This is a genomic window from Halofilum ochraceum, from assembly GCF_001614315.2.
Taxonomy (GTDB): Bacteria; Pseudomonadota; Gammaproteobacteria; order XJ16; family Halofilaceae; genus Halofilum; species Halofilum ochraceum.
The window spans coordinates 171,586-229,256 of record NZ_LVEG02000008.1 but is presented as its reverse complement, the minus strand read 5'-3'; the positions used below and the strand labels follow the sequence as shown (position 1 = coordinate 229,256).

50 protein-coding genes and 2 tRNA genes (2 of these 52 only partly in view) are annotated in these 57,671 nt (G+C 65.4%); 23 read left to right on the top strand and 29 right to left on the bottom strand.

What is annotated here, in order from left to right; all coding sequences use genetic code 11:
- From A0W70_RS10570 to A0W70_RS10555, 4 genes are all read right to left on the bottom strand, one after another.
- On the bottom strand, positions 1 to 5 hold the start of the coding sequence (locus A0W70_RS10570) for an MHYT domain-containing protein (RefSeq protein ID WP_067562504.1). 751 nt of this gene lie to the left of the window's left edge; only the first 5 of its 756 coding nucleotides appear in the window; the start codon lies at positions 3 to 5; the stop codon falls past the left edge of the window.
- On the bottom strand, positions 2 to 490 hold the full coding sequence (locus A0W70_RS10565; protein ID WP_067562500.1) for a hypothetical protein: 489 nt from the start codon (positions 488 to 490) through the stop codon (positions 2 to 4). Before A0W70_RS10565 ends, A0W70_RS10570 begins: the two co-directional genes overlap by 4 nt.
- Positions 491 to 547: 57 nt before the next feature.
- Positions 548 to 925 (bottom strand): cupredoxin domain-containing protein, encoded by a 378-nt coding sequence (locus A0W70_RS10560; RefSeq protein WP_067562497.1) that lies wholly within the window; start codon positions 923 to 925, stop codon positions 548 to 550.
- A gap of 89 nt (positions 926 to 1,014) precedes the next feature.
- A complete protein-coding gene (locus tag A0W70_RS10555) occupies positions 1,015 to 1,893 on the bottom strand; it encodes a hypothetical protein (protein ID WP_070989139.1) in 879 nt (292 codons plus the stop codon).
- Positions 1,894 to 3,150: 1,257 nt separating this feature from the next.
- Between A0W70_RS10555 and rpoE the strand changes: the two genes are divergently transcribed.
- The 5 genes from rpoE (at position 3,151) to A0W70_RS10525 (ending at position 7,970) form a co-directional block, all read left to right on the top strand.
- A complete protein-coding gene (gene rpoE / locus A0W70_RS10545) occupies positions 3,151 to 3,768 on the top strand; it encodes an RNA polymerase sigma factor RpoE (protein ID WP_067562619.1) in 618 nt (205 codons plus the stop codon).
- A 4-nt stretch (positions 3,769 to 3,772) separates the two neighbouring features.
- Entirely contained in the window at positions 3,773 to 5,521 is a 1,749-nt protein-coding gene (locus A0W70_RS10540) for a putative bifunctional diguanylate cyclase/phosphodiesterase (RefSeq protein WP_067562486.1), read from the top strand.
- Positions 5,518 to 6,330 carry a DUF547 domain-containing protein gene (locus A0W70_RS10535; RefSeq protein WP_067562482.1) on the top strand — a complete coding sequence of 271 codons (813 nt, stop codon included), beginning with the start codon at positions 5,518 to 5,520 and terminating at the stop codon, positions 6,328 to 6,330. The genes A0W70_RS10540 and A0W70_RS10535 overlap by 4 nt, the downstream gene beginning before the upstream one ends.
- 94 nt (positions 6,331 to 6,424) lie before the next feature.
- The gene (locus A0W70_RS10530; protein ID WP_083330937.1) at positions 6,425 to 7,444 is read left to right on the top strand and encodes a DUF3179 domain-containing protein; all 1,020 of its coding nucleotides are present in this window, start codon (positions 6,425 to 6,427) and stop codon (positions 7,442 to 7,444) included.
- Positions 7,425 to 7,970 carry a hypothetical protein gene (locus A0W70_RS10525; RefSeq protein ID WP_139150825.1) on the top strand — a complete coding sequence of 182 codons (546 nt, stop codon included), beginning with the start codon at positions 7,425 to 7,427 and terminating at the stop codon, positions 7,968 to 7,970. Before A0W70_RS10530 ends, A0W70_RS10525 begins: the two co-directional genes overlap by 20 nt.
- A 111-nt stretch (positions 7,971 to 8,081) precedes the next feature.
- Here A0W70_RS10525 and sseA read toward each other — a convergent pair whose 3' ends face one another.
- Both sseA and A0W70_RS10515 read right to left on the bottom strand, forming a co-directional pair.
- Positions 8,082 to 8,954, bottom strand: coding sequence for a 3-mercaptopyruvate sulfurtransferase (gene sseA / locus A0W70_RS10520; RefSeq protein ID WP_217495428.1), 873 nt, complete (start codon positions 8,952 to 8,954; stop codon positions 8,082 to 8,084).
- A gap of 126 nt (positions 8,955 to 9,080) precedes the next feature.
- Entirely contained in the window at positions 9,081 to 10,652 is a 1,572-nt protein-coding gene (locus tag A0W70_RS10515; protein WP_175443103.1) for a cation:proton antiporter domain-containing protein, read from the bottom strand.
- A gap of 297 nt (positions 10,653 to 10,949) precedes the next feature.
- Here A0W70_RS10515 and A0W70_RS10510 point away from each other — a divergent pair, with 297 nt between their 5' ends.
- The 3 genes from A0W70_RS10510 to A0W70_RS10500 are packed head-to-tail and all read left to right on the top strand — an operon-like array spanning position 10,950 to position 14,847.
- Complete coding sequence (locus A0W70_RS10510) at positions 10,950 to 11,891, top strand: AAA family ATPase (protein ID WP_067562466.1); 942 nt, start codon at positions 10,950 to 10,952, stop codon at positions 11,889 to 11,891.
- Complete coding sequence (locus A0W70_RS10505) at positions 11,891 to 12,904, top strand: DUF58 domain-containing protein (RefSeq protein WP_067562463.1); 1,014 nt, start codon at positions 11,891 to 11,893, stop codon at positions 12,902 to 12,904. The genes A0W70_RS10510 and A0W70_RS10505 overlap by 1 nt, the downstream gene beginning before the upstream one ends.
- The gene (locus tag A0W70_RS10500; protein WP_067562460.1) at positions 12,901 to 14,847 is read left to right on the top strand and encodes a transglutaminase TgpA family protein; all 1,947 of its coding nucleotides are present in this window, start codon (positions 12,901 to 12,903) and stop codon (positions 14,845 to 14,847) included. The genes A0W70_RS10505 and A0W70_RS10500 overlap by 4 nt, the downstream gene beginning before the upstream one ends.
- On the opposite strand, the gene A0W70_RS10495 is transcribed toward A0W70_RS10500, so the two are convergent.
- Positions 14,844 to 15,314 carry a DUF1249 domain-containing protein gene (locus A0W70_RS10495; protein ID WP_067562456.1) on the bottom strand — a complete coding sequence of 157 codons (471 nt, stop codon included), beginning with the start codon at positions 15,312 to 15,314 and terminating at the stop codon, positions 14,844 to 14,846. The two genes, A0W70_RS10500 and A0W70_RS10495, sit on opposite strands and share 4 nt — an antisense overlap.
- 279 nt (positions 15,315 to 15,593) lie before the next feature.
- Between A0W70_RS10495 and ppsA the strand changes: the two genes are divergently transcribed.
- Together ppsA and infA are read left to right on the top strand one after the other, a co-directional pair.
- The gene (gene ppsA / locus A0W70_RS10490) at positions 15,594 to 18,026 is read left to right on the top strand and encodes a phosphoenolpyruvate synthase (protein WP_067562451.1); all 2,433 of its coding nucleotides are present in this window, start codon (positions 15,594 to 15,596) and stop codon (positions 18,024 to 18,026) included.
- Positions 18,027 to 18,132: 106 nt separating this feature from the next.
- The gene (gene infA / locus A0W70_RS10485) at positions 18,133 to 18,351 is read left to right on the top strand and encodes a translation initiation factor IF-1 (protein WP_067562447.1); all 219 of its coding nucleotides are present in this window, start codon (positions 18,133 to 18,135) and stop codon (positions 18,349 to 18,351) included.
- A gap of 1,113 nt (positions 18,352 to 19,464) precedes the next feature.
- Here the strand turns inward: infA and clpA are convergent.
- Both clpA and clpS read right to left on the bottom strand, forming a co-directional pair.
- Positions 19,465 to 21,735, bottom strand: a complete 2,271-nt coding sequence (gene clpA / locus A0W70_RS10480; protein WP_067562443.1) for an ATP-dependent Clp protease ATP-binding subunit ClpA — start codon at positions 21,733 to 21,735, stop codon at positions 19,465 to 19,467.
- 106 nt (positions 21,736 to 21,841) lie between these two features.
- Positions 21,842 to 22,159, bottom strand: a complete 318-nt coding sequence (gene clpS, locus A0W70_RS10475; RefSeq protein WP_067562440.1) for an ATP-dependent Clp protease adapter ClpS — start codon at positions 22,157 to 22,159, stop codon at positions 21,842 to 21,844.
- 521 nt (positions 22,160 to 22,680) lie between these two features.
- On the opposite strand from clpS, the gene A0W70_RS10470 reads away from it, so the two are divergent.
- The 7 genes from A0W70_RS10470 to aceK all read left to right on the top strand — a co-directional run bounded on the left by A0W70_RS10470 (position 22,681) and on the right by aceK (position 29,250).
- A complete protein-coding gene (locus A0W70_RS10470) occupies positions 22,681 to 23,109 on the top strand; it encodes an NUDIX hydrolase (protein WP_217495427.1) in 429 nt (142 codons plus the stop codon).
- Positions 23,106 to 23,672: a hypothetical protein gene (locus A0W70_RS10465; protein WP_067562433.1), complete on the top strand. Its 567-nt coding sequence runs from the start codon at positions 23,106 to 23,108 to the stop codon at positions 23,670 to 23,672. The genes A0W70_RS10470 and A0W70_RS10465 overlap by 4 nt, the downstream gene beginning before the upstream one ends.
- A 53-nt stretch (positions 23,673 to 23,725) precedes the next feature.
- Complete coding sequence (mnmA, locus tag A0W70_RS10460; RefSeq protein ID WP_075109867.1) at positions 23,726 to 24,862, top strand: tRNA 2-thiouridine(34) synthase MnmA; 1,137 nt, start codon at positions 23,726 to 23,728, stop codon at positions 24,860 to 24,862.
- Positions 24,863 to 24,895: 33 nt separating this feature from the next.
- Entirely contained in the window at positions 24,896 to 25,255 is a 360-nt protein-coding gene (locus A0W70_RS10455) for a hypothetical protein (protein ID WP_067562430.1), read from the top strand.
- Positions 25,256 to 25,331: 76 nt separating this feature from the next.
- A complete protein-coding gene (gene hflD / locus A0W70_RS10450; protein WP_067562426.1) occupies positions 25,332 to 25,952 on the top strand; it encodes a high frequency lysogenization protein HflD in 621 nt (206 codons plus the stop codon).
- A 192-nt stretch (positions 25,953 to 26,144) separates the two neighbouring features.
- Positions 26,145 to 27,443 carry an NADP-dependent isocitrate dehydrogenase gene (icd, locus tag A0W70_RS10445; protein ID WP_067562423.1) on the top strand — a complete coding sequence of 433 codons (1,299 nt, stop codon included), beginning with the start codon at positions 26,145 to 26,147 and terminating at the stop codon, positions 27,441 to 27,443.
- Between the two features lie 73 nt (positions 27,444 to 27,516).
- Complete coding sequence (aceK, locus tag A0W70_RS10440) at positions 27,517 to 29,250, top strand: bifunctional isocitrate dehydrogenase kinase/phosphatase (protein WP_067562420.1); 1,734 nt, start codon at positions 27,517 to 27,519, stop codon at positions 29,248 to 29,250.
- Positions 29,251 to 29,489: 239 nt separating this feature from the next.
- Here the strand turns inward: aceK and A0W70_RS10435 are convergent, their stop codons facing one another.
- From A0W70_RS10435 to uvrB, 4 genes are all read right to left on the bottom strand, one after another.
- Positions 29,490 to 30,197, bottom strand: a complete 708-nt coding sequence (locus A0W70_RS10435; protein ID WP_425402598.1) for a slipin family protein — start codon at positions 30,195 to 30,197, stop codon at positions 29,490 to 29,492.
- Positions 30,198 to 30,255: 58 nt separating this feature from the next.
- On the bottom strand, positions 30,256 to 31,776 hold the full coding sequence (locus A0W70_RS10430) for an NfeD family protein (RefSeq protein WP_067562411.1): 1,521 nt from the start codon (positions 31,774 to 31,776) through the stop codon (positions 30,256 to 30,258).
- Positions 31,742 to 32,095, bottom strand: coding sequence for an SET domain-containing protein (locus tag A0W70_RS10425; protein WP_245675859.1), 354 nt, complete (start codon positions 32,093 to 32,095; stop codon positions 31,742 to 31,744). The genes A0W70_RS10430 and A0W70_RS10425 overlap by 35 nt, the downstream gene beginning before the upstream one ends.
- 152 nt (positions 32,096 to 32,247) lie before the next feature.
- On the bottom strand, positions 32,248 to 34,269 hold the full coding sequence (gene uvrB, locus A0W70_RS10420) for an excinuclease ABC subunit UvrB (RefSeq protein WP_067562407.1): 2,022 nt from the start codon (positions 34,267 to 34,269) through the stop codon (positions 32,248 to 32,250).
- Positions 34,270 to 34,476: 207 nt separating this feature from the next.
- On the opposite strand from uvrB, the gene A0W70_RS10415 reads away from it, so the two are divergent.
- Together A0W70_RS10415 and A0W70_RS10410 are read left to right on the top strand one after the other, a co-directional pair.
- A complete protein-coding gene (locus A0W70_RS10415; protein WP_067562404.1) occupies positions 34,477 to 35,658 on the top strand; it encodes a pyridoxal phosphate-dependent aminotransferase in 1,182 nt (393 codons plus the stop codon).
- A 288-nt stretch (positions 35,659 to 35,946) separates the two neighbouring features.
- Positions 35,947 to 36,021 (top strand) — tRNA-Asn (locus tag A0W70_RS10410).
- A 290-nt stretch (positions 36,022 to 36,311) separates the two neighbouring features.
- Here A0W70_RS10410 and A0W70_RS17070 read toward each other — a convergent pair.
- From A0W70_RS17070 to A0W70_RS10375, 7 genes are all read right to left on the bottom strand, one after another.
- Entirely contained in the window at positions 36,312 to 36,563 is a 252-nt protein-coding gene (locus A0W70_RS17070; RefSeq protein ID WP_083330936.1) for a winged helix-turn-helix domain-containing protein, read from the bottom strand.
- 255 nt (positions 36,564 to 36,818) lie between these two features.
- Complete coding sequence (locus tag A0W70_RS10400) at positions 36,819 to 37,166, bottom strand: SHOCT domain-containing protein (protein ID WP_067562398.1); 348 nt, start codon at positions 37,164 to 37,166, stop codon at positions 36,819 to 36,821.
- 196 nt (positions 37,167 to 37,362) lie between these two features.
- Positions 37,363 to 38,307 carry a cation diffusion facilitator family transporter gene (locus A0W70_RS10395; protein WP_067562394.1) on the bottom strand — a complete coding sequence of 315 codons (945 nt, stop codon included), beginning with the start codon at positions 38,305 to 38,307 and terminating at the stop codon, positions 37,363 to 37,365.
- A 30-nt stretch (positions 38,308 to 38,337) separates the two neighbouring features.
- Entirely contained in the window at positions 38,338 to 38,775 is a 438-nt protein-coding gene (locus A0W70_RS10390; protein ID WP_067562390.1) for a DUF411 domain-containing protein, read from the bottom strand.
- Between the two features lie 81 nt (positions 38,776 to 38,856).
- A complete protein-coding gene (locus tag A0W70_RS10385) occupies positions 38,857 to 39,528 on the bottom strand; it encodes a Spy/CpxP family protein refolding chaperone (RefSeq protein WP_075109866.1) in 672 nt (223 codons plus the stop codon).
- Between the two features lie 101 nt (positions 39,529 to 39,629).
- Positions 39,630 to 40,421, bottom strand: coding sequence for a copper resistance protein B (locus tag A0W70_RS10380; protein ID WP_067562386.1), 792 nt, complete (start codon positions 40,419 to 40,421; stop codon positions 39,630 to 39,632).
- Between the two features lie 23 nt (positions 40,422 to 40,444).
- Entirely contained in the window at positions 40,445 to 42,307 is a 1,863-nt protein-coding gene (locus A0W70_RS10375) for a copper resistance system multicopper oxidase (protein ID WP_067562383.1), read from the bottom strand.
- Positions 42,308 to 43,542: 1,235 nt separating this feature from the next.
- Here A0W70_RS10375 and A0W70_RS10370 point away from each other — a divergent pair.
- On the top strand, positions 43,543 to 44,073 hold the full coding sequence (locus A0W70_RS10370; RefSeq protein ID WP_067562378.1) for a cupredoxin domain-containing protein: 531 nt from the start codon (positions 43,543 to 43,545) through the stop codon (positions 44,071 to 44,073).
- Positions 44,074 to 44,427: 354 nt separating this feature from the next.
- A tRNA-Asn gene (locus A0W70_RS17010) sits at positions 44,428 to 44,555 on the top strand.
- A gap of 356 nt (positions 44,556 to 44,911) precedes the next feature.
- Here the strand turns inward: A0W70_RS17010 and dsbG are convergent.
- From dsbG to dsbD, 3 genes are read right to left on the bottom strand one after another with little or no spacing between them, the layout of a single operon-like run.
- On the bottom strand, positions 44,912 to 45,706 hold the full coding sequence (dsbG, locus tag A0W70_RS10365; RefSeq protein ID WP_067562374.1) for a thiol:disulfide interchange protein DsbG: 795 nt from the start codon (positions 45,704 to 45,706) through the stop codon (positions 44,912 to 44,914).
- A gap of 40 nt (positions 45,707 to 45,746) precedes the next feature.
- Positions 45,747 to 46,559: a TlpA disulfide reductase family protein gene (locus A0W70_RS10360; RefSeq protein ID WP_067562370.1), complete on the bottom strand. Its 813-nt coding sequence runs from the start codon at positions 46,557 to 46,559 to the stop codon at positions 45,747 to 45,749.
- Entirely contained in the window at positions 46,559 to 48,364 is a 1,806-nt protein-coding gene (gene dsbD / locus A0W70_RS10355) for a protein-disulfide reductase DsbD (protein WP_067562367.1), read from the bottom strand. The genes A0W70_RS10360 and dsbD overlap by 1 nt, the downstream gene beginning before the upstream one ends.
- Before the next feature lie 222 nt (positions 48,365 to 48,586).
- Here dsbD and A0W70_RS10350 point away from each other — a divergent pair, with 222 nt between their 5' ends.
- The gene (locus A0W70_RS10350) at positions 48,587 to 49,282 is read left to right on the top strand and encodes a response regulator (RefSeq protein WP_067562364.1); all 696 of its coding nucleotides are present in this window, start codon (positions 48,587 to 48,589) and stop codon (positions 49,280 to 49,282) included.
- Positions 49,279 to 50,592: a HAMP domain-containing histidine kinase gene (locus tag A0W70_RS10345; protein ID WP_067562361.1), complete on the top strand. Its 1,314-nt coding sequence runs from the start codon at positions 49,279 to 49,281 to the stop codon at positions 50,590 to 50,592. The genes A0W70_RS10350 and A0W70_RS10345 overlap by 4 nt, the downstream gene beginning before the upstream one ends.
- Before the next feature lie 120 nt (positions 50,593 to 50,712).
- On the opposite strand, the gene A0W70_RS10340 is transcribed toward A0W70_RS10345, so the two are convergent.
- The 6 genes in view from A0W70_RS10340 to A0W70_RS10315 are tightly spaced (at most 53 nt apart) and all read right to left on the bottom strand, a layout consistent with a single transcriptional unit that may run on beyond the window.
- Positions 50,713 to 51,555 (bottom strand): XdhC family protein, encoded by an 843-nt coding sequence (locus A0W70_RS10340; RefSeq protein WP_067562357.1) that lies wholly within the window; start codon positions 51,553 to 51,555, stop codon positions 50,713 to 50,715.
- Positions 51,556 to 51,608: 53 nt separating this feature from the next.
- Positions 51,609 to 52,742, bottom strand: coding sequence for a vWA domain-containing protein (locus A0W70_RS10335; protein ID WP_067562353.1), 1,134 nt, complete (start codon positions 52,740 to 52,742; stop codon positions 51,609 to 51,611).
- Complete coding sequence (locus A0W70_RS10330) at positions 52,739 to 53,617, bottom strand: AAA family ATPase (protein ID WP_067562349.1); 879 nt, start codon at positions 53,615 to 53,617, stop codon at positions 52,739 to 52,741. Before A0W70_RS10330 ends, A0W70_RS10335 begins: the two co-directional genes overlap by 4 nt.
- A complete protein-coding gene (locus A0W70_RS10325) occupies positions 53,617 to 56,724 on the bottom strand; it encodes an aerobic carbon-monoxide dehydrogenase large subunit (protein WP_067562346.1) in 3,108 nt (1,035 codons plus the stop codon). Before A0W70_RS10325 ends, A0W70_RS10330 begins: the two co-directional genes overlap by 1 nt.
- 39 nt (positions 56,725 to 56,763) lie before the next feature.
- A complete protein-coding gene (locus tag A0W70_RS10320; RefSeq protein ID WP_067562343.1) occupies positions 56,764 to 57,258 on the bottom strand; it encodes a (2Fe-2S)-binding protein in 495 nt (164 codons plus the stop codon).
- 1 nt (position 57,259) lies between these two features.
- On the bottom strand, positions 57,260 to 57,671 hold the 3' end of the coding sequence (locus A0W70_RS10315; protein ID WP_067562338.1) for an FAD binding domain-containing protein. 458 nt of this gene lie beyond the right edge of the window; 412 of the gene's 870 nt are visible here — the last part of the coding sequence; its start codon lies beyond the right edge, outside the window; it ends in the stop codon at positions 57,260 to 57,262.

Below are 57,671 nucleotides of genomic sequence, written 5' to 3'. Positions count from 1 at the left end.
GTCATGCCGCCGCCCTTGCCAGTCGCCGATCACCGCCGGTCCATAATGGGATCAACCAGCCATTCAGCCCACCGTAAACGACGTGGAGGACGAACGTCAGGGCGATGTATTTCACCTGCGATGACAGCGCGAGCGGCGCATCCGGTGGTAGTGAACCGGCAGCGGCGCCGAAAACGCCCCAACCGATGATCGGTGAGTACACCAACTGCATCAGGAGCAGCCACTGGACGAGCACCGCGAGGCCAAGACCACGCAGGATGTTCGTTCTCGATTCGAACAGGGCATAGAGAATCACCGCCCAGGCGATTCCATAAATAAAGTGTGCAATCACCGCCAGCGGCTGGACCGGTATACCCAGTGCTTTGAGGAATGCCGCCGATGGCGGAAGATTGAATGGGGCGAACCCGGTGATCTCGATGCCCACAAACATTACGACCAGAATAATCAGACTGCCAAGGGCACCCACGGCCCCCGCTTTATACCACTCCATCTTTGATCTCCGGATTGTTCTCGCGTACTTGAAGGATCCCGAGTGACCGTAATGTCGTCACTCCGCTACGATTTTGCCGGTCATGCCCGCCTGCTCATGGCCCGGAACGTCGCAATAGAATTCCAGCGTCCCATTCTCGGATGCCGTCACGCGCACCGTGTCGCTGTTGCCCGCCTGAATCGTTTCCGTATTCGTGGAAATCCCCCGCAAGTGGAGGTTGTGGCTGAGCTGTCCGTTGTTGACCAGCTTCAGGCGCACCGTTTCTCCGGCCTCCATTTCGATCGTCGCCGGCTGAAATTCAAACTCTTTCGCAACGACCTTTACGGTTTCGATATCCTCGGCCTGGGCATTGGCGGTCAGCCCCATCATGCCGAGACCGAGAACCAGTCCGACGATCCTGTCGATTTTTCCCCTGTACGCATTGAAGCGTCGCATGAGTCTTACCTCCCGGTTTTTCGGATAGCGGGATCGCGTTCACACGGCAAAGGGGCGTCCACGACCCGTGGCCGTGGACGCCGGGCCGATCACGAACGCGTCGGCTCGCGCGAGGACAGCTCGTCCTGCTCGAACATGATGTGCAGGAACGGCTGCTTTTTCCCGTTCGGCAGTTCAAATGCCGTCGGTACGGGATCGAACACCGGCCCCTTGCCCGGGACACCGCGCACCGGGGGCATCATCAGGTGGGTATGGTGCTCCTGATTCCGGATATGGCGTTCGTCCGCCCCCAGAGGCAGGTCGTCCGAAAATACGAGGTTATAGTCGCGGTTGCGGACGACTTCGGTGGTCATCAGATGCATCACGCGGTGGTCGTCCACTTTCTCCCCGTTGATGTAGAGCTCACCGAGCCCCCACCACGCGGCATAGGTGTACTGTTTGGGCATCAACGGCGTGCCCGTGCCGGTGTTGCCGTGCAGGAAGTCCTCGGTGAACACGCCGCCCTGGGTCTCGTAACCGGGGAACGGCGGTTTGACGACATGATCCAGGACAACGCGATATTCGTTGCCGGCAGGATCGTTGAACTGGGCTTCGAACGAGGCGGTATCCGGCGTGTTGCCAGGTTTGCCGGGCGTATCCTCGCGCACGACATCCCGCATCGTCGTTTCGAACTGCCCATTGATGATCCGGGCGTTATTCGAGAACGCCGTCGGCTTATCAAACACCCAGGTACCGTCGTCGCTTACCGTCCGGGCCTTTTCCGGTATGCCCACAAGAAAGGGCAGGCTCTTCAGCGTATCCGGCACCGCCGGTGGTCCGCCGGCCTGTTGAGCCGCCTTGAGTTTCGGCCGGAAAAGCATTTCCGGATCGTCCGGCGTGCCGAAGGTCTCTTCCTCGAGTACACGCGGTCCCGGCAGCACCCAGTAGGTGATGTTGCCCGGTGACTGACTGACTTCGGTTATACGCAAGGGATTTTTCCCCTTCTCCACATCCGCGTCGGCCGCCGGCAGGCTCCCGGCCGCGACAGCCAGAAAACCACCGATCGCAATGGCCATTCCCGCTCGGGCCCACCAGCGATGTTGACTCCATCCGACAGCCGTAGATTTCAGCAAATGGCTCATATCGAACCTCCTACCAGGTAAAGCGTCGCAGCACCTGGAGATGCGCGACTTGTGTATCGGGTTCAGCAACGGGCGGATTTCCGCCGTCCGTCAACAACAGTCTGGAACCGGAATCCGACGTCCAGCGATTCGATTTTGTACGTACGTGCTTCCCCGTATCGGCGAGGTGCTTTGGTAGCGACACGTGGATCGTTGAGACTTTTCACCTGGTTCCGGCGATCGGGCGTATTGACCTGGATGCGCCCCGCAACCGCGACGGGTCGCGGCCACTCGTGGTGGAGGCAGGTATAGACCGGGGAGACATCAAGGCGCCTCCCCGGCCGGTGTAAATGAAAGATGGGCGTTCGGGCCGTTGGACCGTGATCACTGCTCCCGGTCAACCGGCATGCGGCCGACACGCCCAGCGACCGGGTCGTAGTCCAACGGACCGGAACGGGGCTCGGGTTCCAGAATCACTGGACCCGGCCTGCCGAGATCGACGAGGCCTACTTTGCCCTGACTGAGCTCAGCTTCACGATTCATGTGCTCAACGTCAGTGGACGTAAGCATCGCGAATGCGCCCTCGGATGCCGTTGCCGCCGCGAGTGCCCCCGCGAGAGCAAGCGCAGACAACCTGCGCCCCGTCACATACCGTTTCATCGGATTCATGGCGATAACCTCCATTCCAGGGTTTGGATTCTGCCGTTTGGCGATTCAAAGCCTGGACGCAGTGACGATCCCGTTGAATTGGCGGTTGTACGTACGCGGTAGTCCGTAATCCAACGCCCTGGGCGAGTCGCTTGGGCAACCGCTACCGCTGGACCGGCGATCGCGGTGCATCGCGCCGGATCTTCGGTCGGATGTACGGTCGGTTGCGTACGTATAACCACGAATTTCCGGTTCGCGGCCCTCCCCGCAGACTCCCACCTGTCATCAATTGATCCATAAACGGGGAGACAGGAAATGGCGACCGCTACCGTTGAATCGTTCAACCGGCTCGCATGGCCGGGTACCACTGAACGCGATTCGCCCGCCGCGCGGCCCGCCCGACCCGAGACGAACGCCTGCGGCGATCATCCCGCCAATGATCCGGACATTTCGGAGAAACCCGGGGAGCGGACCGCCATCGCGGGCGAGCCGGACGAAAACGCGGTCGATCGGGCCCTGATTGAACGCGTGCAGCGCGGCGAGAACGCGGCCTTCGATCTGCTCGTAAAGAAATACCAGCACCGCGTGGCCGCGCTGTTGCGACGGCATATCGCCGACCCGTCGGAGCTGGAGGATGTCGCCCAGGAGGCGTTCCTGCGGGCCTACCGCGGTCTCGCCCGATTCCGCGGCGACAGCGCGTTCTATACCTGGCTGTACCGGATCACCGTCAACACGGCCCGCAACCACCGGATCGCAATGGACCGGCGCGGTGCGGTGCGCGGCGGCATGGATCCGGCGGAGGCCGAACGCTTCGATGACGCCGCGCTACTGCGCGACACGGACACCCCCGAACGGCACGCGGCGACCGGAGAGGTCCGACAGGCGATCGACCATGCGGTCGAAGCGATGCCTGCATGCCTGCGGGAGGCACTGACACTGCGGGAGATGAACGGGCTGTCCTACGAAGAGATCGCGTCCGTCATGGATTGTCCGATCGGGACCGTGCGTTCCCGGATTGCACGGGCGCGCGGTGCGATCGATGAGCGCATCCGTCCCGTCCTCGAAGGATCTGAAGCGCCGCCCCGGGGATCATAGGTCAATGACCGGGGCCGGCCACTACCGCAAAGCACCTTCCGGCGATGAGGCCGTGTGCCTGGCTTCACGCGGACTCCGTGGGATCCCCGGCATCCGACGATCACTGACGACGAAACTGACATTCGCGGCCCTGCTGGCGGTGACCCCATTCGTCTTCGTCGCCTCTCTGGTCGAACTCGATCCATCCGCCTACATCGGACCCGTGACGTTGCTTGTGCTGGCGGCGGGCGCGAGTCTGGCCGGCTTCGCTCTCATGGCCCGGTGTCTGGTGCGGCCGATCGCGCAGGTGACGGAGATGGTTCGTGGATATCGAATGGGGAAACCGCTGCAGCCACCGTCCGGACTCCATTTCGATGAAATCGGCAGTCTGACGGGCGAAATCGTTCAGACCCTGCGCGAGGCCAATGCCCACCTCGTGCGGCGGGCTCACCGTGACGCCATCACCGGGGCGTTCAACCGCGAGGGCCTGTCCCGGGAACTGGCTCACCTGCTGGAACGCGTTCGCAGCGAGGACCGCGTTGCCGTTGCCGTGATCGAGATCCGCGAGCTGTCGCGCTGGGAGGTCGCGCTCGGCTCCGCTGTAGGTGAGACCGTACGCCGTGCCATCAGCGATCGCATCCGGCCCGGCGCCGATACGCGCGCCGCCGCGGGCGTCATCAGCCCCTACCGATTCGCTTTCGTGACCGCTGCACCAGCCGAAGTGATCGACAAGCGACTGGATGACATCTGGCAGCAGTTACAGTCTCCAATCCCCTGCGGTGCCCATTCACTGATACCGACGGTGACCATGGGCATTGCCTGGGGCTGCGGTAACGATTCCCCGACCGGCCTGCTGCACGCGGCCGAGACCGCTTCACGATCGAGCCGAGCCCAGACGGGCAGTGCCCGCGTGAACGCGACCGAATCCAGTGAAGAGCTCCGGGACATCGCAAAACTCTCGCTCGCTCTGGAGGATGCGATCAATCAGCGGGCACTGGACGCCCATTTCCAGCCGCGGATCGGCGCGAATTCGCTCCAGTGGGTGAGCGCCGAGGCACTGGCGCGCTGGGAGCATCCGGAGCACGGCGCGATCAGTCCGGGAACATTCATACCGATGGCGGCCGATAGTGGCCGGATTGCGGATATCGGTCGCATTATGCTCGATCGCGCCGTCGCGGCCGTAGCGAGCTGGAACCGATCCGGCATGGACCTCACGGTGTCCGTCAATGTGGACGCGGAACAACTCGTCAGCGGCACACTCGAAGACGACGTCGCACGCGCTCTTGAACGCCACGGCGTCGCGCCGGAATCACTCGAACTCGAGATCACCGAGACGTCCCTGCTGGCCAACCTGGAGGGAGCGCTGGCGCAGATTACCGCCTTGCGTGCACGCGGTGTCCATTTCGCGCTCGACGATTTCGGCACCGGGTATTCCTCACTCGGCTATCTCGGCCGCCTGCCGGTCGATCGCATCAAGATTGATCGCTCGTTCGTGAGGGGGCTGGATACGGCGGAAGGCTGCCGCATCGTGCGGGCGATCACCGACCTTGCGCGGAGTCTGTCACTGAAAATCACCGCCGAAGGCATCGAAACCGAGCAGCAGGCGCGGCGTATGCGGGAATTCGGCTGTGACGAACTCCAGGGCTTTCTGTATGCCCGCGCCCTACCGGCGCACGCGATTGTAGAGACGAACCGCCGTGACGCGCGTGCCGCACGCCGTGACGCGCTGTTACGGCCCATAGAGGCCGGCATCGCAGGCGGTATAAAGCGATGATGGGCGAGCAGCTCAATCAGGAGACGCCAGGAACGCCGGGCACGGATACCCCGGTCACCGCGGTGGAAAGCGCGCTGGAACGGATCGCCGCACGCTACTGTGCCCCATCCTCGCATCGGGTCGATTACGGCGCGGCCGCGGTCTCCGATGAATACGAAGCACTCCGCCACACGGCCAGCGCACTCGCGGACCTGGACCCGGACCGGCTCGCCGATCCGCACAGCGCCGTCGCCTTCTGGATCAACCTGTATAACCTGCTCACGCTGCACATCGTGCTCTCGGGACCGATCGCCACCTCGGTGCGCGAACGGGAAGACTTCTTCACCGGGCCGTATTACCGGGTAGCGGGACAGGCTTTGACGCTCGATGCAATCGAACACGGCATTCTGCGCGGAAACGCGCGCCGGTATATGGGTCTCAAACCCCTGTTCTCTTCGGGTGACCCGCGTCTGCGCTGGAGTCTCCGCACGATCGATCCACGCATTCACTTCGCGCTGTACACGGCGAACATGTCCTCTCCGCCACTCCGGGCAATCCCGGTAGCCCAGGCCGAAACCGCACTGGATAACGCCACCCGCGAACAGCTCGCGGCAACCGTACGGGTCGATCCATCCGGTCGCACTGCCCGCCTGCCGCGGGTGTTCCGATGGTACACCGGCGATTTCGGCGGTTCGATCGACGATGCGCTCGCGTTCGTACGCCGCCACCTCGATGACAATCGCGCAGACGCCCTCGCGGACGAGGACATCAACGTCGAATTCGATCCCTTCGATTGGCGCCTCAACGATCGTTATCCCGCTGGCGGGTGATCCCATCTGCCGATTCGCCCTCGGGCCCGTTGGCACTTTTGCGCCACGCTCCGGTCAGAGCGTTCAGGCGCAGGCAATCTCTCAGGAGGTCAACATGCGATACACGCGACTGCTGGCGGCATTGCTCATGGTCGGAACATCAGGAGCCATCGCCGAGCCACCAACCGATCAAGCGAAACTCATGAACGCACCATTGTCCGAGTACCGGGACAATATCCGCACCGGCGCCTCCAAGGACGGGATTCCCTCGATCGATGACCCGGTGTTCCAGGATGCCGAGGCCGCCGACGCGTTCCTCGATGACAATGACCGGGTCATCGGTATCTATATCAACGGCGAGGCGCGCGCCTACCCGCAGCGGATCCTGGTCTGGCACGAGATCGTGAACGATACCGTGGCCGGCGATCCGGTGAGCGTCACGTATTGCCCGTTGACCGGTACCGGACTCGGCTTCCATCGCAACGGCGTGGAGTTCGGGGTGTCGGGCAAGCTGCTGAACAGCAACCTCGTGATGTACGACCGCGAGACCGAAAGCCGTTGGCCGCAGATCCTGGCCGCGGGCATCTCCGGGCCACTGGCCGGCGAGGGGCTCCGGGAATTCCGGACCGTGTTCACCGAATGGGGGCGCTGGAAGGAGCGCTACCCGGATACGCGGGTGCTGTCGACGGATACGGGCATCATGCGGAACTACCAGCAGGACCCCTATGGGAACTACAACCCCGTCAACGGCTATTACGCGCCGGATTCAAGCCGCATGTTCCCCGTAATGAACGACAGTGACCGCTATCCGCCCAAGCAGGAAGTCCTCGGTTTCCGGGGCCGCGATCATGCGGTCGCCGTGGATCTCGGAACGCTCCGGGACGCGGGCGTCATCGAACGTCGGATCGACGGTACGCGCTACGTCATCATCCACGATCCCGGCCTCGATACGGGCTGGGTCTATCGCGGCGATGCCGCGATCGATCCCGGTGCCATCGACTTCGGTCCGGAAGGGCCGCGTTTCGACGGCCGCAATGAAATGGAGCCGGTGAACGCCTTCCGGGCGATGTGGTTCGCCTGGGCGGCGTTCTACCCCGATACCGCGGTGATCGACGATGCCACGGGTGAGACCTGACGTCAGAATCACGGCCGCCGCGGTGGGGCTCGTCTACGCGCTCGGCTATCTCTATGCGCTCGGCGATCTCTCCACGGCGACGCGGCCGGTCTGGTCGGTGACGCTGGGGGATCCCGGGCTCTGGCTCGATCAGCGGGTCGTGTTCCAGTTCGAGGCCATCGCCATGCTGCAGGCGGACCACATCGTGTGGCTGATCAGCCCGCTGAACATACTGATCGCCGCCACCCTCGGCGTATTGCTCGCGCTGAATATCGACGGCGGGTGGATGCTGTGGAAACGGCCCGCGGTATGCGGACTCGCCGGCCGCGGTGGCGGCGTGCTGGCGGCCGTGCCGGCGCTCGCCGCGGGCGGTGCATGCTGCGCGCCGAGCCTGCTGTTGTTACTCGGCATACCGGGGCTGGGTGCCTTCGCGGCCCTGTTCGCATGGCTGGTTCCGCTGTCGCTGGTGCTGCTGGGGGCGAGTCGCTGGTGGCAGCGGCGCCAGGGGGCGCCGCCGTGGTTCCGGGCCAATTCGGGCACGGGTTGAGTATCGGGAATTCTGCGGCGGGCGCACCGGGTGGATAGTCCCGAGGCGTTGATCTGTCGGGCTGGAAGCCCGACCTACAGGCGGACGATTCGCCGCGAGCGGATCGGGGGATCAGCCCGAGGGACTGTGTTTACCGGGGCCGGTCTCGATGGGTGCTCCTTCCCGCGCGGCCCATTCGGTCCAGGAACCGTCGTACACGGCAACGTCATCGCGGCCAAGCCGATGCAATGCGAATGCAAGCACGCATGCCGTTACGCCCGTCCCGCAGGAACACACTACCGGGCGATCGTCCAGATCGGCGAACCGTTCGCGCAGCTCGGCGGGCGCCAGGACGCATCCGGTGTCGGAATCAGTCACGGTATTGAATGGAATATTACGGGAACCGGGAATATGGCCGGACGGCAGACCCGGGCGTGGCTCGGGATCGGTGCCGGCGAAACGCCCCGGCGGCCGCGCATCGATCACGGCCGCCGAACCGGTATCCAGGTTGCGCTGGACATCAGCCCGCGTCCAGACCGCCGCCGGTTCGGGCCGCGCAGTGAATTCGGCCGGCGGCCGTTCGACCGGGCCCGCTTCCAGAGGCAGCCCCTGCCGCTGCCAGGCCGGCAGGCCGCCATCGAGAATCGCCACGCGCGCGTGCCCGAACGCGCGGAACATCCACCACACGCGGGCGGCGGAAAACAGCCCGGCGCTGTCGTATACGATCACCCGCGTGTCGTTGTCGATCCCGAGGCGGCCGACTTCACGGGCGAAATGGCCGGCATCGGGAAGCATGTGCGGCAGTTGCGAATCGGTATCGGCGACGCGATCGATATCGAAGAACACGGCCCCGGGGATATGGGCGGCGAGATACTCGCGGCCGGCATCGCGGCCGGTATTCGGCAGATGCCAGCTCGCATCGACGACGCATAGGTCATCGTCTCGGAGATGACGCTCTAGCCACTCGGCATCGACCAAAGATTCGTGGTCGTCTCGTTCCATCATGCCGCCGCTCCGGGACTCGCTGATGCTCGCGGAAATCCGTAGGTCGGGTTGTAACCCGACACGCGCGAGCCACTGATATGTCGGGTTACAACCCGACCTACGCAATCCAACAGGCTATCAAGGCGTTCATTCCTGCACTGCCGGCGATACGTCGGGCGCGTCGAGCGCCTTCCAGGTGTGCTCGGCCAGGCCGACGCCCGCTTCATACATGGTCAGATACGTCTCCGAAGCGCCCGCCGCGATCACGGCATTGACCTCATCCTCATGCAGCGCGTGGGCCACCACGGTACCGGCGAAGCCGTGGGCACGCAGCTGGCGTGCCGCGATCAATTTCGATTCCAGCGCATCCATCGAGAGCACGACCGCCTGGATCCCCGAGAGATCGATGCCGTGCCAGAAGTTCGCATCCTCGGCATCCGTGTAGGCCACGTTGCGGCCTGCGGCGATATGGGTCTCCACCTTGTACGGATCCGAGTCCAGACCGATCACGCTGGCCCCGCGGCGGCTGAGCGCGTCATAAGCCGAGGCGCCGGTGCGCCCCATGCCCATGATCACGATCCTCGCGTCGCCGAAAGCGGTCGGTTCCTCATCGGGGTGCAGATGCGGCGACTCGAATCGCTGCAGGAAATCCTCGAAGCGCTCGAACAGCGGATGTGCCAGCCGGTTCAGCGGCGCCGCGACGATGAACGAAAGCGCCACCGTGATCGCCAGCGGTACCAGCCATTCCGGCAGCACGGATGCGGACACGATCAGGCCGAACTCGCTGTAGGCGGTGAGGCTCAGTCCGGCAAGGAAGGCGTTGCGCGCGCGGAGGCGGAACAGGATCAGCAGGAAGAAGAACAGGACCCCCTTGACCGGCAGGATCAGGGCGAACACCAGCGCGAACACGAGGTCGTTGACGGACGGCAGTCCCTGCATGCCGATCTGCAGGAAAAACCCGACGAGGAACACTTCCTTGAGACTCCAGAGCGATTCCGACATCTCCGCCGCGCGCGGATGATTCGACAGCATCACGCCCATCAGCAGCGCACCGATCTCCGGGCTGATACCCACCACCTCGAAGCCCATGCCGCCGATCACGACCGCCAGCAGCATGCCCATGAGGACCATGAGCTCGTCATGACCGCTCAGGTCCAGCAGCCAGTGCATCAGCGGCCGCAGGAGCGGCAGCGCGAGGATCCACAGTGCCCAGATCGACGGCGTCGAGCCGCCCTGAATGGCGATCACGATGAGTGCGATCACGTCCTGAAGAATCAGGATGCCGATCGCGACGCGACCGTGAAACGCGCCGATCTCGCGCTTGGTCTCAAGCGTCTTGGCCGCCAGCACCGTGCTGGAAAACGCCAGCGCGACCGCCACCAGCAACGCCGTGTTCCAGGTTGCATCCATGAGGAAATGGATACCCGGCGCGAAGATGGCGACGGTAATCGCGAAGTGCAGCACCGATCCGCCGATCACCTGCGGCTGTACCAGCTGGCGGAGTTTCAGTTTCAGACCGACGGTGAACAGCAGCAGCAGGACGCCCAGATGCGCGACGTGATCGAGGATTTCACCGCTGTCGTGCGGCAGGCCGATTTGTCCGCCGAGCGCATTCAGGCCAAAACCGGCGACCAGAAAACCGACCAGCGGCGGCAATCCAATCTGTTTGACGGCCAGACCGAAGAAGAACGCGAAGGTCAGTACGAAGACTTCGAACATGATGGGCGCCTTTTACCGTCCCTGTGCCATCAGGCGGCAGGTGGAGGATTCAATGGTGCGCGCGAAGCGATAGAGCTTACCGGACCCGGCCCGATCGATACACGGGGATTCGAAGCCCCCCAATGGGTACCGGCATCCCGCTGGCCACGTCGGTCGAAACGGTCCGCAGTGCGCGGACGCGCCCCTGCTTCGCGAGCCCGGGCGGTTTCCCGAGCCCCCGGAGCGTGGTGTAATCCGCCCGGACCGACAGCGTCGATCCCGGCCACGATGCCGGTCCGCAACCCTGGAGTGCGACAGATGCATGCTACCCCGGAGACCGGCGTTACGGCGAACGCGGACCGTCTGCATGAGGTGCTGGACCGGACCGCGACCGTGGTACTCGGCAAGCGTCATGTGATCCGGCTGGCGCTCAGCTGCCTGCTGGCACGCGGGCATCTCCTGCTCGAGGACGTGCCCGGGGTCGGCAAGACGACGCTGGCCCATGCGCTGGCGCACGTACTCCACCTCCAGTACCGACGCATCCAGTTCACCAGCGATCTGCTGCCCGCGGACGTGCTCGGCGCCTCGGTCTTCGAGCGCGACAGCGCGACGTTCCGGTTTCATCCCGGCCCGGTGTTCGCGGAACTCGTGCTCGCCGATGAGATCAACCGCGCGCCCCCGAAGACCCAGAGCGCGCTGCTGGAAGCCATGGAAGAGGAGCAGGTGACCATCGAGGGGCAGACGCGCGCCCTGCCCGACCCGTTTTTCGTGATCGCCACACAGAATCCGCGCGAGCAGGCGGGAACCTATCCGCTGCCGGAATCGCAGCTCGACCGCTTCCTGATGTGCCTGTCGCTCGGTTTCCCCGACACGGACGCTGAGCGTGAACTTTTGAGCGGCACTGACCGCCGTCACCTGATCCGGGATATGGAGGCGGTCCTGGACCCCGCACGCCTGCGCGAACTCCAGGCCAGGGCAGAGCGCATCCACGTCGCGCCCGCCATCCTCGACTATGTGCAGGCGCTGCTGGCGGCGTCCCGCGATGGCGATCGATTCGTGGCCGGACTCTCCCCGCGTGCCGGCCTGTCCCTGATCGCCGCCGCCCGCGGCTGGGCCCTTCTCGCCGAGCGGGACTATGTGCTGCCGGAAGACGTCCAGGCCGTGCTTGGCCCGGTGGTGAATCACCGCCTGCAGTCGATCGACAGCGGTGACCAGGGGGCGCCGGGGGAACGGCTCCAGGCCGAAGTACCGCTACCCTGATGCGGCTCGGCCTCCCCGGGATCGGCGCCGTACCGGGGATGACCCCGTTGCGGCGCCTGCGTTCGGCCATCGCTGAGCGCTGGCTCGATCGGCGCGTTCCGCGCGAGTCCGCGCGCATCCGCCTGCACCGTCGACGGCTTTTCATCCTGCCGACCCCACTCGGCTATACCTTCGCGGCGACCCTGGCCCTGCTGCTGCTCGGTGCGCTCAACTATGGCGCCAGTCTCGGTTTCGCCGTGACGTTCCTGCTGGCGGGTAGCGGTGCGCTGGCGATGATCCATACGTACCGCAACCTCGAGGGGCTCGAACTGACTTTCTCGCCGCCGCCGGCCGCGTTCGCGGGCGAGCGACCCCGCCTGCCGGTGCGCCTGCGTGCCGACGCACCGCAGCGCTGGGGGATCGCCCTGGAGGGTGGTGACGGCCGGGCGCCGGTCACGGCGCCCGCACCGGAAGCCCCCGCGGATGCCGAGTTCCGTTTCCCGCCCCGTCCGCGGGGGCGTTTCCGTCCACCGCGACTTCGTGTGTGCACGGAGTGGCCGTTCGGCCTGCTGCGCGTATGGTCGTGGGTATGGCCGGATGTGGGCGGGATCGTCTACCCGGCCTGCCTCGATCACGGCCTGCCGCCGCCGGAGCGACCCGCGTCCACCGGGATCGATCGCCCGAGCGCGGGCGCCGAAGAGGATTTCGCTGGCCTGCGGGCCTATCAGCCCGGCGACTCGCCCCGGCGGATCTCCTGGACCGCTTTCGCGCGCACCGACGACCTGCTGGTCAAGGCGTTCGAATCCGCGCCCGCCGGCGACTACCGGTTTGACTGGGACGACACCGCCCCTCTGCAACCCGAGGAACGCCTCGAGCAGCTGTGCTTCTGGGTGGTCCGGGCGGAGCGGGCGGGTCTGCGCTATGGTCTCGCGCTCCCGGACCAACGGATCGACCCGGGCACCGGCCCGGCCCACCGTGCGCGCTGCCTGGAGGCCCTCGCCCTGCTGGGGATCGGTGAGGACGCGACCGCATGAGCCGCACCACCGGGATCGACACGGCACAGCTCCATGCCGCCGCCGTGGCCCTGGTGGCGGCGACACTGCCGCACGTGGGGCAGCTCCCGTTCTGGGTGCTCACGCTGGTACCGGGCGCGATCGCGCTGCGCCTGGCGCTTGCGCGCCCACCGGGCCGCTGGCTCCTGATCGGACTGGTCGTCGTGGTCTTCGCAGCCGTGCTGTTCCGCTTCCGTACGATCGCCGGGCCGACCGCGGGTGGCGCCTTCTTCTGCGCCATGGTCGCGCTGAAATTCCTGGAGAGCCGCAACCGGCGCGATCTCGGCATCCTCCTGTGCCTCGCGTATTTCCTCGCGATCTCGGTATTCCTCAACAGCGAGGCCATCGGTATCGCCGTGCTGGTACTCGCGGCCGTGCTGGCGACCACGGTGGCGCTCACCTTCGTGGCAGAACCGGATGGCCCGCCGGTGCGGGCGCGCCTGCGCCTGTCCGGGACCCTGTTGCTGCAGGCGGTCCCCGTGATGCTTGTCCTCTTCCTGCTGTTTCCGCGCCTGCCGGGACCGATCTGGGGACTGGGGGACGAGCAAACCGCCCGCACGGGACTCGATGACCGGATGTCGCCCGGCGACATCACGCGCCTGACCGAGTCCTCCGAAGTGGCCTTCCGGGTCAATTTCGAGGACGAACCGCCCGCCCCGGCGGAGCGCTACTGGCGCGGGCCGGTCTTCTGGTCGTACGACGGGCGCGCATGGACCGAGGGCGAATCGCGCCACCGCGGCCTCGAGGCGCCGACCGCGACCGCGCGGGAACGGACCTACACGCTGATCCTCGAACCGCACGGGCGCAAGTGGCTGTTCGGTCTGGATATCCCGGTGGCCGCCGACGGCGACGTGAAACGCCGCACCGGGTACAACCTGGTGACGGATGATCGGGTCGATTCGGTCCAGCGTTATGAAATGCGCTCCGCCCTGGAGTACCGCATCGAGCGGGAACTGCCCCGGGCCCGCCGCGAGCGCGCGCTCGATCTGCCGTCGGGGAGCGCGCCCCGGGCGCGCGAACTGGCCGCGCGCTGGCGCGCCGAGGCGGACGGCCCGCAGGGGGTTGTCGACCGGGCCCTCGCGTTCCTGCGCGATGAGGATTTCGTCTACACGCTGTCGCCGGACCCCCTGGGCGACACACCGGTCGACACCCTGCTGTTCGAGACACGGACCGGATTCTGCGAACACTTCGCCAGCGCCTTCACGGTACTGATGCGGGCGGCGGAGATCCCCGCACGGGTCGTGACCGGCTATCAGGGCGGCGAGATCAACGACGACTACATGATCGTGCGCCAATCCGATGCGCACGCCTGGACGGAGGTCTGGCTGCCCGAGCGGGGCTGGACGCGGGTGGACCCGACCGGCGCCGTGTCGACCACGCGACTCGATGCGGGCATCGGCAGCCTCGAAGGCGCCGGTTCGCTCGATCTGCTCTCGCGCCGGGACAGCGGGGTACTGCGCGAGATCGCCCTGCTGTGGGATTCCGTGAATCATGGCTGGAACCGATTCGTGCTCGGCTACGGCCCCACGCTGCAGAAACAGCTCCTCGAACGGCTCGGCATGGACGCCCTCGGCCGCTGGGCGCTGGGGCTCGTGATGCTGGCAGCGGTGGGTCTGTTGATCGCAGCCGTGTGGCTGCTGGCGCTGCGACCGGTGGGCCCGCGCGATCCGGTGGAACGGCTTTGGCGACGGGCCCGGCGCCGGCTCCCGCGCGTGGGCGTGCGGCCCCATCCGGCGGAAGGGCCGATCGACCTGGCAACACGCGTGCGCCGGACACGCCCCGATGTCGCGCCGGCCTTCTCCCGCATCGTCTCGGCCTACGTCCGGCTGCGTTACCGGCCGGCTCCGCACGATTCGGCGTTCCGGGAGCTGCGTGAGGCGGTGAAGGCATTCCGGCCACGCCGGCGGCCGCCACGCAAGCGTTAGTCGACGGAGGCCGCCAGCGCGCTCGAGCGCCCCGGGAAGCGGTGGCCACGGTGGAGACAGTAGCCAAGCCATTTGTGCAGAAAACGGTTGCGTTCCCAGCAGCGCTCGAGCGTGCGCCGGGCATCGAAGTGGTAGCGGCCACGCCCCATGTGCACTTCCATCGCCTCCGCCGTGCGCGCGTCGTGCTGGACCCGAATGCGGAGATCCGGCTCATAGCGGACCTCGTCCCCGTCGGTAAACGCGTAGGTCAGACGCAGTGTCGTGGTATAGCGCGCGCGTTCGATGATGGTCACATGCAGATCGACACACCCGCTTACGCGCGATACGGCGCTCCCGTCGATGGCGTCGACCCGCGGGACGAGGCGCCGCAGGCGCATATAGTTCTCTTCATACAGTGCCATCAGGCCGGGGAAGTTGCGCCGGCTGGCGGTGGAGAGGGCGCGCTGCTGTGCACGGGACTGCTGCATCGGCTACAGGGTATCTCGTTGGGGTAACCAGCAGCAGGATACACGCTGCGGATCACGGGCTGGAAGCGCCCGGCTCGACTACGCTTGAGTACGGGTCACGAAACGCCATCGGGCCCGTGCGGGCCGCGCCCGACCCTGCGACAGCGTCGCCTGCAGGCAAGAATCCGGAGACCGGCGTCGCGCAGAGGACATCCGCCGCGCGGACGTGTTAATCTCCGCCACCGCTTTTACACGCGCGCCCGCGCGGGCGCGCCCCGACACGGAACCCGTCTGATCGCGATGCAATACATTAAGCGCTTCTCCGAGATTTCCTACGACGACGTCGCCATTGTCGGCGGCAAAAACGCCTCGCTCGGCGAGATGTATCGCGAACTCCGCGACCTCGACGTGCTGGTCCCCAACGGCTTCGCGATCACCGCCGACGCCTTCCGTTATTACATCGAACACAACGGACTGTTCGATGAGATCAAGCGCCTGCTGAGCGATCTCGATCTCAACGACACGCATCGCCTGTCGGATGTCGGCGGCATCATCCGCGCGGGCATCGTCCATGGCGACATGCCGACGGATCTGCGCGATGAGATCTTCGCCGCCTACCGGGAACTCGGCGAGGAATACGGCCACAATCCCGACGTCGCGGTGCGCAGTTCGGCCACGGCGGAGGACCTGCCCGACGCCTCGTTCGCCGGCCAGCAGGAGAGCTACCTCAATATCCGCGGCACGCGTAACCTCTCGACGACCTGCAAGTGGGTGTTCTCGTCGCTGTTTACCGATCGCGCGATCGCCTACCGGGCCCACCATGGCTTCGATCACATGGACGTCGCGCTGTCGATCACCGTGCAGAAGATGGTGCGCTCCGACATCTCCTCGTCGGGCGTGATCTTCACCCTCGACACCGAGAGCGGCTTCCGCGATGTCGTGTTCGTGACTTCGGCCTACGGGCTGGGCGAGAACGTGGTCCAGGGGACCGTGAATCCGGACGAGTTCTACGTGCACAAGTCGAAGCTCGAGCAGGGCTTCGCACCGATCCTGCAGCGCCATATCGGCACGAAAGAACTCAAGATGATCTACACGGCCGAGAACGTGCGCGGCAATTCCACGCGCAACGTCGAGGTCAAGCCGTCCGAGCGCCGCGAGTTCTCGATCGAGGAAGAGGACGTCCTCACCCTCGCCCGCTACGCCACCACCATCGAAAAACATTACTCCAGGCGTAATGGCCACTCCACGCCCATGGACATCGAGTGGGCCAAGGACGGCGAGAACGGTCAGTTGTTCATCGTCCAGGCCCGCCCGGAGACGGTCCAGTCGCGCGTTGACAACGTCCAGTTCCAGGAGACCTTCCGGCTCGACGAGACCGGCGAGGTGCTCACGCAGGGCAAGAGTGTTGGCCGGCGCATCGCGGCCGGGCGTTCGCGCGTGATCCTGGAAGCCACGCACATGCACGACCTCAAGGAAGGCGAGGTACTGATCACCGATATCACGGACCCGGACTGGGAACCCGTGATGAAACGGGCGGCGGCCATTGTCACGAACCGTGGCGGGCGCACCTGTCACGCGGCTATCATCGCGCGCGAACTCGGCATACCGGCCATCGTCGGCTGCGGCAACGCGACCGAGGTGCTGGATGACGATCTGGACCTGACCGTCTCCTGCGCCGAGGGCGACCTCGGCTACGTCTACGACGGGATCCTCCCGTTCCACAGCGAACGCCTCGATGCCTCGGACCTCGCGCCGACCGAAACGAAGCTCATGCTCAACCTCGGCAACCCGGAGCGTGCCTTCGAGGCCTCCTTCATGCCGTCCGATGGCGTCGGTCTGGCCCGTCTCGAGTTCATCATCAACAACTCGATCGGGATCCACCCGCGCGCCCTGCTTGAATACGACTCGCTCGACGGCGGCACGCAGCGGGAGATCGATCAGTCCATTTCCGGCTATGAGAATCCGCGCCAGTTCTACATCGACCGCATCGCCGAGGGCGTGGGCACGATCGCCGGCGCCTTCTATCCCCGCCCGGTCGTCGTGCGGTTGTCCGATTTCAAGTCCAATGAATACGCCTCCCTGATCGGCGGTGCCCCGTACGAGCCGCACGAGGAGAACCCGATGCTCGGGTTCCGTGGCGCCTCGCGCTACTTCTCGCCGGAGTTCGCGGAGGCCTTCGCGCTCGAATGCCAGGCCCTGCGCAAGGTTCGCGAGACCATGGGCTTCGAGAACATGAAGCTGATGGTGCCCTTCGTCCGGACGCCCGCCGAGGGCGAGCGCGTCATCCAGCTGCTGGCGGAGAACGGCCTGGAACGCGGCGTGAACGGGCTGGAGGTCTATCTGATGTGCGAGATCCCGACCAACGCCCTGCGTGCCGATGACTTCCTCGAGCACTTCGACGGATTCTCGATCGGTTCCAACGATCTGACCCAGCTCACCCTCGGCGTCGACCGCGACTCGGCCGCCGTGACCGAGGGCGACGAACGCGACCCGGCGGTCCTGGACCTGATGGAAATGGCGATCAAGGCCTGCAACCGCCAGGGCAAATATGTCGGGATCTGCGGTCAGGCGCCCTCGGATTTCCCGGAGATCACGCGCTTCCTGGTCGAACACGGGATCGGCTCGATCTCGCTCAACCCGGACAGCCTGCTGCGGATGAAGAAAATTACCGCCGAGGTGGAAAGTGCAGCCGGTCGCACTGCGCCCCCCGAGCAGGCAGCGCCGCAGAAGTAATCGCGCGCGACGTATCCCTTGCGATTACACAGGATTTATCGATAATGGCCCGCCCTGCCCGCCGGTTCCGCCGGCGGGCCCGTACTGCGCCAGCCGTGGAGCACTGATGGCGAAAGAAGATCATATCGAGATGGACGGCACGGTGATCGACACCCTGCCGAACACGATGTTCCGGGTCGAACTGGACAACGGCCACGTCGTGACCGCCCATATCTCGGGCAAGATGCGTAAGCACTATATCCGGATCCTGACCGGCGACCGCGTCACGGTCCAGCTCACGCCCTACGACCTCTCCAAGGGGCGGATCACCTACCGCTCGCGCTGAGGGCGCCGTCCGGCCGGACGGTTCCCGGGCCCCGCCCGGGCCTGTATCCATCTGAACGGTTTGCCGCGGTCGCCTGGCCGGGCATAGGGCCACTCTGTTCCTGGCCGTGCCTGGCCGTAGGTCGGACTTCCGGTCCGATGCCGCCGGGGTGTCTGTATGGACACCACTTTCCTGTTGGCTCTTGCGGTCTCGTTGGGTCGTTTTCTGATTGGATCCGTGGGTTGGGTTTCGCCGGCTTTCGCCGGCGAGTTCCTTTCTTTTGCACGAAAAGAAAGGAACCAAAGAAAGCGTGCCCCGGGCGACGCCGCCCCACCACCGTTTTCGGGGAGCGATCACGCGCTGTGCGCCTGATCGCCGCATCGACGATGGCCCGGTCTGAAGGCTCCCGACGGAAAACGCCGGCGGGGTCCCCTGCGCGCGGGCGTGGGCGACGGGTACGGGCGACAGGCCATCCATGGCCTGACGCCCGCATGGCCGCATCCATGCGGCCACCCGGCGCTGGGGCGCCGGGCTGATCCGCCGCCCACGCCCGTGCTCGGCGGCGTCGATGGGGACGAGACGTCAAAACCCTCGTGGGCCGGACCTTCCTGCACGGAATTCGGCGCTGCGGGTTTCCATCCCGTCTGGCGCGCCGAGCATCGCAGGGGCCGCCGGGGCGCGCAGTCGGCACACGGACGTGCCGTCTGCGCGCCCCGGCGGCCCCGAGAAGCACAGGGCACCCCGCTGCGGTCTGCGCCCGAATACGCGAACGCATTACCAGGACGCACGGCACTACCGGCTTCGATCCACCGATCATGATTCCCCGCAGACCGCAGCGGGGCGCGCCAGCCAGGGCGTGCTTTCTTTGGCTTCTTTCTTTTCACGCAAAAGAAAGATGCTCGCCGGCGACAGCCGGCGAAACCCAACCCACATATCCAATCAGAAAAAAACACACCCCGGGAACGAGGAGAGCAGAAGGAACCGCGTCCAGCACCGACACCCCATCATGTCGGACTGGAAGTCCGACCTACACCACCGGGCACTCAGCGGTATCACAGCTACATCGGACAAAAAAACGCCCCGCCGACCTGATGGCCGACAGGGCGTGATCGTGCACAACAGGTGGTGCCCCGGTTACGGAACCGCTTCCGGCGTCTCCACCTCGATCGCGAGGCCATCGTCCTCGCCCACGGTGACGTTCACCCGACCACCCTTGGTCAGGCGACCGAACAGGAGCTCGTCCGCCAACGGCTTCTTGACGTGCTCCTGGATCACCCGGGCCATGGGCCGTGCGCCCATCACCCGATCGTATCCGTTGCGGGCAAGCCAGGCCCGTGCCGCATCGTCGACCTGCAGCGACACCCGTTTCTCTTCGAGCTGGGTCTCGAGTTCGATGATGAACTTGTCGACGACGTTGGCGATCGTCCGCTCGTCCAGCGACTGGAACTGGATGATCGCGTCGAGGCGATTGCGGAACTCCGGCGTGAAGGTGTGGTTGAGCACCCCCATCACGTCCTTGGTGTTGTCGGCCGTGTTGAAACCGATACTCCGCCGCGACAGCGCCTCGGCGCCCGCGTTCGTGGTCATCACGATCACGACGTTGCGGAAGTCCGCCTTGCGGCCGTTGTTGTCGGTCAGCGTGCCGTGGTCCATGACCTGCAGCAGCAGGTTATAGACGTCCGGATGCGCCTTCTCGACCTCGTCCAGCAACAGCACCGCGTGCGGGTTCTGGATGACGGCATCCGTGAGCAACCCGCCCTGATCGAAGCCGACATAGCCCGGCGGCGCGCCGATCAGGCGTGACACGGTGTGACGCTCCATGTACTCCGACATGTCGAAGCGCAGGAGCTCGATCCCGAGCAGCTGGGCCAGTTGGCGCGTCACTTCGGTCTTGCCGACGCCGGTCGGGCCGGCGAACAGGAAGCTGCCGATCGGCCGATCCTGGTGGCCGAGACCGGAGCGCGTCATCTTGATCGCCGACGCCAGCGTCGAGATGGCCTCGTCCTGCCCGAACACCATCATCTTGAGATCGCGCTCGAGCGTCTTCAGGACACCGAGGTCCGTGCGCGAGACGTTGCGCGCGGGGATCCGCGCCATGCGCGAGATCACGTTCTCGACGTCGTTGACGTTGATGGTCTTCTTGCGCTTGCTCTCCGGCTGCAGGCGGCGGTTCGCGCCGGCCTCGTCGATCACGTCGATGGCCTTGTCCGGCAGGAAGCGGTCATTGATATACCGTCCCGACAGTTCCGCGGCCGAGCGCAGGGCACCATTGGTGAAACGCACCTGGTGGAATTCCTCGAAGCGGCTCTTGAGCCCCTTGAGGATCGTGATCGTCTCTTCGACGGTCGGCTCGTTGACGTCGATCTTCTGGAAACGGCGGGCCAGTGCCCGATCCTTCTCGAAGATGCCGCGGTATTCCTGATACGTGGTCGAACCGATGCACTTGAGTTCGCCCGAGGCGAGCATCGGCTTGATCAGGTTCGACGCGTCCATCACGCCGCCCGAGGCCGCACCGGCACCGATGATCGTGTGGATCTCGTCGATGAACAGGACCGCGTGCTGCTCCTTCTTGAGCTGCGCGAGGATCCCCTTGAGGCGCTTCTCGAAATCGCCGCGGTATTTCGTGCCGGCGACCAGTGCACCCATATCGAGCGAGTAGATGACGGCATCAGACAGCACGTCCGGCACCTGGCCGTCGACGACCTTCTTCGCCAGACCCTCGGCGATCGCGGTCTTGCCGACACCGGCCTCACCGACCAGCAGCGGGTTGTTCTTGCGCCGCCGGCAGAGGATCTGGATGGTCCGCTCGACTTCGTTGTCGCGGCCGATCAGCGGATCGATATTACCCGCCAGCGCCTTCTGATTGAGGTTGGTCGCGAAATTCTCGAGCGGCTGGCGTTCGCTGTCGCCCGAATCGGTGACGCTGTCGCTCTGCTCCTGTTCCTGCTCGCTGTCCTCGTTTTCCTCGCCCGACACCTTCGAGATGCCGTGCGAGATGTAGTTGACCACGTCCAGACGCGAAACGTTCTGCTCGGACAGCAGGTACACGGCGTGCGATTCCTGCTCGCCGAAGATGGCGACCAGGACGTTCGCGCCGGTGACTTCCTTGCTGCCAGCCGACTGGACATGGAACACGGCCCGCTGCAGCACCCGCTGGAATCCGAGGGTCGGCTGGGTCTCGCGCGCGTCGTCACCGTCGAGGAGCGGTGTATTCTCCTCGACGAACTGTTCGAGATCCCGCCGCAGCTTCTCGATATCCGCACCGCAGGCGCGCAATACCGATGTGGCCGTCGGGTTATCGAGCAGGGCGAGCAGCAGGTGCTCGACCGTCATGAATTCGTAACGCCGCTCACGCGCTTCCTTGAAAGCGGTGTTGAGCGTGAATTCGAGCTCTTTGCTCAGCATGATCTACTCCGGCCATTCGGCGTGGAGACGGTTCCGGAAATCCCGGATCACGGGACCCGGCGTGATTCGCGCGCTACGCGCTCATGGCTCCCGGACCGCCTCCGTGTCAGGCCTCTTCCATCGAGCACAGCAACGGATGCTGATGCTCGCGCGCGTACCGATTAACCTGATTGACTTTCGTTTCCGCGACGTCGGGGCTGAACACGCCACATACGCCTTTTCCACGAGTATGGACGTGCAGCATGACCTGTGTCGCCTGTTCGCGGTCCATGCGGAAAAAATATTCCAGCACATGAACGACGAACTCCATCGGCGTGTAGTCGTCGTTCAGCAGCACCACTTTGTACAGCGGCGGCCGCTTGAGTTTCGGTTTCGCCGACTCGACGGCGACATCGTCATCGTGACGCGGATCGTTCTCGCTCATGACTTCGATTCTACCGCTGTCGCGCCGGCCTCACCATTACCACTCGCCGGCCGCTTACCACCACTCCGCATCACGGCCCCCGGTCATGTTGAATTTAGGCCGGATGCGGCGTTTTTCAAGATGCCCGCCGAACGATGGTCCGCACGCCGAACCGGCGCCCGGCCACGATCATCGATCCGGGCCCTCTCTCTGTCTTGACCGTCGGCTTCCGGCGCGGTTCCGCGGGTCGCCTCGAATGCGGCGCCCGTCCCCCTGATATTCGCACCGGATGCAAGACCGGTTCCAGCCATCCGCGAGTTCCGCCTGGCTGTACGCCCGAAGCTTATGGGAAGACCGCCCCCCGCATGGACTTGACCCGATTGTACTGCCCAGGCCGGTGTCGAAGCCATGCGCCAGCCGGTTCCGCGCCTCGGGGACCGGCCCGTCGGCGGGCGAATACCCGACCCGGCCGGGCCCGTGCTAGAGTCCCGGCAGGCCTACCGGCAGCCGCCCCGATGTACCCGAGCGTCTGGACACCCCACATGACCGTCGCGGCCGTAATCGAGACCGACGGCCGCTTTCTGGTTGTCGAGGAGATGGCCGAAGGCAAACGGGTGTTCAACCAGCCCGCCGGCCATCTCGAACCGGGCGAGCGCCTGGCGGATGCGGTCGTGCGCGAGGTGCTGGAGGAGGCCGGCGCCCACTTCGTCCCCGAACACGTGATCGGCCTCTACCGCTGGGTCAACCCGCGCAACGAGGAGACCCACCTGCGCGTGGCGTTTGGCGGCCATCTCAACGGCAGCGAACCGGGCCGCACACTCGACGAGCCCATCATCGCGCCGCACTGGCTCAGTTACGATGAACTGGTCGATCGCCGGGAAAGCCTTCGCAGTCCGCTGGTCATGGGTTGCATCGACGACCACCTGCGCGGCTGCAGTTATTCGCTGGAGCTCCTCCGGGATTTCGAGTGACGCCGTCGGCGCTACTGCTCGCCGCGTGGCTGTCCGGGCCGGCGAGCGCCCCACCGCCCCCGCTGGTCAATGTCTGCTGGGATTACGGCTGCGATCGCAGCGAGCGCCTACTGGTACCCGCCGACGCGTGGGCGGACGTCCGTGAGCTGCTGCAGGCGCCGCCACCGAACCCGAGGACCGAGCGCGCCCGGGTGGCCACCGCGATCGCACGCTTCGAGGCCGCGCTCGGCGCGCGTACCGGCACCGACGCCGACCTCCACGGCAACCTCGCCGGCTCGGGTCAGCCCGGGCAAATGGACTGCATCGACGAGTCCCGCAACACGACCGGCTACCTGCACGTGTTGGCCGAGCATGGACTCCTCCACTGGCATGACGTGGGTGAGCGCCGCAAACGCGCCCCCTGGCTGTTCGATCAGCACTGGACCGCGGTGCTCGTCGACCGGACCGATGGCAGCCGCTGGGCGATCGACAGCTGGCACCTCGACAACGGCCTGCGGCCGTACGTACAGCGGCTTGAGGCTTGGCTCGACGGCGACGAACCGCCGCCCAATCCCGACGCCTGACGGCCGCATCCACGGCGCGCGCCTTCGATCCCCGCGGCGGTCCGCGCTATCATATGCGGCTGATTGTGCACCTGGTCCACAGCATGCCCGCATCCCGAATCATCGTCGGCATCTCCGGTGGCGTCGACTCCGCCGTGGCGGCGCTCGATCTGCTCGAGCGCGGCTACGCCGTCGAGGGTCTGTTCATGAAGAACTGGGACGATCCGGACGATCCGGGCTATTGCCCGCAGGACCACGACCTCGCGGCCGCCGAGGACGTCTGCGCGCATCTGGGCATCAAGCTGCACAAGGTGGAATTCACCGCCGAGTACTGGCACCGGGTGTTCGAACATTTCCTCGCCGAGTACGAGGCCGGGCGCACGCCCAATCCCGATATCCTGTGCAACAGCGAGATCAAGTTCCGCGCGTTCCTGGAACACGCCCTCGGCCTCGGCGGCGACGCCATCGCGACCGGGCACTACGCCCGCGTGGCCACTGACGGCGCCGGTGGCTGGCGGCTGCTGCGCGGCCTCGATCCGAACAAGGACCAGAGCTACTTCCTGCACGGGATCGACCCCGAGGCGCTCGCGCGCACCCTGTTCCCGCTGGGCGAGTACGCCAAGGACCGGGTCCGCGAGCGCGCCCGAGCGGCCGGGCTCCCGAACCACGACCGGCCGGACAGCACCGGCATCTGCTTTATCGGCGAGCGCCGTTTCAGCGAGTTCCTGGCGAACTATCTGCCTGCACAGCCCGGTCCGATGGAGACGCCGGAAGGACGGATCGTCGGCGAGCACAACGGACTGATGTACTACACCATCGGCCAGCGCCAGGGCCTCGGCATCGGCGGCGGGCACGGGACCGACGGGCGGCCCTGGTACGTGCTGGCGAAAGACATCCCGCGCAACACCTTGATGGTCGGCCAGGGCCATGACCATCCGTGGCTGCACGCCGACGCGCTCGAGACGGAGGTCCCGCACTGGCTCGCGACGCCGCCCGGCGACACCCTGCGCTGCAGCGCCCAGGTTCGGTACCGGCAGCGGCCCGTTCCCTGCGAACTGGAGACCGCCGGCGACGGGCTGCGCGTCACGTTCGACCGCCCGGTACGGGCGATCACGCCCGGGCAGTCGGTGGTGTTCTACGATGGCGATCACTGCCTCGGCGGTGCGATCATCCGCCGCGCCCTGACGGCGGATGCCGGCGTCCCGGCCTGACGCCCCGCTACACTGCCCTTTTCGGAGACCCCCATGCTGCCGTTGCCGATCCGCGTACTGCGCGATGCCGTGATCGTGATGCTGTTCATCGTCCTCGGCGGATGGGTGGGCCAGGCACCGTACGCGAGCGATGCCGCCGACCCCTTGTTCGTTGACGCCTTCCGCGCCGTTTTCGGCACGATCGGATTCGCGGTGGGCGGATACCTCGCCCCCTCGAAACGGCCACTGCAGATGACACTCACCCTTCTGGTGATCTGGCTCATGGCGGGGCTCACCATCGCACTCGGCGGCGGGCACGCGGCCGGCTGGTTCATGGTCCTCGTATTTCTGCCGATCATGGCCATTCTGGGCGGCGGCCTGGCTTTGCTGGTCGAACGCCTGGCCCGCGAATGATCGTCTCCGGCATGCCCGAGACAAGCGGCGCCTGGACGCATACACTCGCGCCTCCGATTTTCGTGGCAGTGCCCTGATGAAGCAGAAACGCCTCGACCAGACCCTGGCCCTCGCGGGGATCATGCACGCGACCTGGCTCGTACGGCAGGTCGCCCGCCAGGAGCGCGTCGATCAGGAGCAGCTGGCCATCGCCATGCGCCCCGTGTTCGAACTCGAACCGGACAGTGTCGCGGCGGTCTACGGCGACGCCGCGAGCCGGCATGCGATGCTTACGGTGCTCCGCAGCCAGCTCGGCGGCGGCACAGCGGACCGCGATATGGAAGTGACCCGTTATGCCGCGACGCTGATGCATCTGGAGCGCAAGCTCGTCAAACGCGACGACCTGATGGGCAGGCTCCGCGAGGGTATCGAGCAGGCGCGCACGCAGCTCGACCACTTCGGCGTCACGCACGAGAACCTGATCGGCCGCCTGGCCGATCTCTACGCCGAGACCATCAGCACCCTGCGCCCGCAGATCATGGTCCAGGGCGATCCCGCCACCCTGACCAACCCGACCAACGCCAATCGCGTCCGCGCCCTCCTGCTGGCCGGTATGCGCTCCACCGTGTTGTGGCGCCAGTCCGGCGGGTCGCGCCTGCGGCTGATACTGGGCCGCCAGAGCCTGATCCGCGCCGCCGAAGCGCTCGATCGTGACTGAACGCCGCCCACGCGGGCGCACCCTTCGCCCGGCACTGCGACATAAAGGGGCCTGTGCTAGTCTACGGCCCTCGCCCCGCCGTGCGCGCTGTTCCCGCCCGCGCGGCGCGCGGCCAAATCCACGCGCCGGATGCCGGCGCGCATGCACACATACCGTATTACCGGTCACTCTATCCCCGGAGGCACGCTCGACATGACCGACATCCAGGTACCCGCGGACGGCGCGAAGATCACTCTCGATAACGGCGTCCTGAACGTCCCGGACAATCCGATCGTCACCTATATCGAGGGCGACGGGATCGGCGTGGACATCACGCCGGTAATGCAGCGTATCGTCGACGCTGCCGTGGAAAAGGCCTACGGCGGCAAGCGGAAGATCCACTGGATGGAAGTGCTGGCCGGCGAGAAGGCGAACAACGAGGTCGGCGCGTGGCTGCCCGATGAGACCGTCGATGCCATCCGCGAGTACCTGATCTCGATCAAGGGCCCCATGACCACGCCGGTCGGCGGCGGCATCCGCTCGCTCAATGTGGCCCTGCGCCAGGTCCTCGACCTGTACGTCTGCCTGCGCCCGGTGCGCTGGTTCACGGGCGTCCCCTCCCCGGTCAAGCACCCGGAAAACGTCGACATGGTGATCTTCCGCGAGAACACGGAGGACATCTACGCGGGCATCGAGTTCGAGGCCGGTTCGAAGGAGAACGAGCAGTTCAAGCAGCTCCTGCACGAGCACTTCCCGTCCGCCTACGCCAACATCCGCTTCCCGGATGAGTGCGGTCTCGGCATCAAGCCCATCTCGCGCGAAGGCACGGAGCGGCTGGTCCGCGCGGCCATCCGCTACGCGATCGCAAACGGCCGCAAATCGGTCACGATCGTGCACAAGGGCAACATCATGAAGTACACCGAGGGCGCATTCCGCAGCTGGGCGTACGAACTGGCCGAGCGGGAGTTCGCCAACGAGACCTACACCTGGAGTGAGTGGGAGCGCACGGTCGCCGACAAGGGCCAGGAGGCCGCCAACAAAGAACAGGACGAGGCGGTCGCCAACGGCCGCATCCTGGTCAAGGACGCCATCGCCGACATCGCGCTGCAGCAGGTGCTCACGCGCCCGGATGATTTCGACGTCATCGCCACCATGAACCTGAACGGCGACTACCTCTCCGATGCCCTCGCCGCCCAGGTCGGCGGCATCGGCATCGCACCCGGCGGCAACATCAACCACGACACCGGCCACGCCGTGTTCGAGGCGACCCACGGCACCGCGCCGAAGTACGCCGGCAAGGACATGGTGAATCCGGGCTCGCTGGTCCTGTCCGCCGAGATGATGCTGCGCCACCTCAAATGGGACGAGGCCGCCGATCTCGTGCTGACCGGCATGGACGCGGCCATCGCCAGCAAGAACGTCACCTACGACTTCGCGCGGCTGATGGATGGCGCGACCAAGGTGAGCTGCTCGCAGTTCGGCGAGGCGATCGTCAAACGCATGCAGCAGTAGCCCCGCGTCGCCGGCGCCCCGAACGGGAGTCCCCGCGGGGCGCCGGCCCGCCTCTCCGCCGGAGCCGGATGCCGTGAACGAAGGGAACCGCGACGCACTCGTCGCCGAGGCCGCGCGGCGCATCCACGACGGCTTCGAGCGCTACAACCTGCAGTTCCGCCGCATCACCGACCGCGCGCGGCGGCGTTTCGAGGAACGCGACTGGAAGGGCCAGTTCGAGGACATCGCCGCCCGCGTCGAGCTCTACGAACGCTGGGCCAACCGTACCGAACGCACCCTGCGCGCCTCTCTCGGGGACCACGTCACCGACCACGACCTGTGGCCGGATATCCGTGCCTGTTTCGGGCTGCGCGTCGAGGCGATGCCCGACGCCGGCTTCATGAAGACCTTCTTCAACTCGATCACCCGGCGCATCTTCGGCACGCTCGGCGTTGATCCCCAGGTGGAGTTCGTCCGCCCGCCGCCCGAGGAAGGCATCACCTCCCTGACCATGCGGCGCTATCCCTGCTGGAACGAACTGGAGGCGACCTGCGCGGCGGTGCTAAGGGACTTCCAGGTGCGGGTGCCCTTCGCCGATCGCGCGGGCGGCGCGGGCGTGATGGCCCGGGCCATCCGCGACCACTTCGACGATCCGGGCATCGACACGCGCTGCCTGCGGCTGGAGTTCATCGACACCCACTTCTTCCAGGGTACGCGCGCTTACCTCGTTGGCCGCATCCGCATGGCCGACCGCAGCCAGCCGATCGTGGTGGCGCTGCGCAACGCGGACGACGGCATCCGCGTGGATGCCACCCTGCTGCACGAGGAGCAGATCGGGGTCGTATTCTCGTACACGCGCTCGTACTACTTCGCCGACCCGACCTCCGTGGTCGCAGCGGTGCAGTTCCTGCACTCGCTGTTGCCGACCAAACCCATCGACGAGCTGTATACCGTTCTGGGCCGCCTGCGCCAGGGCAAGACCGAGCGCTACCGGGCACTGGTCGAACACCTCGACCACACCCAGGACAGTTTCATCCATGCGGCCGGCGATGCGGGGCTCGTGATGATCGTGTTCACGCTGCCCTCGTTCAATCTCGTCTTCAAGGTCATGCGCGACGTCTTCCGGCCGCCGAAGAAGACCACCCACGCCCACGTCGACGGCCGTTATCAGCTCGTCGCCCGCCACGACCACGCCGGGCGGCTCATCGACACCCAGCACTTCCGCAACCTTGAACTGCCGCGCGAGCGGTTTTCGCCGGAACTGTACGATGAATTGATGCGCGAATGCGGGCGCACCGTCGGTCATGACGGCGACCAGCTCATGTTCCACCGCGTCTACGTCGAGCGCCGCGTACGACCGCTGAACCTCCACATCCGCGAAGTCGATGGCGAAGAAGCCGAACGCGCGATTCTCGATTACGGCCGCTGCATCAAGGATCTGGCGGAGACCAACATCTTCGCCGGCGACCTGCTGCTGAAGAACTTCGGCGTCACCAGCAGCGGGCGGGTCGTGTTCTACGACTATGACGAGGTCTCGCTGGTAACCGACTGCTCGTTCCGCGAACTGCCGGAGCCGGACGAGGACGACTTCTCCCTGCAGGATCCGGGCACGATGCAGTACGTTGGCCCGAACGACATCTTCCCGGAGGAATTCATCCGCTTCCTGTCGCTGCCCCGCACGCTGCGCGAGGCCTTCATGGAAGCGCACGGTGACCTGTTCACCGCGGACTATTGGCGCGACGTGAAGCGCCGCCGGCAGGACGGCGAGATCGCCGAGATCGTGCCCTATGTGCGCCAGAGCGTCTCGAGGACGCCGATCCCGCTGTAAGTCAGTGGCACTTCAGGGCCCCTGAGCCTGTAATTTTCTCACGCAGAGCCGCGGAGCGCGCAAAGGGCCCACAGAAGACCGTGTCCCCAATTACGGTGAATAAGAGATCGTGGGCGCCGCCTTCTCCTCAAAGCGTCACGCTTTCCTTCTGTCCTCTGCGTGCTCCGCGGCTCTGCGTGACCACATGCCAGCGTCCGGGAAAGACCATACGCCCCTGATCCCCGCGAGGCGGACCCTGATCAGGCGTCGTCTTTGCCGTTCATGACATTGGTCACCATGTTCATGAGATCCATCGGCATCGGGAAGACGATGGTCTTGGCGTTGTCCTGGGCGATGCCCTGCAGGGTCTGCAGGTAGCGCAACTGGATCGCTCTCGGGTCCTGACCCAGCTGTTTGGCGGCCTGGACGAGGTTCTCCGCTGCCTGCAACTCGCCCTCGGCATGGATGACCTTCGCCCGCCGGGCGCGTTCCGCTTCCGCCTGCTGCGCGATCGCACGGATCATGCTTTCGTCGATATCGACGTGCTTGATCTCCACGTTCGCAACCTTGACGCCCCACTGATCGGTCGCCTTGTCCAGGATCTCCTGGATGTCGGCGTTCAGCTTATCGCGCTCCGAGAGCATCTCATCGAGGTCGTGCTTGCCGAGCACGGACCGCAGGGTCGTCTGGGCGAGCTGGCTGGTCGCGTTGTAGAAATGCTCGACGTTGATCACGGACTTCTGCGGATCCACCACGCGGAAATACACGACCGCGTTGACCTTCACCGAGACGTTGTCCTGCGAGATCACGTCCTGCGACGGGACATCCATGGTGATCACGCGCAGGTCGACTTTCTCGATCTGCTGGATGAACGGGATCACGATGATCAGCCCGGGGCCCTTGACCCGCTGGAAACGGCCGAGCAGGAAAATCACGCCCCGCTCGTACTCCCGCAGGATATGGAACATGCTCAGGATCAGGGCCGCGATCAGAGCGATGCCTACACCAAGATAGATCAGCATGGTATTACTCCCTGTCCGATTCGATCGGTTCGACGCGAACCACAAGGCCTTCGCGTTCAATGACCCGAACCGGCGTGCCGGGTGGAATCGGGTGATCGCTGCGTGCCTGCCAGCGCTCCCCGAGCATGTAGACCCACCCACTGGTGGCGTCTACCGTTGAAATGACCTCCCCCGTCGCCTGCGCGATCTCTTCCGCGCCGCTGACCACCGGGCGTCTCCAGGCTTTGACCGCCATGTAGGCGATCGCGAACATGATCGCGCCCGAGACGGTCGCGACGGAACCGATGACCTCCACGGCGATCTCGAATCCCGGCACGTCGGTATCCATCAGGATGATCGATCCCACGATCATGGAAACGATGCCACCGAAGCCGAGCACGCCAAAGCTCGGGACCAGCGCCTCGCTGACGATCAGGATGATCCCCAGCAGGATCAGCAGCAGCCCGGCATAATTCACCGGCAGTACCTGGAAGGCATAGAGGGCCAGCAGCAGGCAGATGGCGCCCACGGTTCCCGGTACCAGCGCCCCCGGGTTATAGCCCTCCAGCAGCAGGCCATAGATGCCGATCATCATCAGCAGGTAGGCGACCGTGGGATTGGTGATGATCGCCAGCAGTTCCGAGCGCCAATCCGGGTCGATGCGCTCGACGGTCGCGCCGGCGGTCTTCAGCGTGACCCGTTCTCCAGCGACCTTCACTTCCCGGCCGTCGGCGCCGTCGAGCAGCGCCTCGATATCCCCCGCGATGAAATCCGCCACGTTGTTCTCGACGGCCTCCTCCGCGGTCGCACTGACCGCTTCACGTACCGCCCGCTCGGCCCAGTCCGCGTTGCGGCCGGTCTCCTGCGCCAGCCCCCGGATCCACGCCGCGGCATCATTCAGCGCCTTGCGCTTGCTGGCGCTGTCCGGCGCTTCCGGTTCCGATGACTCCTCGGCCGCCGGTGCCTCGCCGTCTTCCTTCCCGGCGTCCGTGCCGTCATCGGTCTCGGGCGCCTTGTCGCCACCTTCTTCGTCCGGGGTCTGCTCAGGTTCCGCGGGAGGTTGTGGCGCACCGCCGCCGATCGCGACCGGCGTGGCCGCGCCCACATTCGTGGTCGGGGCCATGGCGGCGACGTGACTGGCGTAGAGGATATAGGTGCCGGCACTCGCGGCGCGGGCCCCGCCGGGCGCCACCCATGTCGCGACCGCCACCTTGGACCCGCGGATCGCCTTGACGATATCGCGCGTGGCCTCTGTCAAGCCGCCCGGCGTGTCCATCTGGATGATCAGGAGATCGACGCCGCGTTCCTCCGCGGTTTCGATCCCGCGGGTCAGGTAGTCCGTCGTGGCCGGGCCGATGGCCCCGTCCACGGTCAACAGGATCGCGCGGGGTGCGGCACCCTCGGTGTCATCGGCGCCATTACCGGACGCGCCTTCCTGCGCCATTCCGGGCGCGAAGAACAGCAGGGCCCCGCACAGCGCCAGCAGGAATGCCAGCCCGCGCCGGATCCGGTCAGTCCCAGTGGTAGTCGATCGTGATCTCTTCATTCGCTCGAATCCGCCGCAGCGCGTACAGATCGAAGCCGTCGAATTCGGCGTTCGGCGACGCGCTGTGGTTCAGGTAGCGCAGCCGGTTCAGCCCGCGCCTGCCTATCCATTCGTCGCCCGCGTCCACCCAGAGGACATGGGAACCGTTTTTTTTTGCTTCCGGCCCCAGATAGGTCCCGATGTACTCGCCGCGCGGGATCTCCAGGGTCGCGAACAGTCCCTTCCCATGGATCGGCGAACGCCGCACATGGGCCATGCGATTCGTGCGCCGGTTGGCGTGATACAGCGCGCCGGTCGGTGGCCAGACACTCAATTGCAAACCCTTTCTCGGTCGCCATGCCGTACCGCGGGATCACGCGCGTCGCGCGGGGGCCGACGACGGCCATCCCGCTGCGGCAACCCGCTTTCATCACCTGCCGAGTGTACCGGATCACGATCTTCCGTGGCCCGCGCCCGCGATGCCGCACGCACTCAGCCGGCCACGTCCGCCACACCGAGGGCGTGGTCGCGCAGTTGCTGGACCTCGTCGCGCAACTGCGCCGCCCGCTCGAATTCCAGATTCTGCGCGGCGTCGAACATCTCCTTCTCCAGCCGGTCGATCTCCTTCGCCAGTTCTTTCGGCGATTTCGACTGATATTTCTCCGCGCTCTCGGCGACCTTCGCGTAGCGCTCGGGGGTGCCCGGCGCACCGGCATGCGCACCCTCCATGATGTCGGCGACCGCCTTGCGGATGCCCTGCGGCGTGATGCCGTGCTCCGCGTTGTACTCGATCTGCTTCGCGCGCCGGCGCTCGGTCTCGTCGAGCGCCCGGCGCATGGAACCGGTGACCTGATCGGCATAGAGGATCGCGCGGCCATTGACGTTGCGGGCGGCCCGACCGATCGTCTGGATCAGCGAGCGCTCGGCCCGCAGGAAGCCCTCCTTGTCGGCATCGAAAATGGCCACCAGCGCCACCTCGGGCATGTCCAGGCCCTCGCGCAGCAGGTTGATCCCGACCAGGCAGTCGAACTTGCCAAGCCGCAGATCGCGGATGATCTCCACCCGCTCGACGGTGTCGATATCCGAGTGCAGATACCGCACGCGGATGCCGTGCTCGGACAGATAGTCGGTCAGGTCCTCCGCCATCTTCTTGGTGAGCGTCGTGATCAGCACGCGCTCGTCCTTCTCGGCGCAGCGATTGATCTCGGACAGGACGTCATCGACCTGCGACGCCACCGGCCGGATCTCGACCTGCGGATCGACCAGACCGGTCGGGCGGACCACCTGCTCGACGGTGCGGTCCGAATGCTCTTTCTCGTAGGGTCCCGGCGTCGCCGAGACGAAGATCGTCTGCGGTTGCTGACGCTCGAACTCCTGGAACATCAACGGCCGGTTGTCGAGCGCCGACGGCAGGCGGAAGCCGTAATTCACCAGCGTTTCCTTGCGCGCGCGGTCGCCCTTGAACATGCCCCCGATCTGCGGGATCGAGACGTGGCTCTCGTCGACGATCAGCAGCGCATCGGCCGGCAGGTAATCGAACAGGCAGGGCGGCGGCTCGCCCTCCCCGCGCCCGCTGAGATAGCGCGAGTAGTTCTCGATCCCCGAGCAGTAGCCGAGCTCGTTGATCATCTCGATATCGAACTGCGTGCGCTGCTCGAGCCGCTGCGCCTCCAGCAGCTTGCCGTTCTCCCGCAGCTCCTCGAGCCGCCGCGCGAGTTCCTCCTTGATCTGTTCGACCGCGGACAGAAGCCGCTCGCGCGGCGTCACGTAATGCGTTTTCGGGTAGACGGTCAGCCGCGGCACATGGCGCTTCACCTCGCCGGTCAGCGGGTCGAAGAACGACAGGTTTTCGACCTCGTCATCGAACAGCTCGACCCGGATGGCCTCGTCGTCCGACTCCGCCGGGTGGATATCGATGACCTCGCCGCGCACGCGGAAGGTGCCGCGCTTGAGCTCCATGTCGTTGCGCTGGTACTGCATATCCGACAGGCGCCGCAGGATCTGGCGCTGGCCGATGGTGTCGCCCCGATCGAGATGCAGCACCATCTTCAGATAGGCCTGCGGGTCGCCGAGCCCGTAGATGGCCGACACGGTCGCCACGATGATCGTGTCCCGGCGCTCGAGCAGCGCCTTGGTCGCGGACAGGCGCATCTGCTCGATGTGCTCGTTCACCGACGCATCCTTCTCGATGAAGGTGTCGGAGGACGGCACATAGGCCTCGGGCTGGTAGTAGTCGTAATACGAGACGAAGTACTCGACCGCGTTATCCGGGAAGAATTCCTTCATCTCGCCGTACAGCTGCGCCGCCAGCGTCTTGTTGGGCGCCATGATCAGCGTCGGGCGCTGCTCGCGCTCGATCACGTTGGCCATCGTGAAGGTCTTGCCCGAGCCGGTGACGCCGAGCAGGGTCTGGTACATCAGCCCGCTTTCCAGGCCGTCGCAGAGGCCCTCGATCGCCTGCGGCTGGTCGCCGGTCGGTTCAAACTGTTTTTCGATGCGCAGCGCTTTGGACATATCACCCTTCGGGCGGTAGAGTTTTTGACCTTTCCGTGATCAGGCTCGCCCCGGACGCGGGCCTTCGTGGGCCGACATCCGGGCCGGGACATCAAGTGTTTCCATGGCGTCGGCGGTCGCGCCGGCCCGCGCCGCAGACACCGCGGGCGGCCAAGACCACGCCAGACGTAGTACCATAAAGCAACTCAACCAGCCGGGAATACCGCCGTGACCGTACGACTCTCCGACCGTGTACAACAGATCCAGCCGTCCCCGACGCTCGCCGTGACCGCCCTCGCCGCCTCGCTGCGGGCGCAGGGCCGCGACATCATCGGCCTCGGCGCCGGCGAGCCCGATTTCGACACCCCCGACCACATCAAGGAAGCGGCGTACGAGGCCATCCGGGCCGGCAAGACCAAGTACACGGCCGTCGACGGCACCCCCGAACTGAAACAGGCGGTGATCGACAAATTCCACCGCGATAACGGCATCCAGTACACCGCCGACCAGATTCTCGTCTCCTGCGGCGGCAAACAGAGCTTCTTCAACCTCGCCCAGGCCCTGCTCAATCCCGGCGACGAGGTCGTGATCCCGGCGCCGTACTGGGTCTCCTACCCCGATATGGCGAAACTGGCCGGCGGCGTCCCGGTGATCGTTCGCGCCGGGGCCGAACAGCGATTCAAGCTGACCCCGGAGCAGCTGCGTGAGGCGATCACCGCCAACACCCGGTTGGTGGTCATCAACAGCCCCTCGAACCCGAGCGGTATGGCCTACACGGCCAGCGAACTGGCGGCGCTGGGCGAGGTACTGGCCGACTACCCGGATGTCATCATCGCCACCGACGACATGTATGAGCACATCCTGTGGGCGGACGAGCCGTTTACCAACATCGTCAACGCCCGGCCGGACCTCTACGAGCGCACCGTCGTGATGAACGGCGTCTCCAAGGCCTACTCGATGACCGGGTGGCGGATCGGCTACTGCGGCGGGCCGAAGCAGCTCATCGGCGCGATGAAGAAGATCCAGTCGCAGAGCACCTCGAACCCCACTTCCATCTCGCAGTGGGCCGCAACCGCCGCGCTGAACGGTGATCAGGCCTGCGTCGCGGACATGGTCACCCAGTTCCGCGAGCGCCATGACTACCTCGTCGAGGCCCTCAATGATCTCGCGGGCGTCGAATGCCTGACCGGCGACGGCACATTCTACGCCTTCCCGAAGGTCGAAGAGGCGATCCGCGCCTACGGCTCGAAGGATGACGTCGAATTCTGCTCCAGCCTGCTCGACGACACCGGCGTGGCCCTCGTCCCGGGCTCCGCGTTCGGGGCACCCGGCTACATGCGGCTGTCGTTCGCCACCAGCATGGACAACCTGCAGAACGCGATCGGTCGGCTGAAGAAGGCACTCGGCTGAGGCGGTGCCAGCTGATGCCGGCTGTTGCCTTCGGCAAAAGCCGGCCTACGCCCCAGGTTGGCCACGCGCCGATTTCATCACCGCCGTAGGCCGGCTTGCGACCGAAGGGAGCCAGCCGGCATCGACGCCACGTCGGCCCAAAGTCCGCCAGCAGCCCCAGACGATCCGCGTGCCCGTGTGGCGAATACACCCACGGATCGCGGCCTCGCCGGCCCCGCGGCGGAATCGCCTTGACCACCGCCGCCCCGGCCAGTAGTATTCAGCGCGCTTCAGGACACTCTGTCCGATTCCCCGGTAGCTCAGCGGTAGAGCGGGTGACTGTTAATCACTAGGTCGGCGGTTCGAATCCGTCCCGGGGAGCCATAAATCAAGAATTTACGTCACCTCTATCCCCTCGCGGGTTCGATTTTGGGGTCCACTCTGTAAAGACCCGCGGTCACTCCCATCAGAATTCGATGACGGCTCGGCTGCCCCACCGCTGGCGGATCCACCGACTACCGGCATCACTATTACTGGCGCCGCCCTCCACTGTTAACCGCATGGTTTTCCCTGTTCCACGCCGGCCTGCTCGGTGTCGACGTCGGGCTCGTAGAGAGCTTTACCGCGCCGAGAATCATCGAGCCGGTTTCCACGATGATCGGGGAACGATGTAGTCACGGTAGGAATTCGTTACGGCCCCCCTGTTGGCGCGACGCGGAGCCACCTCCTCCAGTGAACAGGTAACCGGCAGCCGGCTCGGTCACGATATAGGTCGGCTCGGCGGGGTCGTCACCGAGTTTCTGGCGGAGGCGCCCGACGATAATCCGCAGATAATGCGTGCGCTCAACATGCGCCGGTCCCCAGACCTGCTGGAGGAGATGGCGTTGCGTCACCACGCGGCCGGTCTGTTCAACGAGGATCCGCAGAACGCCGTACTCCTAGCGGGTGAGATGCACCGGTTTACCCTGGAGGGTGACGCTGCGTGCCTCGGGATCGATACGCAGTCGTCCGTCGTCGAAGGGTGTCGCTCGATCGTGCCTCGGATGACTGTGCAACAGGCGCCGGACCCGTGCGAGCAGTTCGGGCAAGCCAACAAGCCACTTCACCCTTTGGTCACGATATTCATATCCTGTCGGGCGGCGTTGCGGGAATTTGGCCCCATGGGCAGGGTGACCGAGCCGTCATCGAGTCTCTTCGTCAAGCGCCCTTTTCTTCTTCCGAAACTCGTCCTCATCGATCTCTCCCCGGGCGAACCGCTCTTCCAGTATTCGGCGTGCGGGGTTGCTCGACGTTGGGTCGGACTTGGCTGTCCCGCCGATCGACCGCATCACGAGTATCACCACCGCGACGACGACGATCAGGAACATCAGCATCATGATGGGGCCCATGATCCAGTGCATCCCACCATTCCACATCATCCCGTGGTACCCCCAATCACCCGCTTGACGGCTCTCGGCGAATGCCGGAGCCGTCATCGCAAGACCAACAATCGCGCCATTCCCTTTCAACAGCAACGCCTTTCCGTTCATTTCCACCTCCTCGCGGTATCACTCAAGCTCACGTCCGACCTGAGCCGATTCTGATCAACATCTTCTCAAGTCCACGCGCATGGCACATCCATCGATCAGCGACATGGCGAGATTGGACACTCCACCTGGGCCGCGATGAGCACCCCGTTCGTCGCCTCGGAGACCGTGATCAGGGAAAGCAGAAGAACTGTCTGCATCACTGGCCCCCGCCTTCCTCCGAACGCGTTATGTCAATCGCTTCCGCGCCCGATTCATCGATACAGGTACTCTCAACCTGCAGCGTCACGAAATAGAAGCCGAATTTCTCTCTCAGCATTCGGTATGCATCCGCCAGCACGGCCTGGGAATCGCTGTCGGTTTCCACACGGAGATGTCCGGAGAAAACGTGACGGCCACTGGTCAATGCCCAGGCGTGTACATGGTGTGCATTGGCAACACCATCGAGGCCTTCCAGTGCCCGGGCAACCTCACGCAGATCGACTCCGGGTGGCGTACCCTCCATCAGGAGATGGGCCGCGTCCCGCAGAATCCCCCAGCTTGCCCAGAGCAGAACGAACCCGAACGCCATGCCGAGGATCGGGTCGATCAACAGGAATCCGGTAAAATGGATGACGGCGGCGGTGACGATGATCAGCAGACTGCCCACAAACGTCTGGATAATGTGCCAAAGCGCACCCTTGACGTTCAGATCGGTCTTACTCTGTTTCCAGATCAGCGTCAGAGAAATGATTTCGGTGATTAATCCACCGAACGCCGCAAGCAGCATGGGCAAAGGCGGCAGATCGATCGGTTCCGCGAGCCGCATCGCGCCCATGACGATCACGATCAACGCCATGCCAAGCAGGAACCCGCCGTTGACCAGCGCACCGATCAGTTCGGCGCGATACCAGCCGAAGCTGCGGTCTTCATCGGCCGGTCTCCGTGCAATCCGTGCGGCGAAGATCGCGACAAGGACGCCGCCCACCGCCGAAAACGTGTGAAAGGCGTCCGAGATGACGGCGATCGACCCGGTCCAGAGGCCGATTCCCATCTCGATCACGAAATAGATGCCGGTCAGCCAGGCCGAGATCGCCATGCCTTTGCCGCTCGTGGGCATGTGGCCGGCGTGTCCATGTACGTGCGCACTGTGCTCCTGGCTCATCGATCAGAACTCCATACGCTATCGGACGGGTCAGTGCCGCGCGAACACCTGCAACCCTCCGGCTTCGTCGAAAGCGACCACATTGTAGGGCTCGCTCTGCTGCCCGTATTCCATACCTGGCGAACCCGCCGGCATACCGGGTACCGCGATCCCGGCGATCGGCGGGCGTTCCGCAAGCAGTCGCCGGACATCCACCGCCGGGACATGCCCTTCGACGACATACCCGCTGACGGTCGCCGTATGACAGGACGAAAGCCGTTGCTGGACGCGCAACGCCCGCTTGCGTTCCAGTAACCCGGAGCGCTCAACCTCATGCACTTCCATCTCGAAACCCGCCTGATCCATGTGCCGCACCCACTCCGCGCAGCAGCCACAGGTGGCCGTTTTGTACACGTTGATCGCGTTCGCGGCCGCCAGAGAAGGGACAAACAGCGCTGCCCCGAAGAGGGTCTTCCAGAATCGATTCATGTCTATAAATCCCGCGTCGTAAAGGAACCGGGCGGCCACACGGTGGCCACCCGGAGTGACTGGCTTGTCGATCGAAGCTTGTCAGTGATGCAAGTCATGCCCGCCGGAATCGGCGTCGCTCTGAGGTGTCTGTTCCCGAAGTTCCTGACGCTGTTCTTCGGTCATGAGGTCGTGCATAGCGTTTCGCATACGCACCATCTCGGCCATCATTTCACCGCGAAGTTCCGCCATGCGTGCATGCCTTTTCTTCACTTCCTCCGGGTCGGGACGGGATTGCTGCATTTCGGCCATCAGGTCATCGCGCAGGTTCATCATCCGGCCCATGCGCTCAAAATGGGCGGGACGGTGCTCCTGCACCAGTTCGCGCATCTCGCTGCGCTGTTCCGGCTTGAGCATCTCGTGCATCGCACCCATACCGGCACCGCCCATCATCGGACACGGCATCATTCCGCCGCCCATCATGCCCTTCATCATGCCGGTCCCCATTCCGCTCTGGCCACCGCGCATCATGCCCGGGCCCATGCCTCCCTGGCCGCCAGCCATCATGTTGCCGTGGTGGCCTCCCATCATCATTCCGGAACCCTGCATCATTCCGGCGCCCTGCCCTTTCTGGGGCGCGCCCATCATGCCGCCCTGACCCGACTCGGCTCGGCCGGTGCCATGGCCGATCGCCGCCCCGCTCACTGCGACGGCAGCGACCAGACCGACTACCGCGCCAGCCCTGCGAAAACCTGTTTTCATCTTGTGTTGCATGGTTCGTTCTCCCATTTCGTCGTTACGACTATGATCCTGACTGAACTCCGGTCCGTTGACCGGGATCAAACAGGCAGCGACTGAACCCGCTTCTCGACCACTCAGAACCACCAGCGCACACCGGCGACGACGGCCGAGGATTCGGTATCCTCGCCCTCGGCTTCGAGCAGATCCGCGGTGTCACCGAACCGGTCCCGCCAGGTCAGGCCGACATAGGGCGCGAACTCCCGCGAGATGTGGTATCGCGCCCGGAGTCCGACCGTCAGGCCGGTCAGCCCCTCGCCGACACCGAATTCCTCGACTTCATCGAAGGCGTAGCTCGTCTCACCGCGTGCCTGCAGCACCAGCCGCTGTGTGAACCGCCAGTCGTACTCCGCCTCGAATTCTGCCGATGCGTCTCCGTCCTCGCTGACCCGAAGCCCTGCATCCACCTCGAACCAATAAGGCGCGAGCCCCTGAACACCGACGATCACGGAGGCCCGGTCCCGATCGGGACCAGGGCCATAAGTTGTCTGGTAGCCGACGCCGGCCTGTACATCCCAGAAACGGTCGAAGCGGTGGCTGAACTGCACGTCGAAGCTCTCGACTTCGCCGCCCTCGTCTCCGGACTGGAGATCCTCACCCTCCGTCGTGATCCACAGGCGGTTCGTATCACCCCCGTACCAGGCCTGGGCATCCCAGAGGAAGACATCTTCATCGTCGCCCGCCTGGTACTCGAAACGATCGAACATGATCTGACCGTAGCGCGTGTCGTCGTGCACCGGCAGGGACCAGTCGGATTGTGCCCGTGTACCGACCCCCGCCGCAGTTGCGCTACCCGACGCGACAAGCGCCGCGATGCACAGCATGGCCGCGCACGTGACGGACCGTTTGCCCCCGCCCTTTTGCACCATCGTTGAACTCCCCGTAATCCGAATCATGTCACCGACACCACGCGGAACATGCCCGCTTTCATGTGGTACAGCAGGTGGCAGTGGAACGCCCAGTCGCCCGGCGCATCCGCGGTAATCAACGCCGACACCATCTCGCCCGGCTTGAGCGAGATGGTGTGCTTGCGTGGCCGATACCGCCCGGCGCCGGTCTCCAGCTCCATCCACATGCCGTGCAGGTGAATCGGATGGTCCATCATGGTGTCGTTCACGAGGATCAGCCGAAGCCTCTCGCCGTGGCGGAATTCGACCGGTCCGTCGACCTCCGAGAATTTGCGCCCGTCGAACGACCACATGTACCGCTCCATGTTGCCGGTCAGATGCAGTTCGATCTCCCGGGACGGGGGCCGTTGATCCGGCCAGCCATTGATGCTTTTCAGTTGCGAGTACGTCAGCACCCGGTGATCGACGTGCTCGAAGCCCACGCCCGGTTCATCCAGGCGTGGACGCGGGTTCATCGCGACCATTGCGGCGCCCGGGCCATGATCGTCCGGCCCGTGGGAGACATCACGACCCGCGATCGGTGACGTCATGCCCTCCATCGATCCGTCGGCCACTCCCTGCTGGTCCATGGAATCGTGGTCCATGGAGTCGTGATCCATCGAGGTCTGGCCGTTCGACGCATCCGCATGATCCATCCCCCCGCTTCCCATGCCCGACATCGCCCCGTGCGCCATGCCCATGGAGGCCATGCCCATGGAGGCCATGCCGCGCTCTGGCCGGGGATACATCGGGGGCACATCGGCCTCGAGGCCTTCGCGCACCGCGAGCGTGCCGCGGGTATATCCGGAACGGTCCTGCGACTGCGCGAAGATCGTGTGCGCGCGATCCGTTGGTTGCACGATTACATCGTAGGTTTCCGCGACGCCGATTCGGAACTCATCCGTTTCGACCGGCTGCACGTTCTGACCATCGGCCGCGACGACCGTCATCGACAGTCCCGGGATACGGACGTCGAAAAAAGTCATCGCTGACGCATTGATAAAACGCAGCCGGATGCGTTCCCCGCGGGAGAACAGCCCCGTCCAGTTGCCCCCGGGCGGCCGGCCATTCATCAGGTAGGTGTACTCCGAGCCGGTGACATCCAGGATATCGCGGGGCGTCATGCGCATGTGCCCCCACATGCCGGCCTTGTCCCACGCGGCATCCCAGCCCATGCGCTCGACGTCCTCGAAGAAATCGCCGACCGTGCGCTGGTTGTAGTTGTAATAGCCCTCGGCGACCTTGAGCTTGCGCAGCACATCGCCCGGCTCGTCGAACGTCCAGTCCGACAGCACGACCGCGTAGTCACGGTCGTAGCTGAACGGGTCAGGCTCCGCGGGATCGACGACCAGCGGTCCATAGTGGCCGAGCTGCTCCTGGAGACCGGAGTGGCTGTGGTACCAGTAGGTGCCGCTCTGCTCCACCGGGTAGCGATACTCGAAGGTTTCCCCCGGAGCGATGCCCGGAAAACTCACGCCGGGGACACCATCCATCTGATACGGCAACAGAATGCCGTGCCAGTGAATGGAGGTCGACTCGTCCAGGCGATTGGTCACGCGCAGGACGGCCTCACGGCCTTCGCGCAGGCGGATCAGCGGTGCCGGAATCGAACCGTTGATGGTGATCGGCTGCGATGTGGCGCGCCCACCGATGTCCAGCGGCGTGCGCTCGATCACCAGGTTGAAGATATCGGAATTGCCGACAACCTCGCGTCGCGCCGCGAGATTGCCGGTGCGCGCCCACGCATAGGCGGGCACCAGACTGTCTACACCGGCCAGCAGCCCCATCGCTGCGGCCCCCTGCAGGAAACGACGACGCGTAACGCCGCCATTCTCGTGCGAATAGTCGGTCACTTTTTCACCTTTCATTATCGCTTTGTCGGACCGGGGAGCAATGTCTACCGCTGGCCCCGCAGGGCGCGGATGAACGGACTCACCGGACAGTTCGATTACGGCTCGATGGCACGGCATTGGCCGTGATCGCCCGACGAACCGGAATCGCTAAGAGGAGGTTACGAGAGGTGTATCGGCGGCCGGAACAGCCGCTCGGGAGGACGCACGGCAGAGTCGACCACCGCGTCGTCCGTAGGTAGTTCATTCAAAGGGGGTGGGCCAAGTGTCGACGAGGGTATCGAAGCCACGCAACCGCCGCACTCCGTGCCGGCGCATTCCAACTCCGATTGCATCCCTCCGCCGGGCGGTTTTGCATCGCCGGTATTCGGGCCGTGCTCGGCAGGCGAATGTCCGCTCATCGCATAGGTGGTGCCCGCATCCGCGTCGGCCTGTGCCGCAGGCAGATGCACGCCCTGACCGACTACCAACAGGGCCAGCGTCATGAGCATCGCGAAAATGCGACAGGTCAGCGATCTGGAACGCGCACGCGGAAGCATAGTCTTGATTCTAGAGGCGGCGTCCGGGTCCCGAAAGTGAATAATTATTCATCGACCACGGGCGGAGGGACCGGCAACTTGACACAGGCGAAGGTTCCCCCAAGACTTATCGCTATGGTCCGGTTACTCCAGTTGCTTTTGTTGATCGCGTTGGCGGCGCCCGGCGTACCGTCGGTGCATTCGCACTCGACGGAAGCAGATCATGAGCCCGAAGCCCACGAGACCGCGACTCTGGTCCTGTGCCATACAACCGCGGGCGATCCTCGTGAAGCGTCAGGGGACCATGTTCATCAATGCGGCGTCCCGACCGCGATCCTCGCGGGCTCGGATCTTCCAGCCCCGATTCCGGATCACGGGATGTACCGTGTGGGCCGGTCAGGCCCGTATACCTCTCCAGAGTTTGCGCCTCCCGAGCGTCCGCCGAACCGTGTGACCTGAAGATCGCCGGCTGACGCCCGTCCCGGATGTCCGGGTCGGCACCCGCCGCCCGGCCTCGTCGCGACCGTCAAACGGATCCGCTCTACGGTCAGCACCATGTGGCAACCGACGGAGCGACCGTTTTCGGAATCCGAACCGATAACAGCCGTGTGACGCGACCAAGCCGGCCGCAGCGTCCCTGAAGTACCTCACACAATCCGTGTTTCTGCTGGCCGTGACCTTTTGATCGCGCCGGCAGGAACCGACATGCAATTCCATCATTCGAGGAGCACCTCAATGCACAACGTCGACCCGCACAAGTCAACGCGCCCGTCGTTCACCGCGAGCGCAATCTTCGCGCTGTCACTGGCCGCCACCGGCCCTGTGAGTGCCGCAGGCGAGCATGGCGGAGGACATGATGATAATGGCGGCGGTCACTCCTTCGCCTTCGGCAGTCCCGCCGACGCCAGTGAAGCCGATCGGACCATCACTGTCACGGCAAGAGACACTATGGTCTTCTCGCCCGACGCGGTGTCGATCGGCAAGGGGAGCACCGTCCGATTCGTCATCGAAAATGTCGGCCAGCTGCAACACTCGTTCACGCTCGCCACACCGGCACAACAACGCGAACACGAGAAGGAAATGCAGGGAATGTCGATGGACCGTATGGCCGGTCATATGGATAACGATCCGAACGGGATTGTCGTTCAGCCCGGCGAGACTGGTTCGATCACCTGGCGGTTCACGGAGGCGACCAAGGTCCAGTTCGCCTGTCATATCCCCGGGCACTATCCAGCCGGGATGAAGGGGAGTATTCGCGTAAAATAGTGACCTGATTTGGCCAACAACAGGGCACAGAACCTACCGAGAACAGCCGGCCACACTCGCCGGAACCGACCCGAAAGGGACTCGGACTCGGCAGTGCGACCGGCCCAAATGTGCGGAGCGCGCGATCACGGGTTCAGAAGGAGAGATTTATGCCGCCGAATGATCACGATCGGCGACCGCACTGGTCCAGTTCAGACTGGCGCCCCGTCCAGACGATACGCCGCGCTCAGGCCGCCACAAGATGGTGTCACCGAGTCGGCATACGGGCATCGCTGGGGTCCATCTGGGGTCCAAAACCGCTGCAACGATAAGGTACGTAGCCTCTTGGCGCAGTTCGTTTCAGATCGCCCGAAATTCCCGGTACCGCAATAACTTACGATTCCTCCGGATGCTATAAGTACTTGACTGGAGGGATCCCATTTCCCCGCGGGGGGCGTCTGTTAATCACTAGGTCGGCGGTTCGAATCCGTCCCGGGGATCCATAAATCAAGAACTTACGTGACATCCACCCCCCTCGGTTTGATTCTGGGATCCACGACGCCAGTACACATTATCCCGACTGCCCGCTGGAATCCAACGTGATTGCCAAGTAATGCCTGAGTTTCAAGGCGTCAGCGCGAGTGCCCGCGAACCACATCGACGCCGTCATCGCTGAAGGGTCGTTTGAGCAACTCTTCCCGGAAAGTGCCCGCGTGTCTCCATACAGTTACCGTCACGCGGCGGGCTACCGATTACAGACTTACTACAACACCAGCTTGGTCCCGAAAATATCGTCGGCGGGGAGTCATAACAATGCTGATGAGCCCAAGGCGGTCACAGATACATACCACTTCGGCCTTCAGGAGCCGGGCGCGGGTCCGCCCATGATCCGTTCAAGCTCGTTGCCACGTGGCTGCCCCTGCTTGCTTCCGACTTCACCGTCGCTCCTCCTGTAGAGGACAGTCGGGGTCGCACGGAACCCCAGTTCCTTCATCAGGGCATTGTTTCGGCGCACTGCCCTGTCCGCCTCGTCCGGGATTTCCGTGGCCGGACTCACGCCGCCCTCGGCATAATTCCGCTCGTGCTCGACCAATGCTTGGACCGGATTCTCTGCTGCGAGGAGCGTGGCGGACTTCGGAGCGCTGTCCGGTTTGAGAATACCTACCATGATATGCCGGAGTTGGACGCGACCCGCCTCGACCCATGGGCGGGCCGATTTCCAGAAACGATGGCAGAACGGACAGTTCGGATCGGTGAATACGTAGATCACGCGCTCGGCATCCGGAGCCCCGTCGCGGATCCAGTCGCTTTCGCCGAGTTGCGACCATGTCGCCGGCCCCAGCGCCTCACTCTGCGCCTCTTCGAGGTGGGCCCGGCTCAGATTATTGCCGTCAGCGTCGATCAGGGTCCCGATGAGCGCATGCTCGCCCCCCGGAAGAACGTAGGCGGTCATGGTCCGTCCCTGCATCTCGATCGTATAGCCAGTCATTCCGCCCGGCGCCTTGAATGATTCGCCGACTTCAGCGCCGCGGGCTTCGAGTTGCCGGAGCGGAGCCGGTGCGTCCTGCGCCCGGATCACCGGCGCAGCCAGGCCCACGCAGGCGGCAATGAGCCCGATTGACCATGGTGCGTGTCGAACAGCGTGTGATCGCATTTGCTTATCTCCCTCGATCGTAATCGGTCGTATAAATCGGTTACTGCGGGTCCTCGAAATGCTCGAGTGCGCGATGCAGGCTGGCGCGCGAGAGTTCGCCTGTGTGGACATCGACCAGACGTCCATCGGCGTCATAGAACAGCGTTGTCGGCAACCCGGCCGAACCGACGGTCTGGCCAAGGGCGCGATGCTGGTCGAGCAGGACGTTGTCGAGATTCAGCCCCTCCGTTTCCAGATACTTCCGTATCGTTCGATTTCCCTCACCCTGATTCACGAACAGGAACTGGACTTGATCGCGCCGTTGCTGGGCCTCCTCGAGGACCGGCATCTCGCGGCGGCATGGAGGGCACCAAGTCGCCCAGAGGTTCACGACCATCGGCTCACCGCGGTAGGCATCAAGCCCGGCGGCGGCGCCTTCCAGTGTTTCGACCTGCACATCCGGCAATTGCCGACTCGTCGCCTCGATGAGCGACAGACTGCCGGCGGCTGTGCCCCATACGAGAGTCCCGCTCAGTAATGCCACGCAGAGCGACCGCCGGCGCGACGGGACCTTCCAGAACCACCACATGAGGAACACCCCCGCCGCGAGCAGCCCGGGGACGACCATGAACCCGCCATCGCGGATATCCACGACGCCAACCCAGTCGCCCTGATACTGTGGGAAGTAGCGGATAACGAAGACGACTCGTGCGACCACAAGCCCGACAAGAACCGCGTCCATGAGCAGGTGATTCACGCGTTGTTCCGGGGTGCGCGCGGCGAACGCGCCGGCCGCGAGCGCGACGCCCAGTCCGACAAGGGCCAGCAGCTGGTTCATGGATAGTGCCAGCGGGCCAATCGCTGCAGACAACATCAGCCTTCCCCTTTTGCGTCAGAGAGCCGATCGAGAAACGCTTCCGCGGAAATTTCACCCGTGATTCGCTGACCGCGGCGCTCTCGGCCACCGGGGCCGAAGAACATGATAGTCGGCGGCCCGAGTATGTCGTGGGCTGACAGCAGACGCCGGTCCGGCGCGTCATTGTCCGTGACGTCCGGGCGCAGCAACTGCATGCGGGACAGTTCCTGCTGCACGGCCGGATCGCCGAACACCTCCTCCTCGATCACCTTGCACGACGTGCACCAGTCGGCGTAGACATCGACCACGGTCCAGCGGCCATCGCCCGCCGCCTGGTTGATGCGGTCGCGAAGCGCCCCGGGAGACTCGACCGGTTCGAAACGCGACATGAATCCCTGCGAATTGTCGTCGGTGACTGGCGCGCCCGCAGTGGAAAGCCCCGCCAGCGGGTACCAGGGATCGTCGTTACCCGCCGCGGCGCCCAGCAGCATCGCCGCGCCCCAGATCCCGGTAACCATAGCCGCCACGCGCACGCTGTTGGCGATGACGGTGTGGCCAGCCTGATCGGCCCGCGTCCGTGCCGCCCACAAAGCGGTCGAAGCCGAGAGCACCCAGACGGACCAGAGGGCCAACGTGACCCAGGGTGTCGCGATCCGGGCCACGAACCACACGGCCATCGCCAGTAGTATGAATCCGAACAGGACCTTGACCCGGTTCATCCACTCACCGGGCTTCGGCAGAATTCGGGCGCCAAACGTGCCAACGACGAGCAGCGGGGTCCCCATGCCCAGGCCGAGGGCCAACAGCGCGAGACCGCCGGTCATGGCATCCCCGGTATCGGCGAGATAGAGCAATGCACCGGCGAGCGGTGCGGTCATGCACGGACTCACAAGCAGTGCGGACATGACCCCCATTGCGGCCGCACCGCTAAGTGACCCGCCTGTTCGCGCCCGCTGCGCGGCATCCAGGCGTGACCGGACCGGCTGCGGCAACTGAAGCTCGAATGCGCCGAACATGGCGAAGGCCAACACGACGAACAGGACCGCGAACGGGATCAACACCGGCGGCGCCTGCAACGCGGCCTGCAGGTTGGCTCCGGCCAGGCCGGCCCCGACGCCGAGCGCGGCATAGGTGAGCGCCATCGGTCCGATGAAGGCGGCTGACAAAACCAACCCGCGCCGTGGGCCGGCCTGGGCGCCCACGACAATGCTCGACAGGATCGGCAGCATTGGCAGCACGCAGGGCGTGAAAGTCAGGAGCAGCCCCATCCCGAAGAAGGCCAGCATGATCCACGGGACTCCCTGGCTGGCGAGATCCGCGGCCACCTGCTGGTCCTCGCCCAGCTCCTGCAGGCCCGATGCAGAAGCGTTCTCTGTGCTAGTCCCGCTCGCCCCATCATCGCCATCCGCCCCATCTGGGACGGCGACCGAGATATCCTGCGGGGGATAGCACAGCCCGGCCTTCGCGCACCCTTGCCAGGATACGCTCAGTCGCTCCGCTGCGCCCGGATCCACCCGCAGCGTGACCTGATCGAAATAGACCTCCTGGCGCCCGAAATACTCATCGGTGATCGTCCGCCCCTTCGGCATACTTACATCGGCTACGGCGCTTTTCTCGCCCTCCACGGAGAAAGCGTGGCGGTACAGGTAATAATCGGGCGCGATATCCCAGTGCAGTTCGACCTCGCCGTCCGGGGCGTCCGTGACCGACAACTGGAACGCCTCGGCCGGATCGAGAAAGTTGTCCTGGCCGGCGACCGCGGACGGCAGAAGGAAGAGCACGAACAGCAGGGACCGACAACAACGCTTCGCAACCAACATCATTACCTGACGGGAGCGGGTGGAACACGCGACACTGGAGCGCCGCGATTAAGACCGGATTAACGGTGGTGTGCGGGCTCCCGCTTGTCAGGCACCGCATATCCCCGGATCCCGCTTAAGCGGCGGGGAGTTGCCGTGTATCATGAAATCGTTCGCGCCCGGGGCGGCCCGCCATCCCGGTATCCACACCCCAGCCCTCACTGCGTTGACCCGCCCGGCTACGTCATGCACGTACTGCTCATCGAGGACGACTCCCGGATGGCCGCCGGCATCCAATCGGGGCTGGAAATCAATGGCCTGACCGTGGACCAGGTCGATACGGTCGGTCGGGCCCGGGCCGCACTGGCCACAACGCACACCGATGTGGCCGTTCTCGACCTGTCGCTTCCCGACGGCGATGGCATGGCCGTGCTCCGCGAGATGCGTTCGAACGGCGACCCCACGCCAGTGCTGATACTGACGGCACGCGACGCCCTCGACGATCGCGTAGCCGGCCTGACGGCCGGCGCGGACGACTATCTGGTCAAACCGTTCGAACTCGACGAACTCGTCGCGCGCCTGCACGCGCTGCTGCGTCGCGCCTCCGGCCAGCATGACGCGGTGCTCTCGCATGGATCACTGCGGCTCGATCCGCAACGCCGGACGGTTTTCCTGGATGGCCGTCCGGTCGACCTCTCCCGGCGGGAATTCGAGTTGCTCCACGCGCTGATCCACGCCCGAGGCACGATCGTGAGCACCGACCGGCTCAAGGACAGCCTTTACGGACTCAGCGATGACGTCAGCAGCAACGCATTGAACGTTCACTTGCACCATCTCCGGCGCAAACTGGGCCCCGAAATTGTCGAAACGGTGCGCGGCCTGGGATACCGCCTGGGGCCGGCGCCGGAGACGATGTCCGATGATGGTCGGGACTCGGCGTGAGTCTCCGACTCCGGCTGCTGCTCCTGCTTGGTACCGGCGTGTGCATCGTTTGGCTGCTCGCGGCCGTATGGCTCGCGCGGGACCTGGATCGCGAACTCGGCAAGACCCTCGACCAGCGCCTCGCGGCATCGGCTCGAATGGTCGCCTCGCTCGTCGAGCAGACCCCGGAGAGTGCATGGAGCGATCTCGACGGCCCGGTCCTGTCCGCGCCGGCCGCCGAGGGTATCGCATGCCGCATCAGTACACTCGAAGGTACCGTGATCGCGCACACGGCAAACGCGGGCGATGGATCCGCGTCGGCCCCGGCGGCGGGATTCGCATATCAAACGGAAGACGGCACGCGCTGGCGTACCTTCACGCACCGCACGGATGACCTCGTCATTACGACTTCCGACCGTGTCGATATGCGTCGGCAACTGATCGAAAATGTACTGCTGGTTGCGGCTATTCCTTTCCTGATTGCGCTGATCGCCAATGGGGGCGCGCTGCTGTGGGGTATCCGTCGCGGCCTTGCACCGTTGGAGGCACTTCGGCGCGCCGTGGGGTCACGAGAGCCGGACTCGTTGAGCCCCGTGGACACGCAGCGCCTGCCCGCCGAACTGACCCCGCTGGGGCGTACCCTCAATGACCTGCTAAAGCGCATGGACAGTGCATTGCGTCGCGAGCGACGCTTCACCGACGACGCGGCGCACGAGTTGCGGACGCCTGTCGCCTCCATCAAGACAAACCTCGATGTCGCTCGCCGCAGCGAGGGCGAGCGGGCGGACGTTGCGCTGGGGCATGCCGTGGAATCGACTGACCGGCTGGCCGCAACGATCGATCAGCTGTTGACGCTTGCGCGCCTGGACAGTGAACGGCTTTCCGCCACATCCGAGCGTGCCACATCCGCAGAGGTCATTGAACGTATCAACGGCTCATTGTCGCGCGAAGATCGGGCTCGCCTGACAGTGCGGGGTGATGCTTCGCAGGAAACGATCGCGGCGCCCGTCGAGTTACTCAGCGTCGCCGTAGGCAACGCCGTGACCAATGCGTTGCGGCATACGAAACCCGGGACGCCGGTGATGCTCGAAACCCGCCAGATTGGCAACGCAGTACGCTTCGAGGTCGATGACACCGGTCCAGGTGTCGCACCTGAAGACCTCGACCGCCTCACCGAGCGATTCTGGCGGAACGGAGTGGCTGGCGGAAGCGGCCTTGGGCTGGCGATTGCAGCCGCGATCGCCGAGCGCTTCGAGGGCGCGATCGATATCACGAACCGAACACCGCACGGACTGCGGGTTCGGCTGAGTTTTCCGATCGTTACTGGCTGATCAACCGGGCGCCGAGTCAGCCGCTGAACCCTAAACTCGCATTCCACTACCCGCCGTTTTCAGCCGTCGCCGGCAACGCGGCCGCAAAATGTAGTCACTGGTTCTCGTACGACACGCAGTCTAATTGCCGTGATCAACACGATCCGTTGCGGCTGGTGAAGCCTCGCTGGACACAGCACCTGCACCGCGTCGGCGCCACTCAACCAGCTGGGCGACGACGGAGAGCGCGATTTCCTCTGGAATTTTTGCACCGATATCGACGCCGGCTGGCGCGTGGATTGCGGCAAGCCGTTCCTCGGCATAGCCCTTGCCGGAGAAGTGTTCGACCTGATGAGCGCGTTTGCGGCGGCTGGCGATGAAGGCGATAGCGGCGGCTGGGGACTCCAGCGCCGCGGTCAGTGCCTTGCGGTCGCCCTGCCCCTGGGTGGCGACCACGGCCCAGTTCGGCGCCGGCCAGTCTTCCCCTCCGTCGTAGCGAGCGGCGTGACGCGTAACGTTCGGGAAATCGCCCGGTTCCGTCCCGGGCGCCAGCACCTGGACCTCGAAGCCGACGCGAGCGGCCAGGTCGGCGATGTGGCGGGCGCTCGGCGCGCTGCCGTGGATGCGTACCACGGGCCTTGGCTGCATCGGTTCGATGAACAGGTCGAGCGTGCCGCGGCTCGCACATCCCATATTGAAATCGACCACGCCGGGTTGCCCCTTCTCGGCGCACTCCGGCGGGGCGACGCGGATCAGCCGCGGTTCGCCGTCCTCCAGGGCCTCAGCGACGCTTTTGGTGACGGCCGGCTGGGCGCAACCGCCGCCGATCCAGCCGTGGATCCGACCGTCCGCGGTGACCACGGCCTTCTGGCCGGGCTTACCGGAGGTCGGCGCGATGGCCCGGACCACGGTGACCAGCGCGCAGGGCGTGCCCGCCGCCCGCAGGCGCTCGAGTTCGGTCAGGGCGTCGTCGGTCTCGCTCATGATCGGTTCTCCCGTAGAAGGCGCGATCCAGGCATCGTGCCTTCACACAGTGCTCAAACCCGCACCAGATCGGTTTCGAGGGCGAGCAGGCTGTCGAGGTTGTGCGCCGGCGCAAGGCGGTCGATAAAAGGCAGCGCCGCCTTCATGGCCTTGGCCTCGGGGGCGTAGCCGCGCCGGCCCATCAACGGGTTCAGCCAGATGATACGCCCGCTGCGGCGGCGAAGCTCGCCAAGGGCATCGATCAGCGTGGCGGTGTCGCCCGTGTCCAGCCCGTCACTCAGGATGACGACGACAGTGCGCCGCCGGACGGTCTGCCCGTATTGGTGATTGAAGGTCGTCAGGCTGTCGCCGATCCGTGTGCCGCCCTCGAAGCCGGACGATAGCAGCGCCAGCTTTTCCCGCACGCGCTCGGCCGACGGCTCCTGCAGGGCGTCCGTCACCCGCACGAGGCGCGTATGGAAGACGAAGGCCTCGGAACCCGGGAACGCCGCCAGCGCGCCCGCCGCGAAGCGCAGGAAGCGATAGCTGTAGAGGCTCATCGAGCGGCTGGCATCGACCAGCAGGATCAGGTTCGGTGGTCGCTGCCGCGGTTTCCGCCACACCGGGTCGATTGGCACGCCGCCGCGCGGCAGGCTGCGTCGCAGGGTCCGCCGCAGGTCGAGGCGGCGGCCCTTCTGCAGGGCGCGCCAGCGCCGCCGCAGGCGGTGGCGCCAGTGCCGGGCCATGCGCTCCAGCATGGCATCGAGCGTGCGCCGCTCCTCGGGATCGTGGAGGTGGCGGAAGTCGCGCCGTGCCAGGCTCTCGGACGCGCTGGCGCCCTCGTGGGCGCCGCCCGGATCGGCCTCGGCGCCGCTGCCGTGTCCGGGCTTGTCCGGTGGACTGAAGTTCTCGCCCATCCCCGTTCCGGGCTGGGGCTGCAGACCGCTGCCCGCCCCGCTGGCGCGCGTGCGCGTGCCGCGTTTGGGGTACCAATAGTCATCGAACACGGTGTCGAACTCGGACCACTGCGCCCCGGTACCGCAGTACAGCGCCCGCAGGGCGTCACGCAGGCGCTCGCGGTCGGCGACGCTGACTTCCGCGGCCAGGCGCAGGGCATCGTGCTGTTCGTCGATGCCCACCGGCCAGCCTCTTGCGCGCAGGGTGCGCGTGAAGTCCAGCAGCCCGCGCGTGACGGGCGCGGGGCTCACCGCGCCCCCGCCGCCAGTGCCGTGACGCGCTCCGGCGTGAGGTTGTCCCGGTCGGGCCGGGTCTTGACCAGGCAGGACAGGGTCTCGAGCAGGGCCTCCGGGTCGGCGTCCAGGCGCTCGACGCCAAGGCCATTGACCGCGGCCGCCCAGTCCAGGGTCTCGGCGATGCCGGGCGCCTTGCGCAGGCCCTCCTGGCGGAGATCCTGTACGAAGCGCACCACCTGGCCGGCCAGCTCGGCGTCGATGTCCGGCAGCCGCGCCTGGAGAATGGCCAGTTCCTTCTCCATCGACGGGTACTCGAGGTAGTGATAGAGGCAGCGTCGGCGCAGCGCGTCCGACAGTTCGCGGGTGGCGTTGGAGGTCAGGATCACCCGCGGCCGGGTCACCGCGTCGATCGTGCCGATCTCGGGGATGGTGATCTGGTACTCGGCCAGGACCTCGAGCAGGAAGGCCTCGAACTCCTCGTCGGCACGATCGATCTCGTCGACCAGCAGCACCGGTGCAATGGGCTGGCTGATGGCCTCGAGCAGCGGCCGGCGCAACAGGTAGCGCTCGGAGAAGATGCGCGCCTCGGCCTCGCTGCCGGCGTGGCCCTCGGCCTCCAGCAGGCGAATGGCCAGCAGCTGGCGCTGGTAGTCCCACTCGTAGACGGCGGTCTGTGCGTCAAGGCCCTCGTAGCACTGCAGCCGGATCAGGCTGCAGTCGTGGACGGCGGCCAGGGCCTTGGCCACGTCGGTCTTGCCGACGCCCGCCTCGCCTTCGATCAGCAGCGGCCGGCCGAGGCGATCGGCCAGCGACAGGGTCGCCGCCAGCGAACGCTCGGCGACGTAGCCCGCCCCGGCCAGCCGCTGCCGGTAGTCCTCCGGTGCCAGCATCACTTGCGGCCGAACAGGCTCTTGATCACCTGCCACACCATGGCCAGCGCGTTCATCGACTTCGGCCCCTGCTCGACCCGGCGCCGGGCCTCTTCGGCCCGCTCGCCCTCGCCACCGGCGGCTACCCGGTCGCGGAAGCTGTCGACGAACTGCTGCAGCATGCGGTCGGAGACGTTCTCCAGCATGCGGCCACCGAATGAGGCCAGCTTGCCCTTGAGCTCGATCCGGGTACTGCCGACGAGCTCGCAGCGGCCGGCGCCCTTGTCCTCGATGCGTGCGGTCAGGCTCATGCTGGCGCTGGAGCTGCCCTTGGAGTCGCCGCCGCTGCCCTTCATGCGCAGTTCCCTCTGCTCCGGATCGACGCCCAGGACTTCGATGTCGCCCCGGAAGGCCGAAGTGACCGGACCGACCTTGAGCTTCATCTCGCCGACGTAGGTGCTGTCGCCGGTCTGCTCGACGATCGATGCCCCGGGCATGCAGCCGGTGACCTTCTCGATGTCCTGCAGGACTTCCCAGGCATCCGCGGCCGACACGTCGAGCGGATAGTTGCGCTCGATGGTGATCTCGGTGCCCTTGCCGCTGGCCTTGTCGGGCGACTGCACCGATGCCGGCGAGCCGCCCTCGGCCGCGGCCTCGCGCCGGGGCTGGAACGGCTCGACGTTGGCCGCCTCGGGTCGCTGGTCGAGTTCCAGTTCGTGCAGCGTCTGCCAGACCCGGTAGGCGTTGTGCGGCATGTTGACGTGGCTGACACCGAACTGGTTCAGCGCGTCGTTGATGGCATTGGAGAAGCACGGGATGCCGCCGACGTGCGACGACTCGCCCACGCCCTTGGCACCGATCGGATGGTGCGGCGACGGCGTGACCGTGTGGTCGGTCTCCCAGCGCGGCGTCTCGACCATGGTGGGCAGGAAGTAGTCCATCAGCGACGCGCCCTGGATGTTGCCGGCGCCGTCGAACGGCAGTTCCTGCCCCATGGCGACGGCGAAGGCCTCGCACAGGCCGCCATGGACCTGGCCCTCGATCACCATCGGGTTGATGCGCGTGCCGCAGTCGTCGAGCGCGTAGAACCGGCGGATACTGGTCTCGCCGGTGTAGCGGTCGATATCGACGACGCAGAGGTAGGCGCCGAAGGGGTACGTCATGTTCGGCGGATCGTAGTAGTCGACCGCCTCCAGGCCCGGCTCCATGCCCTCGGGGACGTTGTTGTACGCGGCCCAGGCGATGGTCGGCATGTCGGTGCTCTGATCGGGCACGCCTTTTACCTGGAACCCTTCGCCGGTCCACTCGAGGTCGTCCTCGCTGACTTCCATCAGGTGCGCGGCGATCTTCCGGGCTTTGTCGCGAATTTTGCGCGCGGCCTGAGCGGTCGCGGCGCCGGCGACCGGCGTGCTGCGCGAGCCGTAGGTGCCCAGGCCGTAGGGCGCGGTGTCGGTATTGCCCTCCTCGATGATGATGTTTTCCGAGGGCAGACCGAGCTCGGTCGCGATGATCTGGCCGTAGGTGGTCTCGTGGCCCTGGCCCTGGGTCTTGGTGCCCATGCGCGCGATCACCGAGCCGGTCGGGTGGACGCGGATCTCGGCCGAGTCGAACATGCCGACACCGAGGATGTCGCAGTTGCGCGATGGGCCGGCACCGACGATCTCGGTGAAGGTGCACAGGCCGATGCCCATGATCTCGCCGCGCTCGCGTTTCTCCTTCTGTTCCCGGCGCAGGCCGTCGTAGTCGCAGGCGTCCATGACCTGCTTCAGCGCCCGCGGGTAATCGCCGCTGTCGTACTCCCAGCCCAGTGCCGATTGATACGGGAACTGCTCCGGCTGGATGAAGTTCTTCAGCCGGATCTCGGCCTTGTCCATGCCGAGGCGCTCGGCGAGGACATCGATCATGCGCTCGATGATGTAGCAGGCCTCGGTCACGCGGAACGAGCAGCGGTAGGCCACCCCGCCCGGCGCCTTGTTGGTATAGACGCCGTCCACGCGGGCGTAGGCCGTCTTGATGTCGTAGCTGCCGGTGCAGATGTTGAAGAAGCCGGCCGGCCACTTGCTTGGGTCGGCGCAGGAGTCGAAGGCGCCGTGATCGGCGAGTACATTGGCGCGCAGACCAAGGATTTTGCCGTCCTCGGTCGCCGCCAGTTCGCCGATCATGTGGTAGTCGCGGGCGAAGGCCGTGGTCGACAGGTTCTCGATCCGGTCCTCGATCCACTTCACCGGCCGGCCAAGCACGATCGAGGCCACCGTGGCGACGACGTAGCCGGGGTAGATGCCGACCTTGTTGCCGAAGCCGCCGCCGATGTCGGGCGCGTTGATATGGACCTTGCTCTCGGGGATGCCGGAGAGCGTGGAGAACACGGTGCGCACGACATGCGGCGCCTGCGACGTCAGGTGGACGGTGAGTTCCCCTTTGACCTTGTCGAACGAGGCGACGCAGCCGCAGGTCTCCAGCGGGCAGGGATGCACCCGCGGGTAGAGCATGTCCTGCTTGACCGTGACCGCGGCCTCGCTGAACACCCGGTCGGTGGCATCGGCATCGCCGACGTCCCAGGTGAAGATGTGGTTGTGATGGATGCGCTTGCCGTGCGCGCCCTCGTCGACGCCCGCCAGGTCGTCGCGGATCACGGGCGCACCCTCGGCCATCGACTGGTGCGGGTCGACGACCGGATCCAGTTCCTCGTACTCGACCTCGACCAGCTCGGTGGCGTCGGCGGCGAGGTAGCGGTCGTCGGCGATGACCATGGCCACTTCCTGGTTCTGGAAGCAGACCTTGCCGTCGGCCAGCACCATCTGCTTGTCACCGGCCAGCGTCGGCATCCAGTGCAGACCGAGCGGCTCCAGGTCTTCGGCGGTCAGGACGGCGTGGACGCCCGGCATCGCCAGCGCCTTATCCTTGTTGATCGACTTGATGCGGGCGTGGGCGTGCGGGCTGCGGACGAAATCGCCGTAGACCATGCCGGGCATCTGGATATCATCGACATAGTTGCCCTTGCCCTGAATGAAGCGCGCGTCCTCGGTGCGCTTGCGGCGACAGCCGACGCCGCCCAGGCGATCGGCCAGTGCACGCGCCTCGGACTCGGCGCTCTCGGTGCTCTCGACTTCTTCGACGTCACTTGCCATGACCCGACTCCTCGATTCGATGACGGGCGGCCGCCGGCGTTATTCCGCCGCGGCCGTCTCCCCGGATTGCATTTTTTCGCTGGCGTGCTGCACGGCCCGGATGATGTTCTGGTAGCCGGTGCAGCGGCAGAGATTGCCGGCCATGCCCTGGCGGATCTCTTCTTCGCTCGGGTTCGGGTTGTCCTGCAGCAGCCGCCAGGCGCGAATCAGCATGCCGGGCGTGCAGAAGCCGCACTGCAGGCCGTGTTCCTGGAAGAAGCCTTCTTGGATCGGATGCAGGCCTTCGGCACCGGCCAGGCCCTCGACCGTGCGGATATCCGCGCCCTGGGCCTGGACGGCCAGTACGGTGCAGGACTTCACCGAGGCGCCGTCGATGTCGACGGTGCAGGCGCCGCAGTGCGAGGTCTCGCAGCCGATGTGGGCGCCGGTCAGGCGCAGCCGGTCGCGCAGTGTGTGAATCAGGAGTTCGCGGCTGTCGACGGCCACGTCCATGTCCTGGCCGTTGATGTTGAGCGTGATCGCGTGCTTCGCCATCTCAGCCTCCCCGGGCACGTTCAAGCGCCGTGCGGATGGCCCGGCGGGTCATCTCACCGGCCATGTGGGTTTTGTATTCGGGACTGCCGCGCAGATCCGCGGCCGGGTTGCAGATGCTCATCGCCGCCTGAGCGGCCTGCTCGATGCGCTCGGCCGTCGGCTCGGCACCGGTCAGCAAGTCCTCCGCTTCGCTCGCGCGCAGCGGGGTCGGCCCCACGTTCGTCAGCGTCAGTCGGACCCGGCGGCAGGTGTCGCCGTCCATTTCCAGCAGGCAGCAGGTGGCGGCCGTGGCGTAATCGCCGGTCTTGCGTTTGAACTTGGCGTAGGCGTAGCCATGGCCGGCGGCCGGTGTCGGGATGCGGATCGCGGTCACCAGTTCGCCGTCGTCGAGGGCGGTGAGATAGGGCCCCACA

Bases quoted from the DNA above. Each gene is read 5' to 3' on its own strand.
- A0W70_RS10565 (WP_067562500.1), bottom strand. From the start codon at position 490: ATGGAGTGGTATAAAGCGGGGGCCGTGGGTGCCCTTGGCAGTCTGATT.
- A0W70_RS10525 (WP_139150825.1), top strand. From the start codon at position 7,425: ATGCCACGGGTGAGACCTGACGTCAGAATCACGGCCGCCGCGGTGGGG.
- ppsA (WP_067562451.1), top strand. From the start codon at position 15,594: ATGCAATACATTAAGCGCTTCTCCGAGATTTCCTACGACGACGTCGCC.
- A0W70_RS10560 (WP_067562497.1), bottom strand. From the start codon at position 925: ATGCGACGCTTCAATGCGTACAGGGGAAAAATCGACAGGATCGTCGGA.
- A0W70_RS10530 (WP_083330937.1), top strand. From the start codon at position 6,425: ATGCGATACACGCGACTGCTGGCGGCATTGCTCATGGTCGGAACATCA.
- A0W70_RS10385 (WP_075109866.1), bottom strand. From the start codon at position 39,528: ATGCAACACAAGATGAAAACAGGTTTTCGCAGGGCTGGCGCGGTAGTC.
- A0W70_RS10505 (WP_067562463.1), top strand. From the start codon at position 11,891: ATGCGGCTCGGCCTCCCCGGGATCGGCGCCGTACCGGGGATGACCCCG.
- A0W70_RS10535 (WP_067562482.1), top strand. From the start codon at position 5,518: ATGATGGGCGAGCAGCTCAATCAGGAGACGCCAGGAACGCCGGGCACG.
- A0W70_RS10320 (WP_067562343.1), bottom strand. From the start codon at position 57,258: ATGGCGAAGCACGCGATCACGCTCAACATCAACGGCCAGGACATGGAC.
- A0W70_RS10350 (WP_067562364.1), top strand. From the start codon at position 48,587: ATGCACGTACTGCTCATCGAGGACGACTCCCGGATGGCCGCCGGCATC.
- A0W70_RS10455 (WP_067562430.1), top strand. From the start codon at position 24,896: ATGCTGCCGTTGCCGATCCGCGTACTGCGCGATGCCGTGATCGTGATG.
- mnmA (WP_075109867.1), top strand. From the start codon at position 23,726: ATGCGGCTGATTGTGCACCTGGTCCACAGCATGCCCGCATCCCGAATC.
- A0W70_RS10430 (WP_067562411.1), bottom strand. From the start codon at position 31,776: ATGAAGAGATCACGATCGACTACCACTGGGACTGACCGGATCCGGCGC.
- A0W70_RS10515 (WP_175443103.1), bottom strand. From the start codon at position 10,652: ATGTTCGAAGTCTTCGTACTGACCTTCGCGTTCTTCTTCGGTCTGGCC.
- dsbD (WP_067562367.1), bottom strand. From the start codon at position 48,364: ATGATGTTGGTTGCGAAGCGTTGTTGTCGGTCCCTGCTGTTCGTGCTC.
- A0W70_RS10540 (WP_067562486.1), top strand. From the start codon at position 3,773: ATGACCGGGGCCGGCCACTACCGCAAAGCACCTTCCGGCGATGAGGCC.
- A0W70_RS10380 (WP_067562386.1), bottom strand. From the start codon at position 40,421: ATGGTGCAAAAGGGCGGGGGCAAACGGTCCGTCACGTGCGCGGCCATG.
- A0W70_RS10370 (WP_067562378.1), top strand. From the start codon at position 43,543: ATGCACAACGTCGACCCGCACAAGTCAACGCGCCCGTCGTTCACCGCG.
- A0W70_RS10400 (WP_067562398.1), bottom strand. From the start codon at position 37,166: ATGAACGGAAAGGCGTTGCTGTTGAAAGGGAATGGCGCGATTGTTGGT.
- A0W70_RS10330 (WP_067562349.1), bottom strand. From the start codon at position 53,617: ATGCTGGCACCGGAGGACTACCGGCAGCGGCTGGCCGGGGCGGGCTAC.
- A0W70_RS10495 (WP_067562456.1), bottom strand. From the start codon at position 15,314: ATGCAGCAGTCCCGTGCACAGCAGCGCGCCCTCTCCACCGCCAGCCGG.
- clpS (WP_067562440.1), bottom strand. From the start codon at position 22,159: ATGAGCGAGAACGATCCGCGTCACGATGACGATGTCGCCGTCGAGTCG.
- A0W70_RS10500 (WP_067562460.1), top strand. From the start codon at position 12,901: ATGAGCCGCACCACCGGGATCGACACGGCACAGCTCCATGCCGCCGCC.
- A0W70_RS10510 (WP_067562466.1), top strand. From the start codon at position 10,950: ATGCATGCTACCCCGGAGACCGGCGTTACGGCGAACGCGGACCGTCTG.
- A0W70_RS10375 (WP_067562383.1), bottom strand. From the start codon at position 42,307: ATGAAAGGTGAAAAAGTGACCGACTATTCGCACGAGAATGGCGGCGTT.
- A0W70_RS10360 (WP_067562370.1), bottom strand. From the start codon at position 46,559: ATGTTGTCTGCAGCGATTGGCCCGCTGGCACTATCCATGAACCAGCTG.
- A0W70_RS10395 (WP_067562394.1), bottom strand. From the start codon at position 38,307: ATGAGCCAGGAGCACAGTGCGCACGTACATGGACACGCCGGCCACATG.
- A0W70_RS10390 (WP_067562390.1), bottom strand. From the start codon at position 38,775: ATGAATCGATTCTGGAAGACCCTCTTCGGGGCAGCGCTGTTTGTCCCT.
- A0W70_RS10340 (WP_067562357.1), bottom strand. From the start codon at position 51,555: ATGAGCGAGACCGACGACGCCCTGACCGAACTCGAGCGCCTGCGGGCG.
- uvrB (WP_067562407.1), bottom strand. From the start codon at position 34,269: ATGTCCAAAGCGCTGCGCATCGAAAAACAGTTTGAACCGACCGGCGAC.
- icd (WP_067562423.1), top strand. From the start codon at position 26,145: ATGACCGACATCCAGGTACCCGCGGACGGCGCGAAGATCACTCTCGAT.
- dsbG (WP_067562374.1), bottom strand. From the start codon at position 45,706: ATGCGATCACACGCTGTTCGACACGCACCATGGTCAATCGGGCTCATT.
- A0W70_RS10435 (WP_425402598.1), bottom strand. From the start codon at position 30,197: ATGTTCCATATCCTGCGGGAGTACGAGCGGGGCGTGATTTTCCTGCTC.
- sseA (WP_217495428.1), bottom strand. From the start codon at position 8,954: ATGATGGAACGAGACGACCACGAATCTTTGGTCGATGCCGAGTGGCTA.
- hflD (WP_067562426.1), top strand. From the start codon at position 25,332: ATGAAGCAGAAACGCCTCGACCAGACCCTGGCCCTCGCGGGGATCATG.
- clpA (WP_067562443.1), bottom strand. From the start codon at position 21,735: ATGCTGAGCAAAGAGCTCGAATTCACGCTCAACACCGCTTTCAAGGAA.
- A0W70_RS10325 (WP_067562346.1), bottom strand. From the start codon at position 56,724: ATGGCAAGTGACGTCGAAGAAGTCGAGAGCACCGAGAGCGCCGAGTCC.
- A0W70_RS10470 (WP_217495427.1), top strand. From the start codon at position 22,681: ATGACCGTCGCGGCCGTAATCGAGACCGACGGCCGCTTTCTGGTTGTC.
- infA (WP_067562447.1), top strand. From the start codon at position 18,133: ATGGCGAAAGAAGATCATATCGAGATGGACGGCACGGTGATCGACACC.